The following is a 56268-nucleotide window of genomic DNA, read 5'->3' on the forward strand; positions in this document are numbered from 1 at the left end:
GGAGGCTCGAGCGGGCCGAACTACCCATCACCGCGTGGACTGCTCGACATCCCCGACTGGCAACACCTCGACCCCGGCGAGGCGGCGCAGGCGGTCGAGGTCTCGGCCTATCCCGACCGCTATCAGAACTACCAGCCGGTCGCCGAAACGATCCTCACTGCGCTCACCCGGCGCGCTGAGACCACGCCGAGCGGTACGCCGCTCGGCGACATACCTGAGACAACCGCAATCGTCTTTCCCGTGCCGAGTGGGACGTGGGTGAACACCAGCGACTTCGGGTGGCGCGAAGACCCATTCACTGGTGAGCGAGCGTTCCACTCAGGAACCGACTGGGCTGCCGACGACGGCACGGCGATCCTTGCACTCGCCGACGGCGTGGTCAGCTTCGCCGGGCCGTCGGGCGGCTACGGCAACCTCATCATCATCGAGCACACGATCGATGGAGAGCGCATCGCCTCCGCCTATGCACACATGTGGCAGAGCGGCGTCCTCGTCAGCGTCGGGGACCGGGTCGTTGCCGGGCAGCACATCGGCAACGTCGGTTCGGCGGGCAAGTCGACCGGAGCCCACCTGCATTTCGAGATCCGGCCAGGCGGGTCGAACGCCACGGCAGTCGATGCCGAGCCGTGGCTTGCCGCTCACGGTGTGCAGAACCTCGATGCCGCAAGCACCGCGGCACTCTGCTCAGCACAGATGGCGGCATGACATGGACGTATTCCCCGACTTCGGAGCCGTCGGCGGTCAGGCAGAACTGCGCGCCATCGTTGGCGCGCTGCTGACCATCGTGCTCATCCTCGCCGTGCTCATGCTCGTCGTCTGCGCCGCAGTGTGGGCGATCGCGTCGGCGAACGGCAACATCTCTTCGGCTGTCCGCGCGCGCGTCGGGTTCCTTGTCTCCATCGGAGCTGCCGCACTTGCCGGCCTCGGTGTCACCTGGATCAACTTCCTGCTTGGGGTCGGAGCAAGCATCTGACGCCATCGAACTGGGACAGCGTGCGCACCTACCGGGTAAGTCGTCCCCTCGCCTGCTGAAGGAGCACACATTGATCGACATCGACCCCAATACCGACGGGTTGCCCGGCATCGAACAGCTCCGCGTCATCGTCGGCGCGGCCATGACGGTGGGGCTCATCCTCGCTGTCCTCGCCCTGATCATCTCGGCCGTGGTCTGGGGCTACGGGGCGAACAGCTCGAATCCGCACCTCGCCAGCCGGGGCAAGGTCGGCGTACTCGTCTCGTGCGGCGCGGCGATCATCTGCGGTGCGTCGGTGACGCTCGTGAACTTCTTTTGGAACGTCGGCCAGTCGGTCTGACTCCACGACCGAGTTGAGATGGCTGAGCCGATGAGTATCTGTGATGTGCCCGTCATCGCCTCGGTGTGCGATGCCGTGGGCGAGGGAACTGCGTCGCTCATCTCCGCGCCGTTCGACTGGCTCGCGCAGGCAATGGGGCAGGCCGCCGCCTGGCTGTTCGAGAGCGTGTGGGCGGTATTCGACTCGACAACGCTCATCGACGTTACTGGAAGCCAGTACGTCTCGGTCTACAACGTGCTGTTCGGGGTGGCGATCTTCGTCATGCTCGTCTTCTTCTGCCTCCAACTGATCACCGGGCTCGTGCATCGAGATCCGATGGCCCTGTCGCGCGCGGGCGTGGGACTTGCCAAGTCAGTGCTCGGCTCGTTCGTCGCCATCACCCTCACCGCGACACTGTTGGAGGTCACCGATCAACTCACCATCGGCATCGTGCAAGCGACTGGCAACACGATGGAGGGCATCGGCGACCGCATGGCACTGCTCGCCGCTGGGCTAACGACGATCAACATCGCCTCTCCCGGCGTCGGTGCGATCATCACGATCTTCCTGGCCGGGCTCGGCATCGCGGGTGCGGGCATCGTGTGGTTCACGCTGCTCATCCGTAAGGCGCTGCTACTGGTCGCTATTGTCTTTGCGCCCATCGCCCTCGCCGGGTTCGCCTGGGATGCCGCGAAGGGATGGTTCGGGCGCTGGGCGGCGTTCGTCGTGGCGCTCATCTTCTCGAAGCTCGTCATCGTTGTCGTTTTCCTGGTCGCCATTGGGCAGATCAGCGCGCCCATCGATCTCGACCTCGCCTCGATCAGTGACCCGATCTCGGGCATCGTGCTGATGTTCATCGCCGCGTTCGCGCCATACCTGACGTACAAGTTCATCTCGTTCGTGGGCTTCGACATGTACCACGCGATGTCGAGCGAGCAGGAAGCGAAGTCGGCGCTCAACCGGCCCGTCCCGCTGCCGGTCAAGGCCCAGCCGAACGCGGCTAAGTCCGTCCTCGGAGGGCAAAGCGGCGGGAGAGGCGGGACTCCTCCCGCGCCGAGCACAGCTCCCGCTGCAAGTGGCGTAGCAGGCGGCGTTGCGGGCGCAGGTGGCGGGGCGGCCGCTTCCGGTGGCGGGGCGGCGGCCTCGGGAGGCGCGGCAGGTGCCGGGGCAGCAGCGGCCGGCCCCGCGGCCGCAGCCGTCGTCGGGGCGCAGGTTGTCAAAGCCGCAGCGACGACTGGGCCGAAAGTCGGTGCCGCGGTCGGCGGCGCAGCAGCCGGGCACGCAGAGACATCCACGCCGCCGATACCCGTAGCGCCGAGGAAGGGGTAGAACATGGCCACCCAGCACCCTCCGGCTCCCGAGCAGCAGGTCTCCCCCGTGCAGTTCTCCCGACTCGCGCACCGTGGCATCCTGCTCGGACTGTCGATCTCGCAGTTGATCGTGCTGGGCATCGGCGTGGTCACCGTCGTCGCCACGATCTACACGGGCGGCGGCATGGGGCTGGTCTGGACATCCCCGATCTGGCTCAGCTGTCTGCTGCTCGCGGTCGTCCCCGCGGGCGGCCGCAAGCTGGTGGACTGGCTGCCCATCGTGTCGCGCTGGATGTGGCGGAGCACCGCAGGGCAGTTGATCTTCCGCCGCCGCGTCATCAAGCCGCGTCCCGTCGGCACGCTCGCGCTCCCCGGCGATGCGACCGCGCTGCGCGAATGGGTCGATCCCGAGACGGGCGCGGCGATGGTGCACGACCCCCACGCTCAGACCCTGACCGCGGTTCTGGGGGTGACGCACCCGGCGTTCGTGCTGCTCGATCCGGGCGAGCAGGAGCGGCGGATCAACGGCTGGGGTCGGGTGCTCGCTACGGCGTGTCGCTCGGGCCGGATCGCCCGGCTCCAGGTCTGCGAGCGGACACTGCCGGAGTCCGGCACGGGGCTCGCCGAATGGTGGGCCAGGCACGGCGCCGACGATGATTCCTGGCCTGCGACTACATACCGAGAGCTGATCGAGCGTGCTGGGCCGACCGGCGAGCGCCATGCGACGACCATCTCGATTGCGCTCGATATGAACACCTCGGGACGACAGATCCGCTCCGCGGGCGGCGGCATCCGTGGAGCTGCCGCCGTGCTGCGTCAGGAGATGACCACGCTCGTCGCTGCGCTGCGAGCTGCGGACCTCGCCACGACCGGCTGGCTCGCGCCTGGCGAGGTCGCTGTAATCCTGCGCTCCGCCTACGACCCGGCTGCCGCGCCCGCGCTGGAGAGGCACGCCGACATCGGACGTTTCCTCGCCACCGCGGGGCCGGTCGCGGTGACCGAGAGCTGGGATCGCGTGAGAACCGACTCCGGTTACCACACCGTGCTCTGGCTCTCCGAATGGCCCCGCTCGCAGGTGTTCCCCGGATTCCTCGCCCCTCTGTTGCTTACCTCGGGAGTGCAACGCACGTTCTCGCTCGTCTGCACGCCGGTTCGCGCCGACATCGCGGCTCGCGACCTGCGGAAGAAGAAGGTCGGTCTTCTCTCCGATGCGACGCAGCGCGCGAAGATCGGCCAGGTCGAGGATGCCTCGCGCACGGCCGAGTACCAGGACCTGCTCCAGCAAGAGTCCGATCTCACCGCGGGACATGGAGTCCTTCGCTACACCGGCCTCATCTCCGTCTCCGCGCCCACGGTCGATGAGCTGGATGCCGCCGTCGCCGCTATCGAGCAAGCCGCCGTGCAGGCGTCCTGTGAGACGCGCCGCCTCGTTGGCCAGCAGGCCACCGCATTCGCCGCCGCCGCGCTCCCGCTCTGTCGGGACGTGTGACAAACCCAGCCCTCGACCCCGGAAGGAGTGGCCATGCCGACCTTCAGCAATCCCGTGCAGGACGCCACGGAGACCCGCCAGGCGGTGCGGGCGCTCGCTCATGCGAGCCGCGCCTTCGCCGACCCCGCGGACACCTATCAGGTGGTCGGCGAGCTGCTGGGGACGCTGCGCTCCCTGGAGCAAGTGCTGGAGCAGGTCGCGGCGGCGCACGTTCGGCACCAGGACAAGGCGTTTCTCGACAATGGCGACCACGAGGCTGGGGTTGATGAGGCTTGGGCCGCCGCCAACGCCCTGCGCAAGGCCGCAGAACTCGTCCAGTTGGCCGAGACTGCCGTCGATCAGGCGACGCAGCATTCGAGCTACATCGCCTGGCACCCGGCACCTGTCGCGAGCCGACCTGAGCTGGACCCGTTCTCACGCGATCCGTTCGAGGCCCACCCCGTCAGTTCGCCAAAGGGGCTGTCGCTATGAGTCCCGACGACCGCGAGCGCCTGCACACCGCGGTCCTGCTCGACCCAGCGGGCGAGCGCCGTGCCGCTCGGAAGGCGCGACGGCGAGCGGCGAACAAGATCGAGACCGCCGACCGCAAGGCGCAGCAGGATCTGGCGCGCGCGGCGTGGGAGGCCGAACGCGAGGCGCGGCGGGCGACGACCTACCTGCCACCGTCCGGCGAGACGAGGCCCGCGGCACTCCGCACACCGGGCCGATTCCGGCTGCCGCGTCACCAGGACACGAGCGCGACGCTGGCCGGGGCGTATCCGTTCCTCGCCGAGGGCGGACTGGGCTCTGCCGGGGTGTTCGTCGGCCAGGATCTCTACAGCGGGGCATCGTTCGTCTATGACCCCTGGGTGCTCTACGCGCAGGGCCTCATCACCGCACCGAACATCGTCCTCGCGGGGATCGTCGGCTCCGGCAAGTCCTCGCTCGCCAAGAGCCTCTACACGCGCTCCATCCCATTCGGTCGGCGGGTATATGTCCCCGGCGATCCGAAAGGCGAGCACACGGCTGTCGCTGAAGCAGTCGGCGGACGGGCGATCGTGCTGGGGTACGGGATGTCTACGCGGCTGAATCCGCTCGATGAAGGGCATCGGCCTTCGGGCCTCAGCGATGCCGAGTGGCAAAGCCAGGTCACCTCCCGGCGACGCGACCTCATCGGCGCACTCGCCGAGACCGTCCTCGACCGCGGCCTCACCCCGCTGGAGCACACCGCCGTCGACTTCGCGCTCGCCGATGCGGTGCGCTCGGCCGAGGTGCCGATCCTTCCGATGGTGGTCGACCGCATCCTCGCCCCGCAGCCCAAGGACGACGACGGCAGGCTCGCCGAGGACGGCCGACTCGTCGGACACGCGCTGCGGAGGCTCGTGGCCGGGGACCTGGCGGGGCTGTTCGACGGCCCGAGCACCGTGCGCTTCGACCCGTCACTGCCGATGGTGTCGCTCGACCTGTCGCGGGTGGCAGAGAACTCGACGCTCATCTCCGTGCTCATGACGTGTTCCTCGGCGTGGATGGAGTCGGCGCTTCTCGACCCGGCAGGCGGCCCGAGGTGGGTCGTGTATGACGAGGCGTGGCGGCTCATGTCACATCCGGCGCTGCTGCGCCGGATGGACGCACAGTGGCGGCTCGCGCGGCACTATGGCATCGCCAACCTGCTCATCTTCCACAAGCTCAGCGACCTCGACAACGTAGGCGACCAGGGCTCGGCGATGCGCGCGCTCGCCTCGTCCCTGCTCGCCAACGCCGAGACACGGGTGATCTACCGGCAGGAGAGCGATCAGCTCGGAGCTACTGCGCAGGCCCTCGGACTCACCGGAACGGAGCAGGGATTGCTACCCGGTCTCGGCACCGGACAGGGGCTCTGGAGGATCAAGAACCGCTCGTTCGTCGTCCAGCATCAGCTCCACCCTGCCGAACTTGCGATGTACGAGACAGGGCAGAAGGCAAGAGGAAAGACCTAGATGTTCCCGCGATTTGACGGCTTGGCGGGAACAATGAAGGTCCCCGACCTCAAGCGCCCATGCGGGGGTCGAAGTTTGCGGAACCTGCACGTTCTCGCTGGTGAGGTTGCAGGCAGTGTCCGAAATAGCTTGGACAGCATCGCATGATGGATGGCATTCGGTGAACATGCGAGCAAGCAGGCGCGTCAGTGCGTCATGGACTCAGCCCGGAGGTCTCCGATCGGTCGCCTGAGAGCCGCAATGCCACCCAGAGGCCGCATCGGCGGCAGATGAAGGCGTTGTCGTGCGCCAGGGCGTGGAGCTTGCGTCGCGGGAGTTCTCGCCCGCAGCATGAGCAACTGTGCTGCATGGTCGGTGTCGTCATACTTAGCCTGGTTGCCCTCGGATACGGTGCCTCAGATGTAGCTGCAGATGTCCTGTGCGGTGCACCTGGCCGGGTCGCCGGTTTCGGTGGTATCGCGGACTTCGGCGACCGTGGCACGGAGGGCCGTGAGTTCGGCGATCTTCTGGTCGATGTCGGTCAACTGCTTGTTCAGGATGTCGCGGACGTGGGTGCACGGTGCGGCGCCGGCGTCGCGCACCTTCAGGATGTCGCCAATCTGGGACAGCGTCAGGCCCGTGGCCCGACCGCGCCGGATGAAATCGAGCCGCGGCACGATGTCAGCGCTGTAGTCGCGGTACCCATTCCCCGCACGGCTGGGGACTGGGAGCAGCCCACGGTCTTCGTAGAACCGCAGGGTCTTGCTCGTCATCCCGGCCGCTGTGGCCGCCTCACCGATCAGCACGGTACACCTCCGTCGCCGGAGTAGCCTCCGGCATCCCTTGACCTTCCAGCGTAGTGGAAGGTGCAGGCTGAGGCCATGGAAGATCCGACCTCCTTCGACCTGGCCGTCATCGGTTCCGGTGCCGGCGCGTTCGCTGCGGCGATCCGGGCCAGCCAATTGGGCAAGCGGGTGGTGATGGTCGAGCGAGGCGTCATCGGCGGCACCTGCGTGAACACCGGCTGTGTGCCGTCCAAAGCGCTGCTGGCGGCGGCCGACGCCCGGCACGTTGCCCTAAATTCTGGACGGTTCCCGGGCATCTCCGCATCGACCGGGCGGGTGGACATGCCCGCGCTGATCGAGGGCAAACGCGCCCTGGTCGAGGGCATGCGTGCGGAGAAGTACGAGGATCTGATCGCCTCCTACGGTTGGGACCTGCGAGCCGGAACGGCCGCATTCGCCGGTACCACGGCGGACCCGAGGTTGGAGATCACCGCAGCGGACGGGACGCGGAGCACGGTCGGTGCAGCGCACTACTTGATCGCCACCGGCTCCACCCCAACCATCCCGGCGGTCGACGGGTTGGCCGGTGTCGACTACCTGACCTCAACTTCAGCGATGGAGTTGGAGGCGGTTCCCGAGTCGTTGCTGGTGCTCGGCGGCGGCTACGTGGCGATGGAGCAAGCGCAGTTGTTCGCCCGGCTGGGTTCCCGGGTCACCATGCTGGTCCGATCCCGGCTGGCGTCCCGCGAGGAACCCGAGGCGTCCAAGGCCATGATGGGGATCTTCGCCGACGAGGGCATCCGGGTGGTCCGCCGCGCGAACCTCGACACGGTCCGCACCGACAAGAACACCGGCGACATCATCGCGACGGCCACCGTATCCGGTGGAGCAGAAGAGTTCCGTGCCAGCCGGATCCTGATCGCCACGGGTCGGCAGGCGGTGACCGAAGGACTGAACCTCGCAGCGCTCGGGATCCAGACCGGCCCTTCGGGCGAGGTCATGGTCGACGGTCGGCTCGCGACATCCAACCCGCGGATCTGGGCGGCCGGCGATGTCACCGGGCATCCGCAGTTCGTCTACGTCGCCGCCTCCAACGGGTCCCTGGTCGCGGAAAACGCCTTCACCGGCACCAACCGGGAGGTCGACTACCGGCACCTGCCGCGGGTCACCTTCACCAGTCCCGCTCTCGCCGCCGTCGGGATGACCGAGCAGCAAGTGGTCGCTGCCGGTATCCGCTGCCAGTGCCGGGTACTGCCCCTGGACTACGTTTCCCGGGCCATCGTCAACCGCGACCTGCGCGGTGTGATCAAGGTCGTGCAGAACGCCGACACCGGCCAGATCCTCGGAATCACAGCCGTCGCCGCCGACGCCGGCGACCTCGCCGCCGCCGGTGTGTACATCCTCGAAGCGGCCATGACCACCGACCAAGTCGCCCACCTGTGGAGCCCTTACCTGACGATGGCCGAGGGCATCAAAATCGCCTGCCAAGCCTTCACCGCCGACGTCTCCAAACTCTCCTGCTGCGCCTTCTGAGCGCATCACCAGATCCATCTGAAAGGAAAAGAGAATGACCAACGAACCCGCCGCGATCACCGACCGCCTCGCCACTGCTGAGACCGGGCTGGAAACCTGGCTCTGGCTCCCCTTCTGAAGCTCCTCGCCGAAGGCGAACCTGTCACCATCGCCGATCTGGCGACCGCCACGGGGCGGACCGCCGACGAAGTGCAGGCCGCGCTCGCCGAGGTTCCCGACACCGAATACGACGACAAGTTCACGATTCTTGAATCCGAGTAGGCCGGGAACTCACGGTCTCGGGGCCGGTTTCAGCCTATCTGGACCCGTGAGTTTCTGCCTGGCGGGGCGGGGGTTATCGGGCGAGAGTGCGGATGGACATGTCGTCGACTTTGGGCAGGTGCCGCTTGACCGAGTCCTCGGCGGCGCCCGCGATCCTGTTCGCCTCGGCGAGCGAGACGTCCGGAATGCGTATGACGGCTTCGCCATGGAGTCGGTGGCCGATCCAGCGGAGCCGGACGTGGTCGATGCCGATGACTTCGGGGACGTGCTCGAGGGCATGCTCGGCCTTGTCGAGGAGTTCGGGTTCGATGCCGTCCATGAGTCGTCGGCCGACGGAGCGAACAGTGCCGATCAGGAGGACGACGATCATCGCGGAGATCACCAGACCGACGATCGGGTCGGCGAGGGGGAAGCCAAGGAGCACGCCGATGCCGCCGATCACGACGGCGAGGGAGGTGAATCCGTCGGTGCGGGCGTGGATGCCGTCGGCGACGAGGGCGGCGGAGCCGATCTTGCGGCCGACACCGATGCGGTAGATCGCGACGGCCTCGTTGCCGAGGAAGCCGACAACGCCGGCGGCGATGACCCATGCGAGGTAGCCGATGGGTTGGGGGTTGATGATACGGTCGATGGCCTGCCAGGCGGCGAGCACCGCGGACAGGGCGATCATCAACACGATGAACAAGCCCGCGAGGTCCTCAGCGCGGTTGTAGCCGTAGGTGTAGCGGCGGGTCGCCGCGCGGCGGGACAGGGCGAACGCGATCCAGAGCGGGACCGCGGTGAGCGCGTCAGAGAAGTTGTGGATCGTGTCCGCAAGCAGCGCGACCGATCCGGAGAACGCCACGATCACCGCCTGCAGGACGGTGGTGACCAGTAGCACGACGAGGCTGATCTTCAGCGCCCGGATGCCCTCCGTGTTGGCCTCCAGGGCGTTGTCGATCGAGTCCGACGCATCGTGTGAGTGGGGCACGAAAATCCCGTAGAGGAAGCCCCTGAACCCGGTCGGGTGCTCGTGCCCGCCAAGCGAGTGCCCGCCGCGGGCGTGCGTGTGACCGTCGTGCTCGTGCTCGTGCGGGAAGTCGTGGGTGTGCGCGGTCATGCCTCATCCGTTCCGTGGTGGTGACGAGGGGTACCGCCCAGGGAGTGCTCGGCCTGGAAGATCGCGTCCGAGACGAGCTGAGAGGCGTGCTCGTTCTCGAGCCGGTAGAAGACCCGTTGTCCTTCCTGCCGAGTCGCGACGATCCGCGCCAGTCTCAGCTTCGCGAGATGCTGCGAGACCGCCGCCGGGGACTTATCGACGGTCTCGGCGAGCTGGTTAACCGAGAGCTCGTCGGCCGCGCGCAGCGCGAGGATGATCCGCACCCGGGTCGCGTCGGCGAGCATCGCGAAGACCTCGACGGCGAGTTCGACGAACTGGCTGTCCGGGCTCAGCCCGCAAATCTTCTTATCTGCATCCACACGCAGATTATTGCACGTCCTCCGGGCGAAGGTCGGGATCGAGGACGCGGAGGTGGCGGGCCCATGCGATAACGGGTTCCGACGCTCGGGTCGGGATGAGGCGTGGGATGAGGCGGACGAAGATGACCATGACGATGAGCTCGACGAGGGTCTGGGTGACCACCACGAGCGGGGCAAGGTCGAACGCGGCGGGCAGGGCCAGAACGAGGGGGAGCACGACGAGGGAGTTGCGGGTCGTGCCGCTGAACACGATCGCCCTGCGCGCCGGCACGTCCAGGCCGGCGACCTTGCCGGTTGCGGCGCCGATCGGGACCATGACCGCGGCGAACAGGACGTAGACGGGGATGGCGAGCAAGAGCGCACCGAGTTGCTGACCGACCCCGGCGATCTGGGAGGCGACGACGACGGCGAGGGTGAGCATCATCAGCGGCACCATCGCCCCCAGCACGACCTCCTGCACCGCGGCTCCCCTGCGGGTGCGCGCGGCGGCGAGCTGAGTGAGTCCGGCCGCGACAAGCGGCAGGACGATGAGCAGCACGAACGCTTCGACGAATGGGGCGAGGTCGATGGCCTCGACGAACTCGGGACCGACGAACAGCAGCAGGTAGAGCGGCAGCAGGAGCATCTGACCGAGCATCAAGATCGGGGCGGCAGCGAGCAGTCGGTCCTTCGCGCCGCCCGCGATGCCGGTGAACACGATGACGTAGTCCACGCACGGGGTCAGTAGCGCGAACAGCACCCCCACCAGCAGCACCTGGTCGTGGGCGACGATCCGCGACAGAACGAACACCACGACGGGCACGAGGACGAAGTTCACGACCAGGACCGTGGCAAGGAAGCGCCAGTCGCGGAACGCCTGCCCGATCTTGGCGAACGGCACCCCGAGGAAGGTGGCGTAGAGCAGCAGCCCGAGCACGGGGCTGATCGCGAACTCCGCCGGATGCGCGACGACGGGGGCGAGGAGGCCGACCGCGGCGCCCACGACGAGCGCGGCCAGGTAGAGCGTCACTTGGTGCCGCTCCATCCACTCCGCAACCGCTCGCATAGCTCCTATCTTCACAGCCTTCAATAGGTCATCATTCACTGTATGGTCATTACATGCTGACTCTTACTTCGCGGGTGGACGTGATGAACCGGCTCGGCCGGGCGATGGCCGACCCGACCCGCTCCCGCATCCTGCTGTCGCTTCTGGAGCAGCCCGGATACCCGGCGAAGCTCGCTCGCGACCTGGACCTGACCCGCACTAACGTCTCGAACCACCTGGCCTGTCTGCGCGGTTGCGGGATCGTCGTCGCCGATCCTGAGGGCCGGCAGACCCGGTATGAAATCGCCGACCCGCACCTGGCCGCGGCGCTCGTTGCACTCGTGGACGTGACGCTCGCGGTGGACGAGAGCGCGCCGTGCCTGGACCCGGCGTGCACGGTCCCGGGCTGCTGCGACACCGAGGCCATCGCCGGATGAGCACGGCGACGCTGACCGACGAGCGCCGGACCCGACTGCACGGTCGGGTGAAGTTCATCGTCTTCTTCACGATCACCTGGAACGTCATCGAGGCGATCATCGCCCTCTCCGCCGGCGCGCTCGCCTCCTCGGCCGCGCTGATCGGGTTCGGGCTGGACTCGGTGATCGAGGTCGCCTCCGCTGCCGCGATCGCCTGGCAGTTCACCCGCAAGGATCCCGAGCTGTGGGAGAAGGCCACCGTCCGGATCATCGGGGTCGCGTTCTTCGCCCTCGCCGCCTACATCACCGTCGACGCTATCCTCGCCTTCACCGGGGTCCGCGAGCCGGAGCACAGCCCGGTCGGCATCGGCATCGCGGTCGCGAGCCTGATCGTGATGCCCGGCCTGGCCTGGTTCGAGTTCCGCACCGGCCGCGAGCTCGGCTCCAAGAGCGTGCAGGCCGACGCCAAGCAGCTCCTGCTGTGCATCTACCTCTCCGGCACCGTCCTCATCGGCCTGCTGCTGAACAGCTTGTTCGAGTGGGCGTGGGCGGACTCCGTCGCCGCGCTCGTCGTCGCGGTCCTCGCGATCCGGGAAGGCATCGAAGCATGGCGCGGCGACATCGAATCCCCCTTGGAAGTCCTCGAAGACCTCGACCACGAGGAGGTCACCCCATGACGCACGTCGGCCCGCTGAACGGCCCACCGATCGCCTGCACCCTCGCCCCGGCTGCCGGCAAAGCGCAGGTGGAGAAGTGGCGAGCGTTCGACGAGGACTACGCGCTCGAGACCGAGCGCACCGACGCTCGCCTGACCATCCACTACGCCAAGGTCGACGACTCCACCCGACGGCTCCGAGAGCTCGTCGCGGCTGACAGCACCTGCTGCGCCTTCGTCGACTGGAGTATCGACGAGACCCACGCCCACCTTCGACTCATCGTCACTGGCACGCCGGAACAGATCGCAGCGCTAAACGTCGGGTAGCCGGGTGCGGGCGTGCCTGAATGGTGCGAGTTCAGGAGCGGTGAATGAACGCCAATATTCCTGAACCAACTGGCACGATTCCAAGGATTCGCTGAGATTCGTCAACGCGCCAGCACACCGGGCGCACCTAGTGTGCATGAGCCATCCCCGACGAGACCACTCGCGCGAACTCACGGCAGTTGGGACAGCGTGAGATGGCCATCACACTTGCCCGGCGACGCCTCGCACGCCAAGAGAGCGCAGAACGGGAGGTCTCTGCGAACGTGCCGCCTGTGCTGCCGGTCGTGACGATGACGGTGCAGCCGGACGCGACGCTCCGCGTCGCAGTCGACGGGGAGCCGTTCGGCGCGCCGACGTTCGCCCCGCCGTGGCACCGGCACTCATTCGCGCAGATCATCAGCGAGGTCGTCGAACAGCGCCACTCGCCCGTGCGCATCGTGGTGCACGAACTCGACGGGAGGGTCTACACGGACATCGTGACGGCTCCGCTTCATCCCACATTCCTCAGCTCATCCCTTCCCGAGTCGCCGGCCCCGGTCGACCAGACTAGCCCTGCGCCAGATACAACCGAACCAGCGCACCCTCTCCCATGCCAGAACGGCGAGGGCTACGTGCCTGGTGAGGAGGTCGCGGTCGCCGTCATCGTCCGGCACACCGGGGCTGACAGCGAGGGCACAGCACGGGCGATCGTCGAGCCGAGTCTGCTCGATCTGAGTCCCACGCACGAGGTCATCCTGCTGGGCCGCGTCTCGGGCACCTGCATCGTCGGACACCCGGCATGACCAGCTCATCACCGCGAGCCGGGGCGTTCGGCGACGAACTGACGAACCTCGCCCTCGGCGCGCTCATCGGTGCGATGCTGCTGGCCGGTGCGCTCCGCTTCGCCGGGAGCATCGCTGCGTTCGTCACGGGCGCGCCCCAGCCCGCGGCGGGTCTCGAAGCGGGAGTCGGAGTGGTCTTCCACGCCGACGACCCCGGCTCGGCACTCGGCTCCGCGTCGCTCAGCCCCGTCGCCTATTGGATCACCGCCGCACTCCTGCTCGCCGCCATCGGTACCGCGGCGTGGTTCATCTGGCGATGGGTGCGCGAGCTGGGCAAGCGGACCAAGGCCGACCCGAACCGGATCGAGGGAATCGCCGACGCGCGCGACGTGCAGCGCGCCGCATCCGAACGCGACCTTCTGCGTCGCGCGACGACGCTGCGCCCCTCGCTCACCGAGCCGAAGCCCGAGGAGGTCGGCTACCTCCTTGGAACCTCGCGCGGCAAGCGCGTGTGGACATCCGTCGAGGACTCGATCCTCCTCATCGGCCCGCCGAGATCCGGGAAGGGCGCGAACATCGTCATCAACACCATCCTCGACGCGCCCGGTGCGGTCATCACGACCTCGACCCGGCCGGACAACCTCACGGCGACGCTCCGCGCTCGCCAGGCGCGCGGCGGCCCGGTCTCCGTGTTCGATCCCCAGCATCTCGCCGAGGGCGTGCCTGCGGGTCTGCGATGGTCGCCGATCCGCGGGTGCGAGGTGCCCCTGACGGCGATGATCCGCGGCACAGGTCTCGCCGCGGGAACCGGGCTCTCCGGCCCCTCCGTCGAGAACGGCGGATTCTGGGAAGGCAAGACCCGCACGGCGCTTCAGGCGCTTCTTCACGCCGCAGCCCTCGACCACCGGCAACCCGCCGAGCTGTTCCGCTGGACGCTCGACCCCGCGGCTGCGGCGGATGCCGTCTCCATTCTCGCCTCGCACCCCCAGGCCGCGACCGGATGGGCCGAGTCACTCGACGGAATGCTGCAATCCGACCCGCGCACGCGCGACTCAATCTGGCAGGGCGTCTCGCTTTCACTCGCCTCCCTTGCCGATCCGCGGGTGCTGGAAGCGGTCAGCCCCAGCGAGGACGAGCAGTTCGACCCCGAGGCGTTCCTGCGCGACTCCGGCACGCTCTACCTGCTGGCGACAGGAGCCGGAGCCGGGGCGTCCTCGTCGCTCGTCGCGGCGTTCATCGAAGACCTCGTCGAGACGGCCCGGCGCATCGCCGCGCGCTCGCCGGGCGCGCGACTCGACCCGCCCGTGCTGGTCGCGCTCGACGAGATCGGGAACCTCGCGCCTCTGCCTTCGCTCCCGGTCCTCATGGCTGAGGGCGGCGGCACGGGTCTCACGGTGATGCCCGTGTTCCAATCGCTCGCCCAGGCGCGAGGTCGTTGGGGCGACGACGCCGCGACCGCGATGTGGGACGCGAGCATTACAAAGATCGTGCTCGGCGGCGGGACGGACACACGGCACCTCCACGACATCTCCACACTGATCGGCGAACGCGACGAGACGACTGAGTCCGTGACCATCGGCGAGCGCGGCTTGCGCTCGAATCAACGCTCGATCCGCCGCGTTCCGGTCATGAAGGTCGAAGACATCCGCACCCTGCCCCAGGGCACTTCACTCGTGCTGCTGCGCTCCGCGCCACCGATCATCACGACCATGCGTTACTGGCTCCATCGGCCGGATGCCGAGACGCTGCTCGCTCAGCGCGCCGAGGTCGAGTCGCTCATGCAGCCGGGCACCGCCGGGATAGGTGAGGCAACAGCCATCGGCGACTGACCAACTTCGCGTGACCGCCAGATCGGCACCCACCGCGGACGCTAGATCGGCCAGTCTTTGTGCAGCTCCGAGCCGATACCAAGGGAACTCAGGTCCGCGGTAACGGCAAGCCACAAGTCACTGAAGATCTGGTCAGCGTCGCCCGTCCAGTCGTTTGGAATCGGGGTCGGCGAATCGACGGTGTACGAGACGACGTATCCCGGAGCTGAGGAGTCGTCCCAAGACAGCGAGACGTTCAACCTCGCGTTCTCCAGTTTCACGTCGTCATCACCGTCGCCGAATCTGTCGGCAACGTACTCATAGTCGTATGAGAACTGGTACGAGTCATCCTGCTTCATCGAACGCAGGTAGTCGTCTTCATCCTCGAACTCTTCGCCGGTCGAGTGGTTCACGAACGACACTGGACGACCTACCTCTCGCATTCTCTGCCCAGGCGACGCTCGCCTCTCAGTCCTGTAATCACAGTAGCCGGGGCGCCGACGGTCGAGCCTGCGCACCTATCGGGTAGCAATCCTCTCTCGGCAGGAGAAGTTAGGAGCATCCCGATGCGAACCAAAGAGTCCCTGTGGGGCTTCTTCGCCAGCGACCCGCAGTTGTCCTTCAACGAGGGCGGTGAGGCGCGGTTGTTCGCCTGGATCGGTCAGGAGCAGTTCGAGCGCAACCCGGACGGCTCGTTCACCCAAGGCGAGACGAAGTTCTACCCGTTCAAGATGTTCCGGCGCAGCGCAGAACATGCCTACGAGAAGTTCGCGCGCGGCGACAACTTCGTCGCCAGCGGCCACGTCCAGAAGTTCAGCTACGAGAAGAATGGTGAGACGGTCAGCGGCGAGGAGTTCATCGCCACGCACATCGGCCCCGATGCTGCCCGCACGAGCTACGCCGTCGACCGTGGCCGCTCGCGCTCGCAGCAAGTCAAGAGAGTCCCCATCGAAGCGCCCGACCCGACCCTCCCGCAGCAGCCGTCGCCCCGTCCGATGACGCTGTGAGGCCGAGTCATGACCATCGAGGAAACGTTGTTCCCGCCCGATGACCCCGACTTCGACGTGCCTCCGCTCGAAGAACCGGAGCCCGACCCGATAACGACTTCGTCGAGGCCGACCAAGGAGCAGGAGCCCGAGGCGGAGGACACACCGGAGCCGCCGCGCCCGGTGAACTGGAACATCCTGACCGCGGCCGAAGCGCAGGTGGAGTGGCTGGAGCTGAACGCCTTCGTGAACTGGCTGCGCCACGAGTTCGGGCTGAGCGTGAACGTCGTGCCGCCGTATTGGCACCGGCACCCGGAGCTGGTGTGGCCGCTGTCGGCGCTGCGCCAGCACTACCTGAATGCCTACGACACGAAGCAGCACGGCTCGGCACCGTTCGGCTGGTGGCGAGATTTCTGGGCCTTCATGCCGCAGCTTCGGGACGCAGTGACCGCGTGCGGCACGAAGCTCAACACGGATCGCCCGACGCGGCAGGCGGTGTGGCCGGGCGAGGACGAGCGCCCCGCTCCCGTGGAGACGGTGATCCCCAACCGGGACGCCGACTTCACGCAGTTCGTCAAGGAGGACGTGGCGCGCAGGCAGGCCATCGAGGACGAGTTCTACGCCCGCCTCGCGGCGGAGCAGTAGGCGCGGGCGGTGACTGCGAATGGCGCGGCAGCGATCCCGGAAGCCCTGGCCGGGGCAACTGGAGTTCGATTTGTGGGGGCTCGACGAGCCCGCGGCCGACGCCGCGCTCGCCACGGCTCGGGATGCTGGAGCAGGCGATGAACAAGTACGGCCAGATGGCGCTGTCCCACTGGCAGACGACGGCCCCGAGCAGGGTCGCGGAGCTGAGCGATCCGGCGGCATTCTTCAAGGCGATGGGCCTGGAAATGCAGACGCAGGTGACGAACCTCGCGTCAATGCTGGCGGGGAGCGACCGGCAGGGGGAGACTTTCTTGCAGAAGGTCGCCCGGCTGACAGCAGCCCGGAAGCAGGCGGAGGAGGTCGTGATGTCGCAACTGGCGTGGATCACCGACCCGAGCCTGCCCCTGGATCAGGCGCGAGAGGAATGGGAGCAGACCCGGCCCTCCGACGAGAACCTGATCCTCTGGGCGGAGCGGATGCAGGACTGCCCGGATTCGATGCCCTCCTCCGTGGAACTGGAGGAACTGGCGAAGAAGTGGGCGCTCAGCGTCGAGTTCCTGCTGGAGCTCGTGGCGACGGAGCCCCCGCGGGAATACATGCGGGCGAATCAGGCGGCGCTCGCCGAGGCGGCGACGATCCGCTTCTTCCGCGAGCTGCGGTAGCGCCCCGGTTCGTTCCCGCCTCCCAGGACGACCTCGGGCCATCGGGTGCAAAGGCCCGCTATCGGGCGAACGTGGAGGCCATCCAGCTCATCCACGATCTGAACTCCACGGGTCGCCCCGCGTCCCCGGACGGACAACGGGTGCTCGCCCGCTGGTCGAGCTGGGGCGCGATCCCCGAGGTGTTCGATGACCTGAAACCCGAGTGGGACGCCGAGCGCGCCGAACTGCGCGAGCTGCTGGGCGATGACGAGTGGGAGGCTGCGGAGCGGACAACCATCAACGCGCACTACACCGACCCGATGATCGCCCGGCAGGTGTGGCGGCTGCTGGCCGGGCTGGGGTTCCGCGGCGGTGCGGTCCTCGAGCCCGGCTCCGGGTCGGGTACATTCATCGGCCTCGCGCCAGTATCGGCCCAGATGACCGGGGTGGAACTCGACCCCCTGACAGCGGCGATCTGCGCCGAGCTGTATCCGCACGCGACCGTCCGTGCCGAGTCCTTCGCCGACACGCGACTGCCCGAAGGGCACTTCGACGCTGCCATCGGCAACGTGCCGTTCAGCAACGTCACCCTGCACGATCCGCTGCACAACGCGACCCGGCAGTCGATGCATAACCACTTCATCATCAAGTCGCTACGCCTGACCCGACCGGGCGGCCTCGTCGCGGTGCTGACCTCGCACTACACGTTGGACGCACAGAACCCCGGGGCGCGGCGGGAGATGAACGAGCTGGCCGACCTCGTGGGCGCGATCCGCCTGCCCACCGGGGCGCACCGTCGCGCCGCAGGGACGGAGGTCGTCACCGACCTGCTCGTGTTCCGGCGTCGTCTGCCTGGCGAGCAGATGCGCGACGACGCCTGGGAGAAGGTCGCGCAGCTGCCCATCGACGGCGTGCCGATGCGGATCAACCGCTACTTCGATGAGCACCCGGAGCAGATGCTCGGGGAGGTCGGCGTCGGCCACGGGATGTACGACGCGGCCACGCTCACCATCACGACCGATCTGGCCGACTTGGAGGCGGAACTCGCGGTCGCCGTCGACCAGCTCGTGTTCTCCGCTCGCCGTGCCGGGCTGACGGTCACGGAGCGGACCGCCGAGCAGCAGGCGCGCCGGGCCGCGTTCACGCCGTCGGCGCCGGAGTTGTGGGACGGCAGCATTGTCGCGAGCGAGAGCGGCGGCTTCCGCACCGTGGTCTCGGGCGGGCTGGAGCCGCTCGCGGTGCCGAAGTCCGCCGAGCGCGAGCTGCGCATCCTGCTACGTCTGCGCGACGGGGCATCCCGCCTGCTGACCGCGGAGTCTGCGAGCGTGGACGACACGCCTGACATCGTGCTCACCCGCACGACGCTACGTCGCGACTACCTGAAGTACGTCGGCACCTACGGGGCGCTGAACCGCTACACGCTGCGCCCCACCGGGCGCACGAACGAGGATGGCGAGGAGACCTTCGCCCGCATCGTGCCGACCGCGATCCGCCTGCTGCGCTCCGATCCGTTCGGCCCCCTGGTGCTCGCACTCGAACAGTTCGATGACGAGGATCAGTCCGCATCGCCCGCTGCAATCATGAGCCACCGCGTGGTGGTGCCGCGAGCCGAAGTACAAGGCGTAGACAGCCCCGCCGATGCCATCGCCGTCAGCCTCGACCGAACCGGCGGGATCGACCTCCCCCTCATCGCCGACCTGCTCGGCATGAGCGATCACGACGCCCGCGAGGCGCTGGGAAACCTCGTGTTCGCCGACCCGACGACCGACCAGCTCATCCACGCCCCCGAGTACCTGTCCGGCGATGTGCGGGTCAAGCTCGAAGCCGCCCGCCTGCGCGCGGAGCAAGACCCGGAGTTCCAGATCAACGTGGACGCGCTGGCCGAGGCACTGCCCGCGCCACTCGGCATCCAGGACATCCACGCGAAGCTCGGTGCGGTATGGATCAGCGCCGACGTGCACGAACGGTTCCTGCGGAGCATCCTGCGCGCCGAAGACGTGCGCGTCGAGAACCCGCTGCCGGGCATGTGGGAGATCCGCGGCGGACGGCAGGGCCTGCTCTCCACCTCGGAGTGGGGCACACCGCGCCGCCCCGCGCCGGACATCGCCCAGGCCGTCATGGAGCAGCGGACGATGCTCGTCTACGACGAGGAGAAGGACATCGACGGCAAGGTGCGCCGCGTGCTCAACCCCGTCGAAACCGCCGCCGCTCAGGAGAAGGCGGACGCACTCCAGGAGCGGTTCAGCGATTGGGTGTGGGAAGACCCGGCTCGCGCGCAGGCACTCGTAGACGAGTACAACCGGCGCTTCAACTCCATCGTGCTCCGCGACTACACCGACGCCGGGGTGTACTTGTCGCTGCCCGGCCTGGCGTCGAACTTCGAGCCACGCACGCACCAGCGCGCTGCCGTCGCGCGCATGGTGTCCGAGCCCGCCGCCGGCCTGTTCCACGAGGTCGGTGCGGGCAAGACCGCGGAAATGATCATGGGCGCGATGGAGATGCGCCGGATGGGGCTCATCAGCAAGCCCGTCGTAGTCGTGCCGAATCACATGCTCGAGCAGTTCGGGCGCGAGTGGCTCCAGATCTACCCGCGCGCCCGCGTGCTCGCGGCGTCGAGCCTCGACCTCACGGCAGACAAGCGGCGGCTGTTCGTTGCCCGCGCTGCCGCGAACGAGTGGGATGCGATCATCGTCACGCAGGGCGCGTTCGCCAAGGTCCCCCTGCGCGCCTCGACCCAAGAGCAGTACATCCGCGGGCAGGTGGAGGACGTGCGGCGAGTGCTGGGCGAGGCGACCGGCGAGCAGCGGATGAGCGTCAAGCGCATTCAGCGCAAGCTCCTGGCGATGGAGAACAAGCTCAAGGCGCGCACCGATACCGACCGCGACCGCGGCGTCTGCTTCGAGGACACCGGCATCGACTACGTCATCGTCGACGAGATGCACATGTACAAGAACCTCGCCACGGAGTCGAACATCCGCGATGCCGCCATCGAGGGCTCGGATCGCGCGAGCGACCTGCACATGAAGCTCGAATACCTCCGCTCGGCGGGGCGCGAGCGGGTGGTGACCGCGGCAACCGCGACACCCATCTCGAACTCGATCACCGAGACCTACGTCATGCAGCGATACCTGCGGCCCGACGTGCTGGAGTCGGCGGGGGTCGGCGCGTTCGATGCGTGGGCGGCGACGTTCGGCGAGCTGGTCACGCAGATGGAGATCTCGCCGACGGGCAGCACGTTCCGCATGAAGACCCGCTTCGCCCGATTCCAGAACGGGCAGGAGCTGCTGCGGATGTGGTCGGTGTTCGCCGACGTGAAGACCGCCGACGACCTCGACCTGCCCGTGCCCGCGCTCGTGCAGCGCGACGACGGCAGCCGCGCGCCCTCCACCGTGCCGGTGCAGCCGACCGTCGAGCTGGAGCAGTACGTCGCTTCCCTCGCCGAGCGCGCCGAGAAGGTCGCCACCCGTCAGGTGCGGCCCGACGAGGACAACATGCTGCTGATCGCCACCGACGGCCGCAAGGCCGCGCTCGACATCCGCATGGTCATCCCCCGCGACCCTTCCGGGCCGAGCAAGGTCGACGTCGCCGCCGACGCGATCCACCGAATATGGGAGCGCACCCGCGACCACGAGTACCTCGACACGGTGACCGGGCAGCCCTCCACGATGCGCGGATCGCTCCAGCTCGTGTTCTCCGACATCGGCACCCCGAACCAGGACAGGTGGAACGCCTACGACGAGCTGCGGCAGCAGCTCGTGCAACGCGGTATCCCGGCCGAGCAGGTCAGGTACATGCACGAGGCGAAGACCGACGTGGAGAAGGCCCGCCTGTTCGCCGCGGCTCGCGCCGGCCACGTCGCGGTGCTCCTCGGATCGACGGAGAAGATGGGCGTCGGCACGAACGTCCAAGCGCGCGCCATCGCGTTGCACCATCTGGACTGTCCGTGGCGGCCCTCCGACATCGCGCAGCGCGACGGGCGCATCATGCGGCAGGGCAACCAGAACGAGGAAGTGGCGATCGTCCGCTACGTCACTGAGCGTTCCTTCGACTCCTACATGTGGCAAACCGTCGAGCGGAAGGCCGCGTCGTTCGCGCAGCTCCTGCGTGGCAAGATCAACGCCCGCGAGATCGAGGAGATCGACACTTCCGCGCTGTCCGCGGCCGAGGCCAAGGCCATCGCCTCTGGCAACCCCCTCCTGCTGGAGCACTCCGTCATCCTCAACGAGGTGAACCGGCTGCGCCGCTTGCAGCGCGCGCATGAGCGCAACGAGGACATGCTCGTCCACACTGGCAACCGCGCCCGGTCATCCGCTGAACGCGCCGCCGCAGACATTCATGGGCTGGAAGCCGCCGCACCGCGGATGACCGACACGAGCGGCGACAAGTTCTGCATCACCCTCGGCATGCGCGACTACGACTCCCGCTCCGAAGCCGCCCACGCCCTCGCCGCATGGATGGGCGACTCCGGGCTGAAGTGGCTGCCCCGGTACGGGCACAAAGACTTCGGGATCATCGGCCGCATCTCCGGCTTCGACATCCACGTCGAGGCCCGCTCCGGGCTCGCCACGCTCGACGTGACTGTCTCCCTACCCGAGGTGCCCCGCTCCGGGTTCACGATGCCGAAGGAGTCGTTCCTGCAGGCCGGGCTCGGGCTCGTGCAGCGCATCGAGAACCGCGTCAGCGGCATCCCCGCACTCCTCGATCAGGCCCGCGAAGACCTGGAGGAAGCCGAGCAGAGCGTCGCCGGCACCCAGCAGCGCCTGGGCCAGCCGTTCCGCCACGCTCAGGCCCTCGCCGATGCCGAAGAAGACCTCGCTCGCGTCGAGTCCCAGCTCGCCGCGATGCAGGACGAGCCCGCACCCGAGCCCGCCGGGCCAGAGGCTGAGCGCGTCGAGCTGACTATCGAGGCCGTGCGCGCCTACGAGCCGAACCTCGGGTCGCGGGAGGGTGCGGGGCGTGAGCCCGCGGCTCCGTTCGTCCCCGCGACGCCTCCGGCCGCGTCGCCGAGCAACGCCCCGCGGCTGTAGCTCAGCGGCACTCCGGGCCGAGCCCGTCGACGATCGTGGCGGGGTCGGCGATGATCTGCTCGCAGCGCAGGCAGCGCGCGCCGCGAAAGATCACCTCCGGTTCGCCGTGGATGCCGTGTTCGGGTTCGACCTCGTAGAGGTCCGCGTGTGCGGCGAACAGGCGCGGGTGGTTCTTGGCGATGGCGGCATGGAATTGCGCGGGCGTGGTCGGCGGGTTGAGCTGACGCTCGACGAAGAGGTCGATCACCGTCGAGTAGGCATCGCGGGTGAGCCGCGCGGCGAGGAACAGATCGGCGTTCACCGCCGAGATACCGACGCTAGCAAGATCGTCCAGCCCGTAGTCGTCCACATCCTCGGTGACCAGGAACCGCGCGCCCGCGGCCGCAGAATCGGCAAGGATCTGCCGATCCGCGCCCTTCGTCCCGACGAAGCGTTCCGCACCTGTGCCGGTCGGCCCGAGCAAGACGTCGAATCGCTCCCGGACACTCGACGGCGGCAACGCCCTCAGGCGCATGTGCACCTGGGCCTCCCGCTCGGCAGCCGGGCTCCAGAAGGCGCGGAAGCCGCTCGGCACCCCGCCGACGACCAGCAGAGTCCGAGTGACGGGCTTAGCGATGATGTTCGCGTCCAGGAGAACGCGCGTCAGCTCACTGATCGCCGAAGAGGTCGTCACGGAGTTCATCGCGCGTCAGCTCCACGAGGTCGCCCATCGTCTTGCGCCAGTACCGCTCGAACTCCTCGTAGGGGATGCGATTGCGATTGCCGACCTTGACCGCGCGAATCTCCCGCGCCTTGATCTTCCGCGAGATGGTGGGACGAGACACGCCCATCGCGTCGGCGACCTGTTCGGGGGTCATCATGCGGCGTTTCGCCGTCAGCGTCACCGTCTCCCCGTCGGCTGCCGCCTGCTGCACATACGCGGCGACCTGCTCCAGCCAAGCCGGGCGCGCCCCGGCGCTGGAGCGCACATCCTCCGGGTTGATCGTCAAGCTTGTCATGGTCATGACCCCATCCTACCTCCGCCTGCACACTCTGGACAATACAAGTGTTCATGCGGCATCCCTTTCTTGAGCCTTGCAGTTCATGCGTCGATGCCCGCGAACACCTCGTCGAGCGCGTCAGCCGCGACTTCGACAATGAGTTCGGGGCGCTTTGCGTAGTGCCCTTCAGTGATCGCTGAGTCACTGTGCCCGAGCAGGTCTCGTGCGACCTCGACGCCAGCCGTGTCCGATACCGCCGCAGCGACTGCCTTGCGGAGACTACGGAAAGTGAGGTGCTCGGCGTCGACCCCGATAGCCAGCAGTTCCGGCTCGAACTCGCGGCGGAACATCCGCAACAGTTCGCCCAGCGCGCTGGGATCGCGCGGACGACCACGCTCGGTCGTGAACAGTACGTCGTCTGGATTCCGCTCAGGGTCGGGAACATGGTTTGCAACGAGTTCGCTCAGAACCTTCGCCGCGAACTTCGGAACGCGAACCCATCGCTTCTGCCGCTCCGCTTTGGGCGAGTCTTGACGGAACAGGCCGCGGGATCTCGTGCGGACCATCGTGCCGCCAACCCACACGAGCGCGTCCATCGTCAGACTTCCATCCGGCTGTTCCACCGCCTCGAACCGCACGTCTTGGAACCGAATCGCAATCGGTTCCGCGGTCCGCTCGGATGTGCCGAGCGTGATCAAGATGTAGTTGGTGAGCAGCTTGTAGTTGGGCCGTCGGCCCAGCGGATACCGCGCTCGGTGCCGCTCGGGCCACACGTCGCGGATGAGGTGGAGGATGTACTTGACCTGCACCGTGTCGAGTTCGAAGTACACCGTGTCCGGCTCATCCGAGCGTCTGGTCGCACGGATCGGGTTCGCCACGACGACCGCTCCGTACCGCGTCTTCTGGATCGACCCGGCAGCGGAGAAATGCCCCTGCTGAATCGCCCAGTCGAACATCAGCGACATCACATTCCGAACCTTGTTCGAGGTCGTCGCCGACTTCTCCCGTGCGATATCCATGAGCAGCCCGTCAGCACGGTCGGCGGTGACTTCGGCGATGGGGATGGCACCGGCGCGCGGGATGACATGCGCACGGATCATCGATGCGTAGCCGTCGACTGTCTGCTCGCGGCGCTGGCGCAGCACCCGTGGATCATCGTCGTGATACGCAGTCTTCAGCCACGCAGTCGCCAGCTCGGCGACGGTCATGAGCTGCGTCCGTCGCGCCAGGACTCGACCGACAACGACATCAGCCGCCGCTCGCAAAGCAGCGAACGCCTCTTCCTCAGTCGCTCCGCTGCCGCTCGGACGACGCTCGTGCCCACTGCCGTCATAGACCCGCCCGCGCGCGACGATGAGGCCGTTCGGCTCGACTGTGTAGGTCACCGCGCCGAGTTCGCCGATCGCACGCTTTGGCCGCCCCATCAGTCGCCCGTCCTATCCATCGGGGCCACGATCCGCCCCGAGATGAACGCCTCGACGTCCTCATCGCGGTAGCGGACGTTGTGCGACGACAGCGCAACGAACGGCAACCCGAGACCTCGGCTGCGCGCACGCTCTGTCCGCCAGTCAGCGAGCGTCCTGACCGGGATGCCGGTGTAGTCGGCAAGCTCCCGCGGGGTCCAGAGGCGGGGACGATCGTCGGTCATACTACTGAGGTAGGCGGCACCACCCGTTGACCCCCGGCGACCCCCGTAGAACAGCCAAGAATCAAGTAAACGGACGGGTTCTCGGACAGCCGCGGTAACGACCTTGCTCATGCTTGACATCGCACTTCCCTGTATTTCTCGGGAAATACGGCCCCAAGGAGTACCCTCCGGTTCTCAGATCCTCAAGCCGAGCTGTACTTCGGGGTCTGATCGCCGGATCATCCACGACGAAGCCCGTCCCCGCCGTTCGCGGGGGCGGGCTTCGTCGTTCGCGGGGCGGCACTGTAGAGGATTTTGCCCGTCACCGGGAGTGCCCCTGGTGGTTCGGACGGGATCCGGCATAGTGAAAATCCGATGAAGGGGGCCATCGTGAGCGACTACCGGGTGGATCCCGACCGCGTGATCGGCGTGCTGGCGGGCGTGGACGACGCTGGTGCGGGGATCGCGCAGGCGATCGACGACATGGATGCCCTCGCACTCGAAGGTCTGAGTCTCACCGTCGACGGCCGGCATTCCCTCGCGAGTGCCTGGAGCGACCTGCTCGACGAACGGCGGTATGTTCCCGGGAAGCTCGCCCACGTGGTGGCCGCCGCGGCGTCGGCCGTGAGCGAGGCCACGACCGCCGTCGTCACCGGTGACGTGGACATGTCCGTCACGACGGCGGAGGCGGAGTCGCGTGCGCTGGACGAGTGGGGCATCGATTCGTCGGTGTCTTACGGGCAGGGGTACTGATGAGCACTCCGAGCGTCGATGACCTGCCCCAGGTGGTGGACCCCGCCGTGCTCACCGGCCTCGGCGACCGACTCGTCTCCGTCGCGAATGCGACGCAGACGTCGATGGCCGATGTGCAACAGCGCTGGAGTGTCCTGGGCGACACCGAGGTCTTCCATGTCACCGGTGCGGAAGCGGTGCCGCGCATGCTCGACCGCCCTGCCTCCGATGCGCGGGGCTTCTCGGAGTCGCTGGTCGAGGCGCGCAACGCGCTGTGGGATGCCGGGTCATCGGAGTTCCCCGATCTGAAGCAGCGCCGTGAGGAGTTGGCATCCCGGATCCCGTCCGTGGTCGCCGCCTACGATTCCGCGGCGGACGCCTCGGCTCGCGCGAACGCCACGTATCGTTCGACGCGGGGATCCGACGTGGATGCCTCGGTTGCGGCGGACGCGTCGCTCTCCCGCTTGAACGCCTCCACGACGCTGAACTCCGCCGAGAGCGCACTCGACACCCTTCGCTCCGACATCGACCGCTTCCGCCGGGACGTGGAGGATGCCGAGGACCGGCTCGCATCGCGCCTGCGCAACGTTTCGGGCGGAACGGAGGTGCTCGGTGCCGGCGGTGAGCCCGTGCGGGTCGCACAGCTGTTCTGGGGATTCTCGGAGTCCGCGTACCCGGGCGTACCGTCCGCCGCGTCGGTGAGTCGTTCGCTCTCGGAGCAGTTGACGTACGACCTCGGGCGGGCGGCCGAACGCCGCATCGACTGGCTCTCCACGGCAGACGCCGACGACGCGCAGCGGTGGCTCGACGCCCACCCGGACTTCGTGCAATCCGTCGCGTTCGTCGAACCGGAGCGCGCCGGCGATTTGTTCACCGATCTCGCGGCCGCCTCCGCCGCGGCACCGAACGGCGAATGGAATGGCGGTCCTCTCGGGCAGCTGCTCGCCTTGGCTCCGCTCGTCGTCGGGAACCTCAACGGCATCCCCGCCGATCAGCGCGGCATCTTCAACCGCGCGGGTCTCGCCGACGTCCTGGCGCGGGACGACCTCGATGACGAGACCCGCAGCAAGCTCGACCAATTGCGTTCGGTCGTGGAGAAGCGTTCGGACGACGGTTCCCTGCCGACGTTGTTGAGCTTCTTCATCGATACCGAGGGGTCTCCGCGCGCCAACATCGCGTTCGGGGACGTCGACACCGCCGATCAGGTGACGACCCTGACGCATGGCATCCGGACGGATCTCGGTTCGTTGCAGGAGTGGGCACGCGGCAGTGCAGACCTGCAGTCGGCGCTTTCGAGTGAGTTGGAGCGAACCGGTCAGAGCAGCACCACGGCTGTCGTGCTGGTCATGGACTGGGATTCCGGCGGCGCACTCAGCGTCGGCGGCATCGATCGGCCCGATGCAGGAGCCGCGCGTCTGTCCGAGACGCTCCGAGGCCTGCACGCGGTGAACCCCGGCGCGCAGCTCAACACGGGCGCGCATTCGCTCGGCACGACGATGACCGGTCAGGCCGTCGCCGACAATCCCGGACTGGTGTCGCACGTCTGGTTCTTCGGTTCGGCGGGGATCACCGCGCAGACGGGCGACGAGCTCGCGGAGCAGATCCGCTCGGGCGAGACGACGGTGTCGGCCACGCACGCCGACGACGACAGCATCGCCGCGTGGGGACGCAAGGACTGGCTCGGCAGCCTGCACGCGGAGGACCCGCGGGACGTGCCGGGGGTTCAGTCGTTCGGGTCGAACGGCGGTGTCGTCGCTGATTACGGATCACCTCGGGGCGAGTACGGCGAATCGACCGACAGCCACGATGCCCACAACAGCACGAAGGACGAGTTCGTCGGGTGGGGCGTGGGCGGGGACGGGTCGCCCATCCCGCTCTACGAGCCCACGGAACAGACGGGGTACCTCGACCCGTCTGCCGAGTCGTTCAAGCACTTCGTGGTTGGCTTGCGCGAGGCACTCGACACGACAGGAGCGAGCCGATGACCCAACGCAGGTGGGGAACCCTCCCCGTACTCGTCGCGAGCGCCGTGGTCACCGCGACCGTTCTGTCCGGATGTGGAGGTCCGCAGATGTCCCCGAATGAGACGCCGAGTCCGGCGCCCAGCAGCACCGTGGGCTTCGACGATGCGAAGGCGGTGAACCTCGAATACAAGGCGGCCGTCGCCGCTGTGCAGAAGCAGATCTTCGACGGGGACTGGCGTGTCGGAGAGTATGGCGACGTTCCCGATCAGTGCGAGGGCGGCTACCAGTTCTTCCTGCGACGCAAGCTCCCGGAGGGCTTTTCGTTCGATGGTCAGGGACCGCAGAGGATGGAACAGCTCCGTACCTGGATGACGGAGAACGGATGGCAGGTCGAGCCGGCACCCACCTACGGTGAGGGCATCGACAACATCGTGATCGTCGCGGGAAAGCCCGAGGCGAAGGTGTCGCGTCTGGACGTCGACATGATCCCGGCGGATCCTGCCGGGGGCACGGTCGACGTGCTGGAACTCCGCGCGACTTCTACGTGCGAGCCGGGTGACGCTGCGGCGCTCCTCGAGCAACTGCGCGGGCCGTTGACCGCGGTGCCGGACGACAGTGGCATCCCGGATCTGGAGAGCCCGGATGCCACTCCCCTGTTCGACCCATTCCAGGAGGGCTGAGCTGGCTCAGGACGCCGAGCGCGCGGCGCGCTTCTGCTCCTGGAACACGCGAATCGCCTCGTAGCGTTCGGCCGAGCGCGCCTGGCGCTTCGCCGCTTCGACCTCGCGCGTCTTCGGGGGCGCCGCCGTGACGAGATCGTCGAGCAATCGTCGAGTCGCCGCCGCGATTTCGTCGACGGCGCGCTCGAACACCTCCTGGTTCGCGCGCGAGGGCTTCGTCGTGCCGTTGATCTTGCGGACGAACTGCAACGCGGCGTCGTGGCACTCGTCATCGGATGCCGGCGGCTCGAAGTTGTGGAGGGGAACGATGTTGCGGCACATGCCGACAGGGTAGGCCGCTCCCCCGCGTCGCGAAAGCAGCGCGGAAGGGGTGCGGGCGGGGAAAGCTCCCGGCATCCCCACAGGCGGCGCGTCACCACGGCATCGGCCGGGCACGGGAGGATGGATGCCATGCCCTCCCCGTACGCGTCGCGTCCCTGGCTCAGCTCCTACGCCGAGGGCGTGCCGCACGACATCGACGAGCCGTCGCAGACTCTGCCCGAGATGATCGCCGCCTCCGTCGACCGCTACGGCAAGGGCGTCGCGCTGGAGTTCTTCGGCGCACAGACCACGTATCGCGAGCTCGGCGACCAGATCACCCGTGCGGCCGAGGGGCTGCGCCGCCTCGGGGTGAAGGCCGGCGACCGTGTCGCGCTCGTTCTGCCCAACTGCCCCCAGCACGTCGTGGCGTTCTACGCGGCGTTGCGGCTCGGCGCGATCGTCATCGAGCACAACCCGCTCTACACCGCTCGTGAGCTGCGGCACCAGTTCGAGGACCACGGTGCGACTTTCGCGATCGTGTGGGACAAGGTCGCCGACATGGTCGCCGACTTCCCCTCCGACCTCGCGCTCCAGCACATCGTGAGCGTCGACATCACCCGGGCGATGCCTCTCGGGACCCGCGTGGCGCTGCGGCTGCCCGTGAAGAAGGCGCGAGAGTCGCGGGCGCAGCTCACCGCCGCGCCGACGTCGAAGCGCCCGACGCCGTGGGAGAAGCTGCTCACCCACGGGAAGCTGTCGCGCAAGCACCAGGGGCCCCTGCTCGGCGACATCGCCCTTCTGCAGTACACCAGCGGCACGACCGGAACACCGAAGGGCGCGGTCCTCACCCACGCCAACCTGCGGGCCAACGCGATGCAGGGGCGCGCGTGGGTCCCGGGACTCCACGACGGTGAAGAGACGTTCTACGGCGTCCTCCCCCTCTTTCACGCGTACGGCCTCACGCTGTGCCTGACGTTCGCGATGAGCATCGGCGCGAGGCTCGTGCTGTTCCCCAAGTACGACCTCGATCTCGTGGCATCCGCGGCGAAGAAGAGCCCGCCGACCTTCCTCCCGGCCGTCCCCCCGATCTACGACCAGCTCGCGCGCGCCGCCACCCGCGGCACCGTCGACCTGTCGACCGTGCGTTTCGCCATCTCCGGGGCGATGAGTCTGCCCGTCGCCACCGTCGACCGGTGGGAGGCGGCGACCGGCGGTCTGCTCGTCGAGGGCTACGGCATGACCGAGTCCTCGCCCGTCGCGCTGGGCAACCCCATCGGGCCGTCCCGCCGTCCCGGCACGGTCGGCGTGCCCTTCCCCAGCACCGACATCCGGGTGGTCGACCCCGAAGACCCCGAGACGGACCTCCCGCTCGGCGAGGTCGGCGAACTGCTGCTGCGCGGACCCCAGGTGTTCGAGGGCTATTGGAACCGTCCCTCCGACACCGCAGCGACGCTGCTCGACGGAGGCTGGCTTCGCACCGGCGACATCGCCTCGGTTGCGGCCGACGGCTTCGTCACGATCGTCGACCGGCTCAAGGAGATCATCATCACCGGCGGCTTCAACGTCTCACCGAGCGAGGTCGAAGACGTCCTGGTGTCGCACCCCGACATCGAGGGTGCCGCGGTCGTCGCTCTGCCGAAGCCCCGCGGTGGGGAGGACGTCGCGGCCGCGATCGTCGTCCGCGACGGCGTGCAGATCGAGCCCGAGGCGATCCGCGACTACTGCAAGTCGCGGCTCGCGGCGTACAAGGTCCCTCGCCGTGTGGTCGTCGTCGACGACCTGCCGCGTTCCCTCATCGGCAAGGTGCTGCGCCGCGAGGTGCGGGAACGACTGATGGCATCCTGAGCCGGGTCACCCGTAGAAGAGCTTCTCGAACACGCGACGCGCGCGCCGCGTGGCGCCGAGATAGTCCTCCTCTACCTGTGTGGCCGAGCGAGGCGGGTACTCGAGGATCCGCCCGATGCCGTCGAGCCGCGCTCGATCGGAGGGGAGCACGTCGCTCGTCTGCCCTGACAGCAGCGTGTTCGCCGAGCGCAAGCGACTCGCGAGATGCCAGGATGCCGCGAGCTTCGCGGCGGCGTCGGGAGCGATGAGGCCGGCCTCGACGGCGGCCTGCAACGCGCCGAGGGTCGACGTGGTCCGCAGCGCCGGGATCGCCCGCGCGTGCTGCAGCTGCAGGATCTGCACGAGCCACTCGACGTCGCTGATCGACCCGGGACCGAGCTTGAGGTGCCGCGCGGGATCCGCGCCCTGCGGCAGGCGCTCGTTCTCGACGCGCGCCTTGATGCGGCGGATCTCGCGCAGCCCGTTCGGGTCGGCGGTGGCGGGGTAGCGCACGTCGTCGGCGAGGGCGATGAAGTCCGCGATGAGCTTGACGCTTCCCGCAACACCGCGGGCGCGGAGCAGCGCCTGCGCCTCCCACGACAGAGACCACCGGCGGTAGTACTCGGCGTAGGCGTCGAGCGAGCGGGCGAGGGGGCCGCTGCGTCCCTCGGGACGCAGCTCCGCGTCGAGGTCGAGCGGGAGGCGGTGGTCCTCGGAGTGCTCGCGCAGGCCCGCGACGATCTTCAATGCCAGCGCGCTCGCGCGCTGCGGATCGACACCGTTCGCGCGGTAGACGTACATCACGTCGGCATCCGAGCCGAACCCGATCTCGCGGCCGCCGAAGCGTCCCATCGCAATGACCGAGAAGTCGAGGGCGTTGTCCTCCGGCGGAACGACTTCGCGGCGGACGGCCCGCAGTGTCGCCTGAATCGTCACCTCGGTGATCGTGGTGAGAGCATCGGAGAGCTCTTCGATCGACACGACCTCGAGGACGGCGGCCATCGCGACGCGGAGCATTTCGCGGCGTCGGAGCGCGCGCACCGAGCGCATGGCATCCTCGATGTCGTCCCAGCGCGTCTGGATCGCGCGCGCCTCTTCCTGAAGCGCCGCGCCCGAGCGGGGGCGGAGCAGAGCGTCGTCATCGAGCCACGCGACCGACTCGGGGATCCACTCCATGAGTTCGCCGATGTACCGCGATCCCGACAGCACGCGCGTGAGGCTTTCCGCGGCGCCCGCGGAGTCGCGCAACATCCGCAGGAACCACGGGGTGTTGCCGAGCCGCTCGCTGATGCGCCGGAACACCAGCAGGCCGTAATCGGGATCGACGCCATCGGCGAACCACCGGATCATGATCGGCATCAGGTGCCGCTGGATCGTCGCCTTCCGGCTGAGGCCGCTCGTGAGTGCCGCGATGTGACGGAGGGCACCCGCCGGGTCGCGGAAGCCGATGGCGGCGAGACGGTCGCGTGCCTGCTCGGTCGAGAGCGAACGCTCGCCCTCCGGCAGCGACGCGACCGCTGAGAGCAGCGGACGGTAGAAGAGGCGGACGTGGATGTCACGGACCTCGCGCTTGATGTTCTCCCACGCCGACTGCACGCCCGCGGCGGAGTCCGCGAGCCCGGTCGCGCGGGCGAGAACACGGAGGTCGTCCTCCTTCTCGGGAAGCAGCGCCGTACGGCGCAAGCCACGCAGCTGCAGGCGGTGCTCGATCAGGCGCAGCAGCCGGTAGTCGCGGCCGAACGCCTCGGCTTCGCTGCGCCCGATGTATCCCTCGGCGACGAGCGCGTCGAGAGCCTCGAGCGTTCCGCGCTGGCGGATGCGTTCGTCGGTGAGCCCGTGGACGAGCTGGAGCAGCTGCACGGTGAACTCGACGTCACGGATACCACCGGGTCCGAGCTTGACCTGCCGGTTCACCTCCGATCCGGGGATGTTCTCGGTGACGCGCTCGCGCATGCGCTGCACGCCCTCGACGAAGTTCTCGCGCGCGGCGCTGTGCCACACCAGCGGTTGCACCGCGGCGATGTACTCCGCGCCGAGCGCGGCGTCGCCGGCGATGGCCCGCGCCTTCAGGAGAGCCTGGAACTCCCAGCTCTTGGCCCACCGGTCGTAATACTGGCGGTGGGCGCTGAGGCTGCGGACGAGCGCCCCCTGCTTGCCTTCGGGACGCAGGTTCGGGTCGACCTCCCACAGCGGGGGTTCGATCTCGGGGCCGGAGATCCCGCGCATCGTCTGCACCGCGAGCCGCGTGCCGATGTCGATCGCGCGCGCCTCGGTGACGACTTCCTCGTCCGACGTGCCGCCGACGAAGATCACGTCGACGTCGCTGACGTAGTTGAGCTCGCGGGCGCCGGTCTTCCCCATCGCGATGATGGCGAACCGCGTCGCCGCCACCTGGGCGCGAGGGAACGTGCCGGGGCCGGTGCCCGTCACGCGCGCACGGGCCACGCTCAGCGACGCCTCCAGGGCGGCGCCCGCGAGGTCGGCGAGGGCGGCCGAGACCATGTCGATCGCGCCCGCGGGGTCGTCCTGCCCGAGGTCGTATGCGGCGATGCGGGCGAGTAAGCGGCGGTACCGCACGCGCAGCGCGACCCACGCCGCATCCGAGGCGTCCGCGGCGAAGCCGTCCTCGTCGCCGACGGATGCCAGCAGTTCGGCGCGCATGGACTGCTCGTCGGGCACGGTCAGACCTGCGCCGGCGAGGTGGGCGATCTCGTCCGGATGCCGGAGGTAGAACTCCGCGAAGCCGTCGGACGCACCGACAATGTCCCACAGTGCGCGCCACGTGCCCGGGTCGTTCGCGGCCGCGCGGACGGCCCCGGCATCGCGTCGTGCGATCTGCACGAGGGCCGACAGCGCGCGGTCCGGGTCGGCGACGCGGTGCGCCAGCTCCATGGCATCCACGCGCCCGGCGCCCGTGAGCTGTTCGAGCTCGCCCAGACCCGCATCGGCTTCCGCGAGACGCGAGAAGCCGGTGCGGGCCAGGGCGGTGAGCGCCGTCGATCGATCGCCCGAGATCACCACGGCGGGGTCAGAGCGCCTCGAGATTGCTCTGCAGCTCGAAGGGCGTGACCTGCGCGCGGTACTGCTGCCACTCGCGACGCTTGTTCAGGAGCACGTACTTGAAGACCTGCTCCCCCAGCGTCTCGGCGACGAGCTCGGACTCCTCGAGGAATCCGAGCGCCTGGTCGAGGCTCGCCGGAAGCGGTGCGTAGCCGAGGGCGCGGCGCTCGGAGTCCGTGAGCGACCACACGTTGTCTTCGGCCTCGGCGGGCAGCTCGTAGCCCTCTTCGATGCCCTTGAGTCCCGCGGCGAGCATGAGCGCGTACGACAGGTACGGGTTCGCCGCCGAGTCGAGCGCGCGGTACTCGACGCGCGTCGACTGGCCCTTGTTCGGCTTGTACAGCGGGACGCGCACGAGCGCCGAGCGGTTGTTGTGGCCCCAGCAGATGAAGCTCGGTGCCTCGTCGCCGCCCCACAGGCGCTTGTACGAGTTGACGAACTGGTTGGTCACGGCCGAGATCTCGCTCGCGTGACGCAGCAGACCCGCGATGAACTGGCGACCCACCTTGGACAGCTGGTACTGGCCGCCCTCTTCGTAGAAGGCGTTCATGTCGCCCTCGAACAGCGACATGTGCGTGTGCATGCCGCTACCGGGCTGACCGCTGAGCGGCTTCGGCATGAACGTGGCGTACACGCCCTGCTCGATCGCGACCTCCTTTACCACCGTGCGGAAGGTCATGATGTTGTCGGCCGTGGTGAGCGCGTCGGCGTAGCGCAGGTCGATCTCGTTCTGGCCCGGGCCGCCCTCGTGGTGGCTGAACTCCACCGAGATGCCGAGGTCTTCGAGCATGCGCACCGAACGGCGACGGAAGTCGTGCGCCGTCCCGCCGGGGACGTTGTCGAAGTACCCGGCGGAGTCGACCGGCTCGGGGCGCCCGTCGGGGCCGAGCTGAGACGACTTCAGCAGGTAGAACTCGATCTCGGGGTGCGTGTAGAAGGTGAACCCCGCGTCGGCGGCCTTGGCGAGCGTGCGCTTGAGCACGTGCCGCGGGTCGGCCACCGCGGGCTGACCGTCGGGCGTCGTGATGTCGCAGAACATGCGCGCGGTCGGGTCGATCTCGCCGCGCCACGGCAGGATCTGGAACGTCGTGGGGTCGGGGAGCGCCAGCAGGTCGGACTCGTACGACCGCGTCAGACCCTCGATGGCCGAACCGTCGAAGCCCAGGCCCTCGCTGAACGCCCCTTCCACCTCGGCCGGGGCGATCGCCACCGACTTCAGGGTTCCGACCACGTCGGTGAACCACAGGCGTACGAACTTCACGCCGCGTTCCTCGATCGTCCGCAGGACGAAATCGCGCTGCTTGTCCATCGTCATCCTCGTCTCGGTCGGGAGGGGTCAGCGGCCGGAGCCGGATCCCCAGTCGGAGTCGCGGGCCTCGTCTTCGGCCCACTTCTTCGAGCGTTCCTGCAGCAGCTGGGGGGCGCGCGCCGCTTCCTCGGCGGTGTCGAACGGGCCCGCACGGTCAATCGCCGGCGACTCGTACCCCTGCTCGACCTGACCGGTTTCGAGGTTGTACCAGTACTTCTGATTCTCGTCGCTCACGATCGCTCCTTGCGTGATCTCGCTCCGCAGCGGACGTCTGGCGGGCGCTCTCCCGATCCTACTGATCCGGGCCCCCAGCCTGGCTAGGCTGGAGGGTATGGCAACGAATGCGTCGCGTGCGGTCGGAGTGGACATCGGCGGTACCGGGATAAAGGCGGGAATCGTCGACCTGGATGCCGGTGAGCTCATCAGCGATCGGGTGAAGGTCTCCACCCCGAAGGGCGCGGAGCCCGCCGATGTGCTCGAGGCGGTGAAAGAGGTGCTCCAGACGTTGGAAGCGCCCGACGACCTGCCTCTCGGCGTCGCGTTCCCCGCGATCGTGAAGAACGGTCGCACGCTGTCGGCCGCCAACGTCTCTTCGTCGTGGATCGGCTTCGAGGCCGAGAAGTTCTTCGAGCACGGCCTGTCTCGTGACATCCACTTCGCGAACGACGCCGATGTCGCCGGCATCGCCGAGGTCCGCTACGGCGCCGCGAAGGGCGTGAACGGTCTTGTGATCCTCACGACGCTCGGCACGGGCATCGGCTCCGCCATGATCTACGACGGCGTCCTCATCCCCAACAGCGAGCTCGGTCACCTGCAGCGCGCCGAGCACAAGCGGGATGCCGAGGGCTACGCCGCGTACTCGGCCATGGAGCGCGAGGAGCTGTCGTGGGAGAAGTGGGCCAAGCGTCTGCAGTGGTACTACGACTACGTCGAGTTCCTCTTCAGCCCCGACCTGATCGTCGTCGGCGGCGGGGTGTCGAAGCACTCGGAGGAGTTCCTGCCCATGCTGAAGCTGCGGGCACCCATCCTTCCGGCGAAGCACCGCAACAACGCGGGCATCATCGGCGCGGCGTCGCTGGCGGTTCCGGTGGTGGAGGCGCTTCCCGCGGTGAAGTGAGCACCTGACCGACGTCCTGACGCGGTCCGCGATCGAGCGAGAGAGCTCGATCCGGGCCGCGTCGCTTTGTGAGCGTGAAGCGGCAGGGCGAATGGGCCGGCCTGTACGCCGGGTTCTGTCCGGGGGCGTGAGCCCCGTGGACGGTCATCTCTCTCGGCGACACGTTGCCGTGCCGCTCCAGCGGCCTACCCGGGGACTCGGCGAGCCGCGTCGTCATCCCCTGTCTGGCCTTGCTCCGGACGAGGTTTACCTTGCGGGTCGTGTCACCACGACCCCGGTGGTCTCTTACACCACCCTTTCACCCTTACCCGCGCCGTGAAGCGCGGGCGGTCTGCTCTCTGTGGCACTGTCTCGCGGATTGCTCCGGGTGGGTGTTACCCACCGTCCTGCCCTGTGGAGCCCGGACGTTCCTCGGCACGGGCGAACCCGTGACGCGACCGTCCAGCCGACCCATTCGCGTCTTCGAGTCTACGCGGGCGGGTCAGCCCTTCTCGGCCGTCTCGCCGATCCGCAGGTCGAGGGGGAAGTCGATCGGGAACGTCCCGAACAGCAGTCGACCCGCGGATGCCGCGGACTCCCGCACCGCGTCTGCCACGGCGTCTGCGTGCTCGATCGGAGTGTGCACCACGATCTCGTCGTGCAGGAAGAACGCCAGGTGCGGCACGCGCGCGAACGCCGGACCGGACGCCGGCGCGGAGCGGGTGGCATCCACCGGATCGAGGGCGGAGAGACGGGTGCGCAGGTCGGCGAGCCACGCGAGAGCCCATTCGGCGGCCGTGCCCTGGACGACGAAGTTCCGGGTGAAGCGGCCGCGGTCGCGGGCGGCGCGGCGCGCACGGGTCTCGTCGACCCCGGATGCCTCCGCGTCGCTCGCCTGCGACTGAACCGCGCGCCACAGGTCGCCGGCGGGCGGTGACGTGCGGCCGAGCCAGGTCTGGACGCGGCCGCCCTCCTCCCCGACGCGCGCGGCGTCGTCGACGAGCGCCATGGCGCGAGGGAACGTGCGCCGCAGCCGCGGCACGAGGCGTCCGCTCTCGCCGCTGGTGGCGCCGTACATGGCGCCGAGCATCGCGACCTTGGCCTGGGCGCGGGTGCCGACGGCTCCGGCGTCCACGATTCCGGCGTACAGATCGCGACCGGATGCCGCCTCCGCCAGCGCCGTGTCGCGGGCCATCGCCGCGAGCACGCGCGGCTCCAGCTGTGCGACGTCGGCCGTCACGAGCGTCCAGCCGGGGTCGGCCCGGACGGCCGTGCGGAGCTGCCGCGGGATCTGCAGCGCTCCCCCGCCCGACGACGCCCAGCGGCCGGTCACGACACCGGCGGGGACGTAGACGGGACGGAATCGTGCATCGCGCACCCACTCGTCGATCCACGCCCAGCCGTTTGCGGTGTAGAGGCGCATGAGCTTCTTGTACGCGATGAGCGGCGCGACGGCGGGGTGGTCGTGCTCGGCGAGCTCCCACCGGTTCGTCGACTCGACCAGCAGGCCGGCGCGGTGCAGCGCGCGCAGTAGGCGCGGCTGGGAGTCGAGCGAGACGGACGGGTCGCCGAGGGCATCGCGCACGGCTACCGCAGCCCGCTCGACCCGCGTGGGAAGACCGCCCGCGACCCGTGTGCCGAGCTGTTCCTCGAGCATGCGCTCGTGCGTCGGGACGCTCCAGGGCAGTCCGGCGGCGTGGAGTTCCTCCGCGATCAGAGCCCCGGCCGACTCGGCCGCGGCGAGGAGTCGGAGCGCTCCGGGCGTGCGAGCGCCGGCGATCGCGGCGCGCTGACGGCGGTACTCTGCCGCGGCTGCCTCGACGTCGTCGGGCGGGCCCTCGCTCGCCGCACCGAGCGAGAACAGTGTGTCGGTGTCGTCGGTGATCGAGGCCGCGGCATCCCATTCCCCGTGCGCGCGCAGGCCATGGTCGTCGGCGACGGCCTCGGCATCACGCAGCAACGCGTGCACGAGGCGCAGGTCCCACGCGCGTGCCACGCGGACCCCGGATGCCAGTACCGGCCCGTACCACGTGGGGGTGTCGCTCCACACCCAGCGCACGTCTCCCCCGGCCTCGCGGGTGCGGATCGCGGCGGGCAGGTCGTCGCGCGCGACGGTGACGGTCTGGGCGACGGAGCCGTCGGCATCCAGGTCGCTCAAGGCGATGGCTCCGGATGCCGTGCGCCCGACGACGACCTCAGTCGAGGAGGACGCCAGGGCGGGTCACCGCGATTCTTCGGTGCGGACGAGGATTGCGCCGCACTCGGGGCAGAACACGACCTCGTCGGTCTGCGCGCGGCGGACCTCGGCGAGGTCGCTCGGCGGGAGGACCATGCGGCACGCCTCACACGCTCCGGCGCGCAGGAGTCCGGCGCCGTTGCCACGGGAGGCCAGGCGCTCGTACAGGGCGAGAAGGTCGGCGGGAACGGAACCTGCGACGGCCTCGCGATCGCGACGCGCGGCCTCGAGCCGGTCGGTGGCCTCGGCGACGACCCGCTTCGCCTCGGCGCTGAGCTCAGCGCCCTGGGCGTTGGTGTCGGCGATGATCGCCTCCTGCTCGGCGACGGCCGCGTCGGCGGCTTCGAGCTGCTCCATGAGGGCGATCTCGGCGTCTTCGAGGTCGCTCTTGCGGCGCGCGAGGGACGTCAGCTCCGCCTCGAATCCCTGCGCCTGCTTGGCGTTGGTCGAGGCCGCGAGACGCTCGGTGTCGCGCTTGACACGAGCCTCGACGACCGCGACGTCGGACTCGACCCGGGCCAGCTCGGCCTTGAGGTCGTCACGGACGTTGGCACGGTTGCCGAGTTCTTGCGAGAGAGACGAACGCTGCGCGATCAGCTCGCGCACCTTCGCGGCCTGCGGCGGGTTGCCTTTGACGTGCTCGTCGCGCCGGATCCGCGCGTCGAGGTCGGCGAGATCGAGCAATTTGCGCTGGTCGGCGGGGTCGGCGTTCACAGGCTCCACGCTACCCCGGCCCCTCGACACGCCGGGACCTCGATTAGCCTGAAGACCACGGACCCCCCACCGATGAATGGATGCCATCCGATGACCTGGAGCATCGACACCACTCAAGCGCGCGCCATTTGCCGTACCGCCGACGAGCAGGCGACCGCGATCGACTCGATCGTCGCGACCACGGCCGGCGCTTTCGAGTCCGCCCAGGCCGCGGTCGGAGACGGCGAGACCTCCGCGGCACTGGCGGAAGTGGCCGCCGACCCCTTCCTCATCGCGCTCGCCGGCATGCGCCGCATGGTCAGTACCGTCACCGAGACGACCGAGAAGGTCATCTCGCTCTACGAGCAGACCGACTACGACATGGCTGCGCAGACGCAATCCACGATGAGCGGACTGCAGCCGTGAGCGCGCCCGCTCCCGCCGACATCCCGAGTTCCGCCGCGGTCTCAGCGGCCGCGGACACGCTGGCTGCGGCGCTCGACGGACTCGACGACACCGTCACCGACATCACCACCACGTGGGGTGGCCTGAGCGGCGTCTACGAAGCCCCCGAGGCTCAAACTGCCTACGGCGCTCTCGCCAGCCTTTCCCCCGCGGCCGATGACCTCAGGTCGGCGCTCGCCACCGCCGTTTCGGCTCTGCGTACCTATGCTCAGACGCTCTCGGGGCTCGAAACTCGGCGCGCAGCGCTCTTGGCCGACCTCGCGACCGTCGAGCGCCAGGCCGGGGTCGACGCTTCCGAACGTGACCCCGCCGCCCCGAACGCGGGAGACGTCGCCGCCGACCGCCGAACGTTCGACGCCGACGCGGCCGCCGCCGACCAGGAATGCGCGAGCACGCTCCGGGGACTTCGCACCTCGATCAGCTGGGCGCTCAACGGCGGTCTCGACATCGTGACGGGCAACGCCGGTTCGGCGGTTCAGGGTCTCGCCTCCGAGCTGCTGGAGCGCTATCGCGGCACCCTGATGGTGCCCGGGCCCGGCGCGGTGCTGCCGGATGAGATCCGACTCACCGCCGGTGATATCAATCCGACGTGGCCGCGCTCGCGGATCGACGGTCAGATCTGGGTTCAGCGTCCGTCGGGGGCGTGGATGCTGGAGAGCAACCTGCTCCCTGACACTCCTCTCCCCACGACTCGGCTGCCCGGCTGGACGGGTCAGCCCAAGTTCGCGCCGTCCGAGATCGGTGCTCCCCCGGCCTGGGCCGGTCACGCGGGTAAGGCGCTGACGGTGGTGGGTGCGGGTCTGACCTACTGGAGCGTGTACGGCGAGAGCTATAACGACACTTTGACCCGGCATCCGGACTGGAACGAGGATCAGCGACAACAGGAGGCCTGGACCGACACGGCCGTCGTCGGAACCTCGTCCGTGCTGGGCGGTGCGGGCGGCGCCTGGGGTGGTGCGGTTATCGGCGCGGGGATCGGGTCCATCTTCCCGGGCCCTGGAACGGTCATCGGCGGAATCATCGGCGGCGTGATCGGTGGCGTGGCCGTCGGGTGGGGTGCGCAGACCGTGTCGCAGGACATCATGGACGACGTGCGCGGCGATGACACGACGATCATGGCTCCCGGCCCGCTCGGGAGCCCGGAGCAATCAAGCGGAGGCGTGCTGTGACCGGCGGGCTCTTTGTGTCCATCCTGTTCTTGGCGGGGGGAATCGTCGCCTACACGGGTCTCTGGAAAGGTTGGATTCGCGTTCGCCGTGGCTTTGGCGCCACGATCGGATTCGCCTGGCTGTGGTTGGGGCTCGGTTTCGCGATGGGCACGCTGGCCCTGCTCGTTGAGCCGTATTCACGCCCGGCGTTCTTCGCGCTGATCGGGCTGGGGGCCGCGTTGCTGGTGGTCGCCGCCGTCGGATTCTTCTGGCTCCCGCGCTTCCTCCTCCCCCAGTGGTTCCGCGTCCTCCGCGGCGATGACGTCCGTCCGAAGGGGCACGCATGAAGTTCTTCACCGGCCGAGCGGCACCCGAGCCCGAGATCGTGGTCGCGGAAACGGCGCAGGCGAGCGTCACCTACCCGAACTGGCTCGAGGCGTCCGAGTTCGACGGAGCCGACCTCGTCCTCACACCCGTCGAGCGCCCCGGGGGTTTCGTCCCCAATCTCGTGCTGACCTCGGTGGCGAGCACTGCTCCGCTCACGGATGCCTCGACGGTGGCGTTGCACGCCGCCCGTGCGCAGCATCCCGGTGCCTTCGTCGTTGCGGTGGATCTTTGGCATCCTCCATCCGACGAATCTGCCCCTCGCGGTCGCCGGATCACCTTCGTCTACCGTGCGGAGGACGGGCAGGACGTCGTCGTCGCCAAATGGGTGTGGGCGACCGGAACCCACCACGTCCATCTGTCGGCCAGCTGCGCCCCCTCGGAGTGGACGAGGTACTCGCCGGTATTCGACGGAGTCGCCGCTCATCTCGCGCTCACGGCGGACCCTGCTGATGTCGCGGCGGCAGCCGCCGGTGTGGGCGACGCGCCGCTGGACGCCGCGGTGAGTGTGCGCGCTGGACACCCTCTCAAAGCGCTCGACGGCGTCCCGGCGCCGACGTTCGTCTCCGCGGCGCCGCTTGTCTCGACCGCGGCCCTGCAGGCCCTCCTCACCGGTGCGACGAAGTCTCGGATGGGCGCGGCCTACGGTGTTCTCGCCCGCGCCGACCGCGGCACACCCCAGGCGCAGGAGTTGCAGGATGCGGGGTGGATTGAGGCGGATGGTCGCTTGACGCGGGACGGAGGTGCCGCGGGCGTTGCGCTCGCGGCCAACCAGCATCTCCTCACCGCGCAGATGCGACGGGGAGATGGTGCCGCGCTGCTGATCGCCTACGCGGGCCCGCGCGGCGTGCTGGTGCTGCACGATCCCGCGCTGGCCGAAGGGGGTGCGACCGCTCCCGACGGCGCCCAGCGTCACGCGGCGGTTCTCGACCCCGAGCACCTGCCGATGTTCGTGTCGGCGTGGCTCGGTCTCTCTCCCGCCTGGCCCGTGAGCGAGGTCGACGAGCGGATCGCCGCGGACGAGCTCGCGAGACACGTCGGGGCGACCGACGGCACCGTCGAAGCCTGGACCGATGTGCTGATCCGCACCGGAAGCGGTGACCTCTACGACGTGATCTCGCCCTCGCGCGGCTGGCTGCACGTCGGAGCGCCCGTGGACGGCATCCATCCGCTCCGCGCCGAACCCACCGCAACGGTGTTCGACGCTCTGGCGGCGCTCATCTCTCGCGCCCGGGCCTGAGACCCATGGACGTCTCCGGCTAGACTCGAGGCATCCAGGGCCTTTAGCTCAGCTGGTAGAGCGCCACGTTTACACCGTGGATGTCGTCGGTTCGATCCCGGCAGGGCCCACCGTTGTTCGCCACCGAACGTTCACCCGCGATTGCGTTCCGCGGCTTGCGCGTCGGGGGCCGACTGCCAGGGTGGATGCCATGGCCTCCCTGATCCAGCAGCGGTTCTCGATCGACCGCATTCGCGTCCGAGCGCTGTGGATCATCTCGGTGAGCGGCATCATGCTGGTGATGGGCGGAGCGCTCGCGCTCGGCGGTTCGCTCAGCCTGTTCTCGGCGGTCTCTCTCGTCATCTGGCTCAGTGGCGTGGTGTGTGGCATCACCGAGTTACAGCGCTTCCGGCGGGAACTGCGCGATTTCGAGGCGCAGCACGGTGCGGGCGCGGGCATTCAGGGCTGAGGCTTCGCCCATGAACCCGTCCGCCCGTCCGGTGGCGAAGCTCCACGGGCGCTCCTTCCCGCAGCACGTGGCAGCGCTCGTCACGTTCTCGGTACTCTCCGTCGGCTTCCTCGTCCTCTCGTTCTTCAGCGTGGAGATGCTCTCCGCGGTGCCGATCCGGTGGCTGGTCGCCGGATTCCTGTTGCTCTCGTCCGGGCTATCCGCCGCGTGGGAATTGCGCCTCCTCTTCCTCATGCGCCGCGGCCGCACCGACCCGCCGTGACCCAGCTGAACCTCAGCTCAAGACGTTGACGCTCCGCGCGATCACCAGCGCGAGCAGCACGAATCCCGTGATCGCCTGCACCATCATGAAGAGTTTCGCGCGCACGCTCAGCGGCATGACGTCGGTCGGGCTGAACGCCATGGCATTGGATGCCGAGAAATACAGGTAGTCGATATATCCCGGCGCCCAATCGCCGGTGTTCGATGATCGGCGCTTCACTTCGCTGACCGCGTCGCCGTCGGAGTCCTGCGGGAATTGGAAGTCCGCGGGCGGCAGCTCGTCGCGGGGATCGCGGCGACGCGCCACGGGTCCGCCGCGGTCCATCTCCCAATACACGACGGCGTACCCGATGACGTTGATGGCCCAGACCTGCGCGGCCCCGAGGAGCACGACCGCTCCCCCGCTCTGCCCGTTCAGGAGCTGCTGCACGAGAAGGAAGAACGTCACCTGGTTCGCGGCGAGCAGCACCGCGACGAATCCGAGCGCGAATCCGCGCCCCACCCATGTCTCGCGGCTCAGCCGCCGGGGGTTGGTGATGACCATCGGAATCGCGCACAGAATGCCGGCGCCCACGACGATGTACCGCAGGGCGCCGGACACATCGCTCGGCAGGACCGCGTACAGCCCCGTTCCTACGCCGAGTGCGATGAGCACGGGCCACCGGTGTTCGGGGCGGGTGCGGAAGCCCTCGTGCTCAGTCGACGTCACGCGCTCAGGCTAGACCCGCCGTCGTTCTCGGCGGTCTCGGCGCGGCCGGAAGGGGCGGATGCCTCGCCGCCGAGGCATCCGGTCGCCCTCGCCTCCGTCTGCGCATCCGGAGGGGTCGCGACTGACTAGGCTGGACGACGGTGAATTGTGCGGAGCAGACAAGGGTTGCCGCACACGTATGGCGATTCTCTGGCATGACCTGCCAGACGACGAAAGGTCTTCCGTGACTGTTCACGATCAGGATCCGTATTCGCAGGGGCCGCAGGACAGCGACCCGGAAGAGACCGCTGAATGGCAGGAATCCCTGCGTCAGCTGGTCCAGGCGAAGGGGCCCGGCCGCGGGCGCGAGATCATGCTGAGCCTGCTCAAGGGCTCCAAGGATCTGCATCTCGGCGTGCCGATGGTGCCGACCACCGACTACATCAACACGATCGCGCAGTCCAACGAGCCGGAATTCCCCGGTGACGAAGAGCTGGAGCGCCGCTACCGCAAGTGGATCCGCTGGAACGCCGCGGTCACCGTGCACCGCGCGCAGCGGCCCGGCATCGGCGTCGGCGGCCACATCTCGACGTACGCGTCGTCGGCCGCGCTGTACGAGGTCGGCTTCAACCACTTCTTCCGAGGCCTCGACGACCCGTCCGGCGGCGACCAGATCTTCATCCAGGGCCACGCCTCCCCCGGCACGTACGCCCGCGCCTTCCTCGAGGGCCGCCTGACCGAGGCGCAGCTCGACGGTTTCCGCCAGGAGAAGTCGGCCGCCCCCAACGGCATCCCCTCCTACCCGCACCCCCGTCTCATGCCGGAGTTCTGGCAGTTCCCGACGGTGTCGATGGGTCTGGGCCCGATCAACGCGATCTACCAGGCGATGTCGAACAAGTACCTCAGCAACCGCGGCATCAAGGACGTCGCCGACTCGCACGTCTGGGCCTACCTCGGCGACGGCGAGATGGACGAGGTCGAGAGCCGCGGTCAGCTCCAGGTGGCCGCGAACGAGGGCCTCGACAACCTGACGTTCGTCGTCAACTGCAACCTGCAGCGTCTCGACGGCCCCGTGCGCGGAAACGGCAAGATCATCCAGGAGCTCGAGAGCTTCTTCCGCGGTGCCGGATGGAACGTCATCAAGGTCGTCTGGGGCCGCGAGTGGGACGACCTGCTCGCCCGCGACACCGAGGGTGCGCTGCTGAACCTCATGAACTCGACGCCCGACGGCGACTACCAGACGTACAAGGCCGAGAACGGTGCGTACGTCCGCGAGCACTTCTTCGGTCGCGACCCGCGCGCCCTCGAACTCGTCAAGGACTACACCGACGAGCAGATCTGGGGCCTCAAGCGCGGTGGCCACGACTACCGCAAGGTCTTCGCGGCGTTCAAGGCGGCCAAGGAGCACAAGGGCCAGCCGACCGTCATCCTCGCCAAGACGATCAAGGGCTACGGCCTCGGCCCCCACTTCGAGGGCCGCAACGCCACGCACCAGATGAAGAAGCTGACGCTGGACGACCTCAAGGCCTTCCGCGACGCGATGGACATCCCGGTGACCGACGCGCAGCTCGAAGAGAACCCGTACCAGCCGCCGTACTACAACCCCGGCGAGAACGACGAGACGATCAAGTACATGCTCGAGCGCCGTCGCGCGCTCGGCGGGTTCCTGCCCGAGCGTCGCACGACGCACGTGGGTCTCGAGCTCCCCGGTGACCAGGCCTACGCGCTGCCCAAGAAGGGCTCGGGCACGCAGGAGGTCGCCACGACCATGGCGTTCGTGCGTCTGCTCAAGGACCTTCTGCGCGTCAAGGGCTTCGGACACCGCATCGTGCCGATCATCCCCGACGAGGCCCGTACCTTCGGTATGGATGCCTACTTCCCGACGGCGAAGATCTACAACCCCAAGGGTCAGCACTACACCTCCGTCGACCGCGAGCTGCTCCTGGCCTACAAGGAGAGCCCCGAGGGGCAGATCATCCACGTCGGCATCAACGAGGCGGGCGCCGTCGCGGCGTTCACCGCGGCCGGCACGTCGTACGCCACGCACGGCGAGCCGCTGATCCCGGTCTACGTCTTCTACTCGATGTTCGGCTTCCAGCGCACGGGCGACGCCCAGTGGGCGGCGGGCGACCAGATGGCGCGCGGTTTCATCATCGGCGCGACCGCCGGCCGCACGACCCTGACGGGTGAGGGTCTCCAGCACGCCGACGGACACTCGCAGCTGCTGGCATCCACGAACCCCGCCACGGTGTCGTACGACCCCGCGTACGGGTACGAGATCGCGCACATCGTCCGCTCGGGCATCGAGCGGATGTACGGCGGCGAGCACTCCGACCCGAACGTCATGTACTACATCACGGTCTACAACGAGCCGCTGGTGCAGCCGGCCGAGCCCGAGGGCGTCGACGTGGACGGGATCGTCCGCGGCATCCACCGCGTGTCGGTGGGTGAGGGCGAGGGTCCTCGCGCGCAGCTGCTCGCGTCCGGCGTCGGTGTGCCGTGGGCGCACGAGGCCCAGCGCCTGCTGAAGGACGACTGGGGCGTCGTCGCCGACGTGTGGTCGGTGACGTCGTGGACCGAGCTGCGTCGCGACGGCCTCGCCGCCGACGAGCACAACTACCTGCACCCCGACGAGGCGCCCCGTACGGCCTACCTGACCGAGAAGCTTCGGGATGCCGAGGGTCCCGTAGTCGCGGTCAGCGACTGGATGCACGCCGTCCAGGACCAGATCCGTCAGTGGGTGCCGCAGCGGTACCTGACGCTCGGTGCCGACGGGTTCGGTTTCTCCGACACCCGTGCCGCCGCGCGTCGCTTCTTCAAGATCGACGGCCCGTCGCTCGTGGTCCGCACCCTCCAGGGTCTTGCGGACGAGGGCAAGGTCGACCGCGCAGTGGTCGCCCAGGCCATCGAGAAGTACCGCCTGTACGACGTCAACGCCGGCACGAGCGGGAACGCCGGCGGCGAGGCCTGATCGCGTGACGGACTCCGCGGCCATCGACGGTTCGGGAGGGAGCGGGAGCACCGCCACCTCCCGGGCCGCCGAGGAGAAAGCCGAGACCCTGGTGTGGCTGCGCCGGATCTCGGGCGATCTCGCGACCGCGACGATTCAGCGGCTCGAAGAGACGCTGCCCTGGTACGCCGAGATGCCGCCGGCCCGCCGCTCCGCGGTAGGGCTGGTGGCTCAGGCGGGCATCACCTCGTTCCTTCAGTGGTTCGAGGAGCCCGCGTCCACCCCGGCGATCGCCGCCGACATCTTCGCCGCGGCTCCCCGCGAGCTGCTGCGCAGCGTCAGCCTGACGCAGACCCTGCAGCTCGTCCGCGTCACCGTCGAGGTGATGGAAGAGCGCGTCGCGGGCCGGAGCGAGCGCGTCCGCGAGGCGATGCTGTCGTATTCGCGCGAAGTGGCGTTCGCTGCCGCGGATGTCTACGCGCGCGCTGCCGAGGCCCGCGGTCTGTGGGACGCGCGGCTCGAAGCCCTCGTCGTGGACTCGATCCTCACCGGTGAGGCCGACGACGAACTGCCCAGCCGCATCGCCGCCCTCGGCTGGCACGGCCACGGCGAGGTCGCGGTGCTCGTGGGCACGACTCCCCCGCAGCTCGATGTCGATCACGTCCGGCGCACCTCGCGGAAGCTCGGTGTGGACGTGCTCATCGGGGTACAGGGGTCCCGCCTCGTGCTCGTCGTGGGACGGGCGGACTTGCCGGTGCGCGGCCGCGAGGACTCCGGCGAGTTGCCGTTCACCGAGATCGCGAAGCGTCTCGAACCGAGCTTCGGCTCCGGTCACCTGGTTCTCGGTCCTCCTGTCGCGGCGCTCGTCGACGCCGGGCAGAGCGCCCGAGCCGCCCTCGCCGGGTTCGCGGTCGCGCGCGCATGGCGTCACGCCCCGCGACCGGTCGAGGCCGATGATCTGCTGCCCGAGCGCGCCCTGGCGGGCGATGCGGTGGCCAAGCAGACGCTCGTCGACCGCGTCTACCGTCCCCTCCACGCGCACAGCGCCGACCTCGTCGCGACACTGTGGAGTTACCTCGACAACGGGCGGTCGCTCGAAGCGACGGCGCGCGAGCTCTACGTGCACCCGAACACCGTGCGCTACCGCCTGAAGCGCGTCTCCGAGGTGATCGGGTGGGATGCCACGGGCCCCCGCGAGGCCCTCATCCTGCAGACGGCGTTGATCCTCGGATCCATGGGATCGGATGCCACGCGCCGACGCGGATCGGCCGTTCGGCGCCCACCGATCACGCGCTGATGCACGGCGCGCACAAAGACACGCCGATTTCTTGTGCCGATATCTCCAGAACGACCCGCCGGATCCTTGGCAGGATGGGACGGTGATCATCGCCGTCTTCCCCGGTCAGGGCTCTCAAACCCCCGGGTTCCTCTCGCCCTGGCTCGAGATCGACGGGACGCGTGAGCGTCTTGCCGAAGCTTCCGAGCACGCCGGTGTCGACCTCCTCGCCGCCGGCACGGACTGGGACGCCGACCGGATCCGCGACACGAGCGTCGCGCAGCCGTTGATCGTGGCCGCGAGCCTGGTGTCGTGGAGCGTTCTGCGCGACCGCGCCGGCCAGGGTGCCGACGGCGTCGCGGGACACTCGGTGGGCGAGTTCGCCGCGCTGGCGGCATCCGGTGTCCTGTCCGAGGCCGACGCGCTGCGGCTCGTCGGAATCCGCGGTCGCGCGATGGCCGAGGCCGCGGCGACCGTCGAGACCGGCATGAGCGCCGTGGTCGGCGGTGACGAGCAGACGGTACTCGACCGCCTGGCGGAGCTGGGGCTGACGCCCGCCAACTACAACGGCGGCGGCCAGATCGTCGCAGCCGGTGAGCTGTCGGCCCTCGCCGAGCTCGCCGCCGAGGCCCCACGCGGATCGCGCGTGATTCCGTTGCAGGTGGCCGGTGCCTTCCACACGCGGTTCATGGAGCCCGCCGTCGAGACGCTTCGCGTGGCCGCGGCCGACGTTCCGGCCTCCCCGCCGCAGACGACGCTATGGACCAACTCGGACGGCTCGGTCGTCAACGACGGCCGCCGCGCCGTCGACCTCGTGGTCTCCCAGGTCGCGTCCCCGGTGCGCTGGGACCGCAGCATGGCGTCTTTCGCCGAGCACGGCGTGACCGGCATCATCGAACTCGCGCCGGCCGGCGCCCTCACGGGCCTGGCGAAGCGCGCTCTGCGCGGCACCCCGACCGTGGCAGTCAAGACTCCGGACGACCTCGACGCGGCCGTCGCACTCCTGAAGGGAGAGCAGGCATGAGCACCCCCACCCTCCGTCAGCTCCAGGGCCCCGCCCACACGCGCATCTACTCGTACGGAGCCGCCCGCGGCGAGAACTACGTCCCCAACGACGATCTGGTGGGTCCGATCGACTCCAGCGACGAGTGGATCCGCCAGCGCACCGGAATCGTGACGCGTGTTCGCGCCGACAAGGACACGGATGCCATCGACCTGGCATCCGACGCCGCCCGCGAAGCGGTCGAGAAGTCCGGGGTCGCCCCGAGCGAGATCGACGCCGTCATCGTCGCGACGATCAGCAATCCCAAGCAGACTCCCTCGGCGTCGGCGATCGTCGCCGATCGCATCGGAGCCAACCCCGCCGCCGCCTACGACGTGAACGCCGCGTGCGCCGGCTTCGCCTACGGGGTTGCCCAGGCCGACGCCCTCATCCGGGGCGGGCTCGCGAAACACGTCGTCGTGGTGGGTGCCGAGAAGCTCAGCGACGTCGTCGACCCGACCGACCGCAGCATCTCGTTCCTCCTGGGAGACGGTGCCGGTGCCGTCGTCATCGGCCCGAGCGACACCCCCGGCATCGGTCCCACCATCTGGGGCTCGGACGGCTCGAAGGCCGACGCGGTGGGCATGAACCACACGCTCACCGAGTTCCGCGACGGCGTCGCCCCGTGGCCGACCCTCCGCCAGGAAGGACCCACCGTGTTCCGGTGGGCCGTCTGGGAGATGGTGAAGGTCGCTCGGCAGGCCATCGAGGCCGCCGGCATCCAGCCCTCCGACCTGGCGGCGTTCGTGCCGCACCAGGCGAACATGCGCATCATCGACGAGTTCGCCAAGCAGCTGGGTCTGCCCGAGACCGTGGTGATCGGTCGCGACATCGAGACCACCGGGAACACCTCGGCCGCGTCGATCCCGCTCGCCACCCACCGCCTGCTCGAGGAGCACCCCGAGCTCAGTGGCGGCCTCGCTCTGCAGATCGGCTTCGGTGCCGGTCTCGTCTTCGGCGCGCAGGTCGTCGTCCTCCCCTGACGCGCGAGCGTCGAACCCTAGACTGATCGGGGCTCGGGACGACTCCCCGGGCCCGCCCCCAACAACAGGAGAAATCATGGCATTCACCAACGACGAGGTTCTGGCCGGCCTTGCCGAGCTCATCACCGACGAGACCGGCATCTCGGCCGACGAGGTCGCCCTCGAGAAGTCGTTCACCGACGACCTCGACATCGACTCGATCTCGATGATGACGATCGTCGTCAACGCCGAAGAGAAGTTCGGCGTGACCATCCCCGACGACGAGGTCAAGAACCTCAAGACCGTCGGTGACGCCGTCACGTTCATCACGTCGAACCAGTCCTGACCCTCCCGGTGGGGGCTCCGGCCCCCACCGGTCACGACCCTTCCCGGCCGCACCAAGGATCACACCATGAGCACATCCCGCATCGTCGTCACCGGTATCGGTGCCACCTCGCCCATCGGCGGGACGGCCCCCGAGAGCTGGGACGCACTGCTGTCCGGTGCCTCCGGCGCGCGCACCCTCGAGCACGACTGGGTCGAGGAGTACCAGCTGCCCGTCACGTTCGCGGCTGAGGCGCTCGTGCGGCCCGAGACCGTCCTCGAGCGTCCCGTCGCCAAGCGCCTCGACCCGTCGTCGCAGCTCGCGATGGTCGCGGCCAAGGAGGCGTGGGAGGACGCGGGCAGCCCCGACATCGATCCCGACCGGCTCGGCGTCGACTTCGCGACCGGCATCGGTGGCGTGTGGACGCTCCTCGACGCGTGGGACACCCTGCGCGAAAAGGGTCCGCGACGCGTCATGCCGATGACGGTGCCGATGCTCATGCCCAACGCCGCAGCCGGCAACCTCTCGCTGCACTTCAATGCCCGCGCCTTCGCCCGGACCGTGGCGTCGGCGTGTGCGTCGAGCACCGAGTCGATCGTGAACGCCGTGCAGCACATCCGCGACGGGCTCGCCGACGTCGTGATCGCCGGCGGTACCGAATCGGCGATCCACCCGATCACGATCGCATCGTTCGCGTCGATGCAGGCGTTGTCCAAGCGCAACGACTCCCCCGAGACCGCGTCGCGCCCCGGCAGCATCGACCGTGACGGGTTCGTCATGGGCGAGGGTGCCGGCGTTCTGATCCTCGAGACCGAGGAGCACGCGAAGGCCCGCGGCGCGAAGATCTACGCGTCGATCGTCGGCGGCGGCGTGACGGCCGACTCGTACCACATCACCGCCAACGACCCCGAGGGTCGCGGTGCCGCCCGTGCCGTCCGCCTCGCGCTCGACATGGCAGGTGTGTCGGTCGACGACGTCACCCACATCAACGCCCACGCCACCTCGACCCCCGTCGGTGACCCGAACGAGTACCAGGCGCTGCGCGCCGTGTTCGGTGCCCGCGTCGACGAGATCCCGGTGTCGGCGACGAAGGCATCCACGGGTCACCTCCTCGGAGGCACCGGCGCCCTCGAGGCCATCTTCACGGTGCTGGCGCTGCAGAACCGCGTCGCCCCGCCCACCATCAACCTCACCGAGCAAGACCCGGAGGTGCCGTTCGCCATCTCGGGTTCGCCCGTCGAGCTCGGCTCCGGCGACCAGCTCGCCATCAGCAACTCGTTCGGCTTCGGCGGTCACAACGCCGTCGTCGCGATCGCTTCCGTCTGACCACGGCCGAACGCCCCCGGCATCCCCCGACTGCTACGGGGATGACGGGGGCGTTCGGTGTGTCATCGGGAGGGGATACGCGGTCCCGGTGCCGGGATTGTTCACCGGCCTCCGGTAGTGGCGCCTCCCCCACCCGACATCTCTCAGCCGACCTTGTGCAACCAGACCACGTGCTGGTCCTCGCCGGCGTGGCGGAAGGGCTCGAGCTCTTCGTCCCAGGCGGAGCCCAGGGCGACGTGGAGCTCGCGCTGAAGTTCGAAGGCGTCCCCGGCGGCGATATCCATCGCGTAGCGCACGCGCTCCTCGCCGATGAGGATGTTGCCGGCCGAGTCCGTCTGGGCGTAGTGGATGCCGAGCCCCGGCGTGTGCATCCAGCGCCCGCCATCGCTGCGGGGCGTGGGGTCCTCGCTGACTTCGAAGCGGAGGTGCTCCCAGCCGCGGATCGCACTCGCGAGGGCGGCGCCGGTCCCGACCGGTCCCTCCCAGTAGAACTCGGCGCGTCGGCTTCCGGTGAGCACCGGCTGATCCGCCCAGTCGAAGTTGACCGCACGGCCGAGAGCGCGTCCTACCGCCCACTCCAGGTGGGGGCACAACGCGCGCGGCGCCGAGTGGATGAGGATCACTCCGCGCGAAGACGTGGTCGCCATGGTCTCTCCTTCGTCAGGTACGTCTTCCCCTACGACCTGCGCGAGAGCGGTGGCGGCTGTTCGGTTGTCTCGGTCATTATCTCCGCTTCATAACGAAATCACAACACTGTGATTCCTCACGAGAACCAGAGCTTCCAATACAGCGCGAAATTGCGGTTGCCGTAGGAGGAACAGGAGTCCCCCGTGTCCCATCGAGCCGCGATCGCCGCGGCGTTCGGCTGGTAGGGCGTGTAGTTGTACAGGGCGGCGGTGGCGTGGTTGCGGATCTCGATGTCGGTTCCGCCGCAGTCGGGGTTCGGCGAGTACGCGATGTAGTGGGTGCCGGGCTGCCGCATGAACTGCGACGCTCGGTACGCCTTGAGGTCGGTCGCGCCCTGCGCGATCTGCGCGGCGAAGCCGGCGCGACCGGGATCGCAGGGGGCGTCGTCGGGACACCGCGCGCCCATCGCGGCCCCCAGGGCTTCGGACGACGGGGCACGGGCCGCGCGACCCGACACGAGGCTCTGCTCCTTCTGCAGCGTCACCAGCAGCACTTTCGCGGAGATGCCGCAGGCGCGCTGCACGCGGTCGATGATCTGCGCCGCCGTGAGCTCGCCGCCGTCGTACGCCTCGCAGATCGTCTCGCCGGTGTCCTTCGACACGATGGCCTCGCGCGCTGGAAGCTCTGCGCGAAGCACGTTGAGGCAGGAGTCGTTGGCGCACTCGTCGATCTGGTCGTCGAGGAAGCGCTGGATGCCGTCGGCATCCATCGCGTTCCCGTCGTAGAAGTCCGCGTCGTCGATGAGGAACCCGGGGTCGAATTCGGCGAGATCGATGGACGCCTTTCGGGTCTCGACGTTCCACTCGGAGACGAGGTGTACGAGCGGGACGGTCGCCGTCACGATCAGCCCGACCACGACGGTGGCGAGGATGCCGAAGACGATCCGCCGGCGGCGAAGCTGGCGCGCGCGGGCGGGGGTGCGTCGAGGGCGGCGAGCGGCGGGGCGCCTGGTTGCGGATCGGGCTTCCGCGGGGCGTGGCCGGGGTGTTCGGGAGCGGGCATTGGCCGACGGGGTGACGCGGCGACCTCCGTTCCCCTGCTTCGCCATGCATCGATCGTGCCGCACCGCGCTGACCGCGTGCTGGACGCGGTCGGCGCGGCGCGGCTCGCGCGGGCTCAGCTGCCGGTCGACGCGGGCGGAGTGGCACCCGGCGTGGGCGCGTCGCCGGGGGCGGGCGGCGTGGGCGCGGTGCCGTCGGTGGGCGGGGTGGGCGGCGTGGGCGCGGTACCGTCGGCGGGCGGGGCGGGCGGTGTGTGCCCATCCGCGCCGGGGCCCCCGGGGTGCGCCGGTGCTCCGCCCGGGCCGCAGTCCGCCGACGTCGGCCCGTTCTCCGGTGCGGCCGGAGCCGTCCCGTCCGCCGGGGGCGTCGATGCGGCGCCGTCACTCGGGGGCGTCGGCGTGTCGGTCGGGGCGGCGCTGGGAGCGACGGTGCCCGGACCCGTGGCGGCGCCGTCGGCGCTCGGGGCGTTCGTCGCGGCGGCCACCGTGGTGGCGGTGTTCGACTGCGCGGCCAGCGCCGCCGTGCCCCCGGTGAGCCCGAGCGCGGCGACCACCGCGGCGGTGATCACGGCCGGTCGTACCCACGACCGACGAGGCGGTTCCGGGTTCGGCTCGTCGTGTCGGGGCAGGGGCAGGGTGGGGTTGTCGTCCTCGGACATGGGTTCCTCTCGTGCCGGCGAGTGTCGTCGGCGTCTGCAGATCAGCCTCGGAACCGGAACTGAAGCCGACCTGAAGCGGTCGGGACGCGGGCGAACACCTACCGTTCGCATAAGTGGCATCCAGTGTGCGCTCGTATCGTCGGCCGGATGTCCGCCCCGGCACGCGTCCTCGTCCTCGACGACGACGAGACCATCCGTCTCGCCGTCGTCCTCGCGCTGCGCGCGGACGGGTTCGTCGCCGAGGGCGCGCCCGACGGAACCGACCTCCCGGATCGCCTCGACCGGTTCCGTCCCGACCTGGTGGTGCTGGACTGGATGATGCCCGGGCCGAGTGGCATCCGTCTGCTCCCGGTGATCCGTGCGGCGGGTGACACCGCCGTGATCATGCTCACCGCGCGGGACGAGGTGGACGATCGGCTGCGCGGGTTCGCCGAGGGCGCGGACGACTACGTGGTGAAGCCGTTCACGATGGCGGAGCTCGTGGCGCGGGCGAGCGCCGTGCTCCGCCGACGCGGGCGGCTCCCGCAGACCGTCGCCGTCGCGGACCTCGTCGTGGATGCCGATGCCGCCACCGCGCACCGGGCGGGAGCGCTGCTCGATCTCACGGCGACAGAGTTCCGTCTGCTGCGCCTGCTTGTCGAGAGCCGGGGGCGGACGCTGTCGAAGACGCAGATCCTCACGCAGGTATGGGGGTACGAGGACTACGACGTCAACCTGGTCGAGGTGCACATGAGCGCGCTGCGTCGCAAAATGGAGGCGCACGGGGAACGCCTGGTCCATACCGTGCGCGGGCTCGGCTACCGGCTGAGCGAGCGCGCGTGAGCGCGACGCGGGCGCTGCGATCGGGGTCGCTGCGGCGGCGGACGATCGTCTCAGTGCTGACGCTGGTGGCGCTGCTGCTGGTCGTGCTCGCCGTCATCGTCGATGTGGCCCTCGGCGCTCGCCTACGCGGGCAGATCGAGGACCGCCTCCGGGACCGCACGGCCGCGACCGCGTCGCTGGTGGGGATCGTGGATGCCACGGAGCTCGCCGATCGCCTCTCGGCTCAAGGGTTGGCGGTGCGCATCGACGAGGCCGGCGGCGATTCGGTTGTCGCGGGTCCGAGTCCCGAGCAGCTTCGCGGGGGTCCGGCGGGCCCGCCGGGTGGTCCGCGCGGCAACGAGACCCCGGCGACGGCGACGCCGGGCGCCGTGACGGTCACGGCCTCCGAGCTCAGCGGCGACGCCGACCTCGTGACCCTGCGGTCGACACTCAGTGACGGATCGACGCTGACGCTCACCGCGTCCGCCGCGGGCGTCGGCGAAACGCTCGGACAGGTGCGCTGGATCATGGCGGGCGCGTCCGTCATCGTGCTGCTTCTCGCGGCGGGCGCGGTCATCCTCGTGGTGCGCGCGACGCTGCGTCCGCTCGACGAGGTGTCCGACGTCGCGCGCGCGATCGGAGCCGGGGAGCGGGATCGGCGCCTCCGGCCGACCCATCCCGACACCGAGATCGGACGCGTCGCCACGGCCCTGGACGACATGCTCGACGACGTGGTCGGTGCCGAAGTCGCGGCGCGGGCCGCGGAGGAGCGCCTGCGAGCGTTTCTTTCCGACGCCGCACACGAACTCCGAACGCCGGTCGCCGGCATCCGGGCCGCCGCCGACACCCTCGTGCGCGCCGAACTCGACGGCCCGGAGCGAGAGATGCTCGCCGGTCACGTGGTGCGCGAGGCGACGCGCGCGTCGCGCCTTGTCGACGATCTGCTCCTCATGGCTCGCGTCGATCGGGGTCTCGAGCTGTCGGTCGCGGACACCGATCTGCGTGACGTCGTGGCCGCCGAGGTCGACCGGGCGCGTCTCGTCCATCCTGAGCTGACGGTGCGAACGGATCTCCCGGATGCCGCGGCGATCGTGACGATCGATCGGGACCGAATCGCGCAGGTGCTGTCGAACCTCGTCGAGAACGCCGCGCGCGTCACCGGGGGACGCGGACGTGTGGTGCTCGGCATCCACTCGTCCGGGAACGACCTCGAGGTGCGCGTGCACGACGACGGCCCCGGTGTCGCCGCGAGCGAGCGCGAGCGGATCTTCGATCGCCTCGTCCGGCTCGACCCGTCCCGCGGAGGTTCCGGTGGCGTCGGACTCGGCCTGTCGATCGCGCGCGGCATCGCCCGTGCGCACGGGGGCGACGTGGCGTGCGTGCCCGCCGAGAGCGGAGCACTGTTCATGCTCCGGCTCCCGCGGTCAGCGATCCGCCCGGCTCAGCGCCCCGGGCGCGCGGGTGTGGGACGGACGGGCGTGGTCTGAGGCGAGGCGACGCCCGACCCGGTCAGCGTCAAGCCGTCGGCGCCGCTGGCGTCGTGCATCATCTGATCGACGAGCTCGCGGTCGATCGCCGGTTCCCGTCCGCCGTAGAACTGCAGCACGAGCGCGTTCGAGGCGTGGATCCACAGACTGGCCTGACGCACCCCCTCGTTCACGGGCAGTTGGAGCATGAAGCCCTCGTTGCGGCGCAGCTTGTTCATGATCACGATGCGCAGGTGCGCGAGCAGTCGGTCATCGATGTCGAACGT

At 69.0% G+C, this 56268-nt stretch carries 57 protein-coding genes, 1 tRNA gene and 1 other RNA gene (2 of these 59 only partly in view); 38 read left to right on the plus strand and 21 right to left on the minus strand.

All coding sequences use genetic code 11. The features are described 5' to 3' along the window. From AC3WLZ_RS08140 to AC3WLZ_RS08170, 7 genes are all read left to right on the plus strand, one after another. A protein-coding gene (locus tag AC3WLZ_RS08140; RefSeq protein WP_492469697.1) for a M23 family metallopeptidase crosses the window boundary here: on the plus strand, positions 1-705 show its 3' portion. 450 nt of this gene lie to the left of the window's left edge; the window shows 705 of its 1155 coding nt (coding positions 451-1155); its start codon lies off the left edge, out of view; its stop codon occupies positions 703-705. A gap of 1 nt (position 706) precedes the next feature. Continuing rightward, positions 707-973, plus strand: a complete 267-nt coding sequence (locus AC3WLZ_RS08145; RefSeq protein ID WP_274638413.1) for a DUF6112 family protein — start codon at positions 707-709, stop codon at positions 971-973. Positions 974-1043: 70 nt separating this feature from the next. Continuing rightward, positions 1044-1313, plus strand: a complete 270-nt coding sequence (locus AC3WLZ_RS08150; RefSeq protein ID WP_045246597.1) for a DUF6112 family protein — start codon at positions 1044-1046, stop codon at positions 1311-1313. A gap of 30 nt (positions 1314-1343) precedes the next feature. After that, complete coding sequence (locus AC3WLZ_RS08155) at positions 1344-2621, plus strand: conjugal transfer protein TrbL (protein ID WP_458041484.1); 1278 nt, start codon at positions 1344-1346, stop codon at positions 2619-2621. 3 nt (positions 2622-2624) lie between these two features. Continuing rightward, positions 2625-4091 carry an SCO6880 family protein gene (locus AC3WLZ_RS08160; RefSeq protein WP_274638414.1) on the plus strand — a complete coding sequence of 489 codons (1467 nt, stop codon included), beginning with the start codon at positions 2625-2627 and terminating at the stop codon, positions 4089-4091. Between the two features lie 33 nt (positions 4092-4124). Further along, positions 4125-4562: a hypothetical protein gene (locus AC3WLZ_RS08165; protein ID WP_458041483.1), complete on the plus strand. Its 438-nt coding sequence runs from the start codon at positions 4125-4127 to the stop codon at positions 4560-4562. Continuing rightward, entirely contained in the window at positions 4559-6046 is a 1488-nt protein-coding gene (locus AC3WLZ_RS08170; RefSeq protein WP_492469698.1) for a putative type IV secretion/conjugal transfer ATPase, read from the plus strand. Before AC3WLZ_RS08165 ends, AC3WLZ_RS08170 begins: the two co-directional genes overlap by 4 nt. A gap of 395 nt (positions 6047-6441) precedes the next feature. Here the strand turns inward: AC3WLZ_RS08170 and AC3WLZ_RS08175 are convergent, their stop codons facing one another. Continuing rightward, positions 6442-6831, minus strand: a complete 390-nt coding sequence (locus tag AC3WLZ_RS08175) for a heavy metal-responsive transcriptional regulator (RefSeq protein WP_045246594.1) — start codon at positions 6829-6831, stop codon at positions 6442-6444. Between the two features lie 75 nt (positions 6832-6906). Between AC3WLZ_RS08175 and merA the strand changes: the two genes are divergently transcribed. Then, complete coding sequence (gene merA, locus AC3WLZ_RS08180; RefSeq protein ID WP_274638418.1) at positions 6907-8343, plus strand: mercury(II) reductase; 1437 nt, start codon at positions 6907-6909, stop codon at positions 8341-8343. 156 nt (positions 8344-8499) lie between these two features. Continuing rightward, positions 8500-8604 carry a hypothetical protein gene (locus tag AC3WLZ_RS08185; protein ID WP_274638577.1) on the plus strand — a complete coding sequence of 35 codons (105 nt, stop codon included), beginning with the start codon at positions 8500-8502 and terminating at the stop codon, positions 8602-8604. A gap of 73 nt (positions 8605-8677) precedes the next feature. Here AC3WLZ_RS08185 and AC3WLZ_RS08190 read toward each other — a convergent pair whose 3' ends face one another. From AC3WLZ_RS08190 to AC3WLZ_RS08200, 3 genes are read right to left on the minus strand one after another with little or no spacing between them, the layout of a single operon-like run. Further along, on the minus strand, positions 8678-9703 hold the full coding sequence (locus AC3WLZ_RS08190; RefSeq protein WP_274638419.1) for a cation diffusion facilitator family transporter: 1026 nt from the start codon (positions 9701-9703) through the stop codon (positions 8678-8680). Continuing rightward, positions 9700-10062 (minus strand): ArsR/SmtB family transcription factor, encoded by a 363-nt coding sequence (locus AC3WLZ_RS08195; RefSeq protein WP_274638420.1) that lies wholly within the window; start codon positions 10060-10062, stop codon positions 9700-9702. Before AC3WLZ_RS08195 ends, AC3WLZ_RS08190 begins: the two co-directional genes overlap by 4 nt. A gap of 7 nt (positions 10063-10069) precedes the next feature. Beyond that, entirely contained in the window at positions 10070-11107 is a 1038-nt protein-coding gene (locus AC3WLZ_RS08200; protein ID WP_492469699.1) for an arsenic resistance protein, read from the minus strand. A 53-nt stretch (positions 11108-11160) separates the two neighbouring features. Between AC3WLZ_RS08200 and cmtR the strand changes: the two genes are divergently transcribed. From cmtR to AC3WLZ_RS08225, 5 genes are all read left to right on the plus strand, one after another. After that, the gene (gene cmtR, locus AC3WLZ_RS08205) at positions 11161-11523 is read left to right on the plus strand and encodes a Cd(II)/Pb(II)-sensing metalloregulatory transcriptional regulator CmtR (protein WP_274638422.1); all 363 of its coding nucleotides are present in this window, start codon (positions 11161-11163) and stop codon (positions 11521-11523) included. After that, a complete protein-coding gene (locus tag AC3WLZ_RS08210; protein WP_458041481.1) occupies positions 11520-12179 on the plus strand; it encodes a cation efflux transmembrane domain-containing protein in 660 nt (219 codons plus the stop codon). The genes cmtR and AC3WLZ_RS08210 overlap by 4 nt, the downstream gene beginning before the upstream one ends. Continuing rightward, positions 12176-12484, plus strand: a complete 309-nt coding sequence (locus AC3WLZ_RS08215) for a hypothetical protein (protein WP_045246590.1) — start codon at positions 12176-12178, stop codon at positions 12482-12484. Before AC3WLZ_RS08210 ends, AC3WLZ_RS08215 begins: the two co-directional genes overlap by 4 nt. 272 nt (positions 12485-12756) lie before the next feature. After that, positions 12757-13266, plus strand: coding sequence for a hypothetical protein (locus AC3WLZ_RS08220; RefSeq protein ID WP_052671989.1), 510 nt, complete (start codon positions 12757-12759; stop codon positions 13264-13266). After that, a complete protein-coding gene (locus tag AC3WLZ_RS08225; RefSeq protein ID WP_458041480.1) occupies positions 13263-15074 on the plus strand; it encodes a type IV secretory system conjugative DNA transfer family protein in 1812 nt (603 codons plus the stop codon). The genes AC3WLZ_RS08220 and AC3WLZ_RS08225 overlap by 4 nt, the downstream gene beginning before the upstream one ends. A gap of 41 nt (positions 15075-15115) precedes the next feature. Here AC3WLZ_RS08225 and AC3WLZ_RS08230 read toward each other — a convergent pair whose 3' ends face one another. Next, positions 15116-15466 (minus strand): hypothetical protein, encoded by a 351-nt coding sequence (locus AC3WLZ_RS08230; protein WP_492469700.1) that lies wholly within the window; start codon positions 15464-15466, stop codon positions 15116-15118. Between the two features lie 153 nt (positions 15467-15619). Between AC3WLZ_RS08230 and AC3WLZ_RS08235 the strand changes: the two genes are divergently transcribed. The 4 genes from AC3WLZ_RS08235 (at position 15620) to AC3WLZ_RS08250 (ending at position 22352) form a co-directional block, all read left to right on the plus strand. Further along, positions 15620-16060 (plus strand): single-stranded DNA-binding protein, encoded by a 441-nt coding sequence (locus AC3WLZ_RS08235; RefSeq protein WP_458041456.1) that lies wholly within the window; start codon positions 15620-15622, stop codon positions 16058-16060. Positions 16061-16069: 9 nt separating this feature from the next. Beyond that, the gene (locus AC3WLZ_RS08240; RefSeq protein WP_458041455.1) at positions 16070-16684 is read left to right on the plus strand and encodes a hypothetical protein; all 615 of its coding nucleotides are present in this window, start codon (positions 16070-16072) and stop codon (positions 16682-16684) included. Positions 16685-16806: 122 nt separating this feature from the next. After that, positions 16807-17346 (plus strand): hypothetical protein, encoded by a 540-nt coding sequence (locus AC3WLZ_RS08245; RefSeq protein WP_458041454.1) that lies wholly within the window; start codon positions 16807-16809, stop codon positions 17344-17346. Positions 17347-17417: 71 nt separating this feature from the next. Next, positions 17418-22352, plus strand: a complete 4935-nt coding sequence (locus tag AC3WLZ_RS08250; RefSeq protein ID WP_492469701.1) for a helicase-like domain-containing protein — start codon at positions 17418-17420, stop codon at positions 22350-22352. 1 nt (position 22353) lies between these two features. On the opposite strand, the gene AC3WLZ_RS08255 is transcribed toward AC3WLZ_RS08250, so the two are convergent. The 4 genes from AC3WLZ_RS08255 to AC3WLZ_RS08270 all read right to left on the minus strand — a co-directional run bounded on the left by AC3WLZ_RS08255 (position 22354) and on the right by AC3WLZ_RS08270 (position 24980). Continuing rightward, positions 22354-22926: a hypothetical protein gene (locus AC3WLZ_RS08255; protein ID WP_492469702.1), complete on the minus strand. Its 573-nt coding sequence runs from the start codon at positions 22924-22926 to the stop codon at positions 22354-22356. A gap of 73 nt (positions 22927-22999) precedes the next feature. Continuing rightward, complete coding sequence (locus tag AC3WLZ_RS08260) at positions 23000-23356, minus strand: excisionase family DNA-binding protein (RefSeq protein ID WP_492469703.1); 357 nt, start codon at positions 23354-23356, stop codon at positions 23000-23002. Between the two features lie 77 nt (positions 23357-23433). Next, positions 23434-24756, minus strand: a complete 1323-nt coding sequence (locus AC3WLZ_RS08265; RefSeq protein ID WP_492469704.1) for a tyrosine-type recombinase/integrase — start codon at positions 24754-24756, stop codon at positions 23434-23436. Beyond that, positions 24756-24980 carry a helix-turn-helix transcriptional regulator gene (locus AC3WLZ_RS08270; protein ID WP_492469705.1) on the minus strand — a complete coding sequence of 75 codons (225 nt, stop codon included), beginning with the start codon at positions 24978-24980 and terminating at the stop codon, positions 24756-24758. The genes AC3WLZ_RS08265 and AC3WLZ_RS08270 overlap by 1 nt, the downstream gene beginning before the upstream one ends. 369 nt (positions 24981-25349) lie before the next feature. On the opposite strand from AC3WLZ_RS08270, the gene AC3WLZ_RS08275 reads away from it, so the two are divergent. From AC3WLZ_RS08275 to AC3WLZ_RS08285, 3 genes are read left to right on the plus strand one after another with little or no spacing between them, the layout of a single operon-like run. Then, positions 25350-25712, plus strand: coding sequence for a DUF6507 family protein (locus tag AC3WLZ_RS08275; RefSeq protein WP_492469706.1), 363 nt, complete (start codon positions 25350-25352; stop codon positions 25710-25712). Further along, complete coding sequence (locus AC3WLZ_RS08280; RefSeq protein WP_492469707.1) at positions 25712-27676, plus strand: alpha/beta hydrolase; 1965 nt, start codon at positions 25712-25714, stop codon at positions 27674-27676. The genes AC3WLZ_RS08275 and AC3WLZ_RS08280 overlap by 1 nt, the downstream gene beginning before the upstream one ends. Further along, positions 27673-28335 (plus strand): hypothetical protein, encoded by a 663-nt coding sequence (locus AC3WLZ_RS08285; RefSeq protein WP_492469708.1) that lies wholly within the window; start codon positions 27673-27675, stop codon positions 28333-28335. The genes AC3WLZ_RS08280 and AC3WLZ_RS08285 overlap by 4 nt, the downstream gene beginning before the upstream one ends. 6 nt (positions 28336-28341) lie before the next feature. Here AC3WLZ_RS08285 and AC3WLZ_RS08290 read toward each other — a convergent pair whose 3' ends face one another. Next, the gene (locus AC3WLZ_RS08290; protein WP_492469709.1) at positions 28342-28656 is read right to left on the minus strand and encodes a DUF2277 domain-containing protein; all 315 of its coding nucleotides are present in this window, start codon (positions 28654-28656) and stop codon (positions 28342-28344) included. A 129-nt stretch (positions 28657-28785) separates the two neighbouring features. Between AC3WLZ_RS08290 and AC3WLZ_RS08295 the strand changes: the two genes are divergently transcribed. After that, positions 28786-30480: a long-chain-fatty-acid--CoA ligase gene (locus AC3WLZ_RS08295; RefSeq protein ID WP_492469710.1), complete on the plus strand. Its 1695-nt coding sequence runs from the start codon at positions 28786-28788 to the stop codon at positions 30478-30480. Positions 30481-30486: 6 nt separating this feature from the next. On the opposite strand, the gene AC3WLZ_RS08300 is transcribed toward AC3WLZ_RS08295, so the two are convergent. Genes AC3WLZ_RS08300 through AC3WLZ_RS08310 form a run of 3 tightly spaced genes read right to left on the minus strand, consistent with a single transcriptional unit; the run spans position 30487 to position 35062 of the window. Next, entirely contained in the window at positions 30487-33477 is a 2991-nt protein-coding gene (locus tag AC3WLZ_RS08300) for a bifunctional [glutamine synthetase] adenylyltransferase/[glutamine synthetase]-adenylyl-L-tyrosine phosphorylase (RefSeq protein ID WP_492470958.1), read from the minus strand. A gap of 10 nt (positions 33478-33487) precedes the next feature. Then, on the minus strand, positions 33488-34828 hold the full coding sequence (locus AC3WLZ_RS08305) for a glutamine synthetase family protein (protein WP_492469711.1): 1341 nt from the start codon (positions 34826-34828) through the stop codon (positions 33488-33490). Positions 34829-34855: 27 nt separating this feature from the next. Continuing rightward, a complete protein-coding gene (locus AC3WLZ_RS08310) occupies positions 34856-35062 on the minus strand; it encodes an SPOR domain-containing protein (RefSeq protein ID WP_412924521.1) in 207 nt (68 codons plus the stop codon). Between the two features lie 97 nt (positions 35063-35159). Here AC3WLZ_RS08310 and ppgK point away from each other — a divergent pair, with 97 nt between their 5' ends. Further along, positions 35160-35945, plus strand: a complete 786-nt coding sequence (ppgK, locus tag AC3WLZ_RS08315; RefSeq protein ID WP_492469712.1) for a polyphosphate--glucose phosphotransferase — start codon at positions 35160-35162, stop codon at positions 35943-35945. Positions 35946-36033: 88 nt separating this feature from the next. On the opposite strand, the gene rnpB is transcribed toward ppgK, so the two are convergent. The 3 genes from rnpB to AC3WLZ_RS08330 all read right to left on the minus strand — a co-directional run bounded on the left by rnpB (position 36034) and on the right by AC3WLZ_RS08330 (position 38874). Continuing rightward, positions 36034-36398: RNase P RNA component class A (rnpB, locus tag AC3WLZ_RS08320), an RNA gene on the minus strand. A 28-nt stretch (positions 36399-36426) separates the two neighbouring features. Beyond that, a complete protein-coding gene (locus AC3WLZ_RS08325; protein WP_492469713.1) occupies positions 36427-38082 on the minus strand; it encodes a bifunctional 3'-5' exonuclease/DNA polymerase in 1656 nt (551 codons plus the stop codon). 63 nt (positions 38083-38145) lie between these two features. Next, positions 38146-38874, minus strand: coding sequence for a zinc ribbon domain-containing protein (locus AC3WLZ_RS08330; RefSeq protein ID WP_492469714.1), 729 nt, complete (start codon positions 38872-38874; stop codon positions 38146-38148). A 90-nt stretch (positions 38875-38964) separates the two neighbouring features. On the opposite strand from AC3WLZ_RS08330, the gene AC3WLZ_RS08335 reads away from it, so the two are divergent. From AC3WLZ_RS08335 to AC3WLZ_RS08365, 7 genes are all read left to right on the plus strand, one after another. Next, positions 38965-39279, plus strand: a complete 315-nt coding sequence (locus AC3WLZ_RS08335) for a DUF6507 family protein (RefSeq protein WP_492469715.1) — start codon at positions 38965-38967, stop codon at positions 39277-39279. Continuing rightward, on the plus strand, positions 39276-40487 hold the full coding sequence (locus AC3WLZ_RS08340; RefSeq protein ID WP_492469716.1) for a hypothetical protein: 1212 nt from the start codon (positions 39276-39278) through the stop codon (positions 40485-40487). Before AC3WLZ_RS08335 ends, AC3WLZ_RS08340 begins: the two co-directional genes overlap by 4 nt. Beyond that, a complete protein-coding gene (locus AC3WLZ_RS08345) occupies positions 40484-40813 on the plus strand; it encodes a hypothetical protein (protein WP_492469717.1) in 330 nt (109 codons plus the stop codon). The genes AC3WLZ_RS08340 and AC3WLZ_RS08345 overlap by 4 nt, the downstream gene beginning before the upstream one ends. Continuing rightward, complete coding sequence (locus AC3WLZ_RS08350; protein ID WP_492469718.1) at positions 40810-42090, plus strand: hypothetical protein; 1281 nt, start codon at positions 40810-40812, stop codon at positions 42088-42090. The genes AC3WLZ_RS08345 and AC3WLZ_RS08350 overlap by 4 nt, the downstream gene beginning before the upstream one ends. Before the next feature lie 37 nt (positions 42091-42127). Then, positions 42128-42200 (plus strand) — tRNA-Val (locus tag AC3WLZ_RS08355). Between the two features lie 80 nt (positions 42201-42280). Next, positions 42281-42538, plus strand: coding sequence for a hypothetical protein (locus AC3WLZ_RS08360; protein WP_492469719.1), 258 nt, complete (start codon positions 42281-42283; stop codon positions 42536-42538). Between the two features lie 10 nt (positions 42539-42548). Next, on the plus strand, positions 42549-42800 hold the full coding sequence (locus AC3WLZ_RS08365; protein ID WP_492469720.1) for a hypothetical protein: 252 nt from the start codon (positions 42549-42551) through the stop codon (positions 42798-42800). Positions 42801-42812: 12 nt separating this feature from the next. Here AC3WLZ_RS08365 and AC3WLZ_RS08370 read toward each other — a convergent pair whose 3' ends face one another. Next, positions 42813-43508: a hypothetical protein gene (locus AC3WLZ_RS08370; protein ID WP_492469721.1), complete on the minus strand. Its 696-nt coding sequence runs from the start codon at positions 43506-43508 to the stop codon at positions 42813-42815. A gap of 223 nt (positions 43509-43731) precedes the next feature. On the opposite strand from AC3WLZ_RS08370, the gene aceE reads away from it, so the two are divergent. The 6 genes from aceE to AC3WLZ_RS08400 all read left to right on the plus strand — a co-directional run bounded on the left by aceE (position 43732) and on the right by AC3WLZ_RS08400 (position 51368). Continuing rightward, positions 43732-46458, plus strand: a complete 2727-nt coding sequence (gene aceE, locus AC3WLZ_RS08375) for a pyruvate dehydrogenase (acetyl-transferring), homodimeric type (RefSeq protein WP_412924529.1) — start codon at positions 43732-43734, stop codon at positions 46456-46458. A gap of 22 nt (positions 46459-46480) precedes the next feature. After that, a complete protein-coding gene (locus tag AC3WLZ_RS08380) occupies positions 46481-47734 on the plus strand; it encodes a PucR family transcriptional regulator (RefSeq protein WP_492470959.1) in 1254 nt (417 codons plus the stop codon). Between the two features lie 82 nt (positions 47735-47816). Beyond that, complete coding sequence (locus tag AC3WLZ_RS08385; protein WP_412924530.1) at positions 47817-48737, plus strand: ACP S-malonyltransferase; 921 nt, start codon at positions 47817-47819, stop codon at positions 48735-48737. Further along, positions 48734-49738 (plus strand): beta-ketoacyl-ACP synthase III, encoded by a 1005-nt coding sequence (locus AC3WLZ_RS08390; protein WP_492469722.1) that lies wholly within the window; start codon positions 48734-48736, stop codon positions 49736-49738. Before AC3WLZ_RS08385 ends, AC3WLZ_RS08390 begins: the two co-directional genes overlap by 4 nt. Before the next feature lie 76 nt (positions 49739-49814). Further along, on the plus strand, positions 49815-50063 hold the full coding sequence (locus AC3WLZ_RS08395; RefSeq protein WP_022880558.1) for an acyl carrier protein: 249 nt from the start codon (positions 49815-49817) through the stop codon (positions 50061-50063). 66 nt (positions 50064-50129) lie between these two features. Next, positions 50130-51368: a beta-ketoacyl-[acyl-carrier-protein] synthase family protein gene (locus AC3WLZ_RS08400; RefSeq protein ID WP_412924532.1), complete on the plus strand. Its 1239-nt coding sequence runs from the start codon at positions 50130-50132 to the stop codon at positions 51366-51368. A 143-nt stretch (positions 51369-51511) separates the two neighbouring features. Here the strand turns inward: AC3WLZ_RS08400 and AC3WLZ_RS08405 are convergent, their stop codons facing one another. The 3 genes from AC3WLZ_RS08405 to AC3WLZ_RS08415 form a co-directional block, all read right to left on the minus strand. Continuing rightward, entirely contained in the window at positions 51512-52015 is a 504-nt protein-coding gene (locus tag AC3WLZ_RS08405) for a DUF3145 domain-containing protein (protein WP_412924533.1), read from the minus strand. Between the two features lie 116 nt (positions 52016-52131). After that, on the minus strand, positions 52132-53103 hold the full coding sequence (locus AC3WLZ_RS08410) for a hypothetical protein (RefSeq protein WP_492469723.1): 972 nt from the start codon (positions 53101-53103) through the stop codon (positions 52132-52134). A 68-nt stretch (positions 53104-53171) separates the two neighbouring features. After that, positions 53172-53714: a hypothetical protein gene (locus AC3WLZ_RS08415; RefSeq protein ID WP_492469724.1), complete on the minus strand. Its 543-nt coding sequence runs from the start codon at positions 53712-53714 to the stop codon at positions 53172-53174. Positions 53715-53861: 147 nt separating this feature from the next. On the opposite strand from AC3WLZ_RS08415, the gene AC3WLZ_RS08420 reads away from it, so the two are divergent. Together AC3WLZ_RS08420 and AC3WLZ_RS08425 are read left to right on the plus strand one after the other, a co-directional pair. Beyond that, a complete protein-coding gene (locus AC3WLZ_RS08420) occupies positions 53862-54536 on the plus strand; it encodes a response regulator transcription factor (RefSeq protein ID WP_492469725.1) in 675 nt (224 codons plus the stop codon). Further along, entirely contained in the window at positions 54533-56002 is a 1470-nt protein-coding gene (locus tag AC3WLZ_RS08425; protein WP_492469726.1) for a sensor histidine kinase, read from the plus strand. Before AC3WLZ_RS08420 ends, AC3WLZ_RS08425 begins: the two co-directional genes overlap by 4 nt. Here the strand turns inward: AC3WLZ_RS08425 and AC3WLZ_RS08430 are convergent. Beyond that, positions 55957-56268: the 3' portion of a DUF7882 family protein gene (locus tag AC3WLZ_RS08430; protein WP_412924538.1), read on the minus strand. It continues 30 nt past the right edge of the window; only the last 312 of its 342 coding nucleotides appear in the window; its start codon lies off the right edge, out of view; its stop codon occupies positions 55957-55959. The genes AC3WLZ_RS08425 and AC3WLZ_RS08430 overlap by 46 nt on opposite strands.

The organism is Microbacterium sp. FW305-3-2-15-F-LB2, from assembly GCF_058787255.1.

Excerpts from the sequence above, each read along its gene's own strand:
- AC3WLZ_RS08390 (WP_492469722.1), top strand. The coding sequence starts at position 48,734 with ATGAGCACCCCCACCCTCCGTCAGCTCCAGGGCCCCGCCCACACGCGC.
- AC3WLZ_RS08295 (WP_492469710.1), top strand. The coding sequence starts at position 28,786 with ATGCCCTCCCCGTACGCGTCGCGTCCCTGGCTCAGCTCCTACGCCGAG.
- AC3WLZ_RS08365 (WP_492469720.1), top strand. The coding sequence starts at position 42,549 with ATGAACCCGTCCGCCCGTCCGGTGGCGAAGCTCCACGGGCGCTCCTTC.
- AC3WLZ_RS08165 (WP_458041483.1), top strand. The coding sequence starts at position 4,125 with ATGCCGACCTTCAGCAATCCCGTGCAGGACGCCACGGAGACCCGCCAG.
- AC3WLZ_RS08160 (WP_274638414.1), top strand. The coding sequence starts at position 2,625 with ATGGCCACCCAGCACCCTCCGGCTCCCGAGCAGCAGGTCTCCCCCGTG.
- AC3WLZ_RS08200 (WP_492469699.1), bottom strand. The coding sequence starts at position 11,107 with ATGCGAGCGGTTGCGGAGTGGATGGAGCGGCACCAAGTGACGCTCTAC.
- AC3WLZ_RS08290 (WP_492469709.1), bottom strand. The coding sequence starts at position 28,656 with ATGTGCCGCAACATCGTTCCCCTCCACAACTTCGAGCCGCCGGCATCC.
- AC3WLZ_RS08225 (WP_458041480.1), top strand. The coding sequence starts at position 13,263 with ATGACCAGCTCATCACCGCGAGCCGGGGCGTTCGGCGACGAACTGACG.
- AC3WLZ_RS08350 (WP_492469718.1), top strand. The coding sequence starts at position 40,810 with ATGAAGTTCTTCACCGGCCGAGCGGCACCCGAGCCCGAGATCGTGGTC.
- AC3WLZ_RS08400 (WP_412924532.1), top strand. The coding sequence starts at position 50,130 with ATGAGCACATCCCGCATCGTCGTCACCGGTATCGGTGCCACCTCGCCC.
- AC3WLZ_RS08155 (WP_458041484.1), top strand. The coding sequence starts at position 1,344 with ATGAGTATCTGTGATGTGCCCGTCATCGCCTCGGTGTGCGATGCCGTG.
- AC3WLZ_RS08415 (WP_492469724.1), bottom strand. The coding sequence starts at position 53,714 with ATGTCCGAGGACGACAACCCCACCCTGCCCCTGCCCCGACACGACGAG.
- merA (WP_274638418.1), top strand. The coding sequence starts at position 6,907 with ATGGAAGATCCGACCTCCTTCGACCTGGCCGTCATCGGTTCCGGTGCC.
- cmtR (WP_274638422.1), top strand. The coding sequence starts at position 11,161 with ATGCTGACTCTTACTTCGCGGGTGGACGTGATGAACCGGCTCGGCCGG.
- AC3WLZ_RS08405 (WP_412924533.1), bottom strand. The coding sequence starts at position 52,015 with ATGGCGACCACGTCTTCGCGCGGAGTGATCCTCATCCACTCGGCGCCG.
- AC3WLZ_RS08360 (WP_492469719.1), top strand. The coding sequence starts at position 42,281 with ATGGCCTCCCTGATCCAGCAGCGGTTCTCGATCGACCGCATTCGCGTC.
- AC3WLZ_RS08270 (WP_492469705.1), bottom strand. The coding sequence starts at position 24,980 with ATGACCGACGATCGTCCCCGCCTCTGGACCCCGCGGGAGCTTGCCGAC.
- AC3WLZ_RS08335 (WP_492469715.1), top strand. The coding sequence starts at position 38,965 with ATGACCTGGAGCATCGACACCACTCAAGCGCGCGCCATTTGCCGTACC.
- AC3WLZ_RS08265 (WP_492469704.1), bottom strand. The coding sequence starts at position 24,756 with ATGGGGCGGCCAAAGCGTGCGATCGGCGAACTCGGCGCGGTGACCTAC.
- AC3WLZ_RS08420 (WP_492469725.1), top strand. The coding sequence starts at position 53,862 with ATGTCCGCCCCGGCACGCGTCCTCGTCCTCGACGACGACGAGACCATC.
- AC3WLZ_RS08245 (WP_458041454.1), top strand. The coding sequence starts at position 16,807 with ATGCTGGAGCAGGCGATGAACAAGTACGGCCAGATGGCGCTGTCCCAC.
- ppgK (WP_492469712.1), top strand. The coding sequence starts at position 35,160 with ATGGCAACGAATGCGTCGCGTGCGGTCGGAGTGGACATCGGCGGTACC.
- AC3WLZ_RS08395 (WP_022880558.1), top strand. The coding sequence starts at position 49,815 with ATGGCATTCACCAACGACGAGGTTCTGGCCGGCCTTGCCGAGCTCATC.
- AC3WLZ_RS08190 (WP_274638419.1), bottom strand. The coding sequence starts at position 9,703 with ATGACCGCGCACACCCACGACTTCCCGCACGAGCACGAGCACGACGGT.
- AC3WLZ_RS08410 (WP_492469723.1), bottom strand. The coding sequence starts at position 53,103 with ATGGCGAAGCAGGGGAACGGAGGTCGCCGCGTCACCCCGTCGGCCAAT.
- AC3WLZ_RS08145 (WP_274638413.1), top strand. The coding sequence starts at position 707 with ATGGACGTATTCCCCGACTTCGGAGCCGTCGGCGGTCAGGCAGAACTG.
- AC3WLZ_RS08240 (WP_458041455.1), top strand. The coding sequence starts at position 16,070 with ATGACCATCGAGGAAACGTTGTTCCCGCCCGATGACCCCGACTTCGAC.
- AC3WLZ_RS08280 (WP_492469707.1), top strand. The coding sequence starts at position 25,712 with ATGAGCACTCCGAGCGTCGATGACCTGCCCCAGGTGGTGGACCCCGCC.
- AC3WLZ_RS08210 (WP_458041481.1), top strand. The coding sequence starts at position 11,520 with ATGAGCACGGCGACGCTGACCGACGAGCGCCGGACCCGACTGCACGGT.
- AC3WLZ_RS08170 (WP_492469698.1), top strand. The coding sequence starts at position 4,559 with ATGAGTCCCGACGACCGCGAGCGCCTGCACACCGCGGTCCTGCTCGAC.
- AC3WLZ_RS08235 (WP_458041456.1), top strand. The coding sequence starts at position 15,620 with ATGCGAACCAAAGAGTCCCTGTGGGGCTTCTTCGCCAGCGACCCGCAG.
- AC3WLZ_RS08285 (WP_492469708.1), top strand. The coding sequence starts at position 27,673 with ATGACCCAACGCAGGTGGGGAACCCTCCCCGTACTCGTCGCGAGCGCC.
- AC3WLZ_RS08215 (WP_045246590.1), top strand. The coding sequence starts at position 12,176 with ATGACGCACGTCGGCCCGCTGAACGGCCCACCGATCGCCTGCACCCTC.
- AC3WLZ_RS08260 (WP_492469703.1), bottom strand. The coding sequence starts at position 23,356 with ATGACCATGACAAGCTTGACGATCAACCCGGAGGATGTGCGCTCCAGC.
- AC3WLZ_RS08305 (WP_492469711.1), bottom strand. The coding sequence starts at position 34,828 with ATGGACAAGCAGCGCGATTTCGTCCTGCGGACGATCGAGGAACGCGGC.